Annotated in this window: 57 protein-coding genes (2 of these 57 cut by a window edge); 17 read left to right on the top strand and 40 right to left on the bottom strand. The window is 67.7% G+C overall.

Annotated elements, in window-relative coordinates:
* Both DTA22_RS08105 and typA read right to left on the bottom strand, forming a co-directional pair.
* Positions 1-1252: the 5' portion of an ABC transporter family substrate-binding protein gene (locus tag DTA22_RS08105; RefSeq protein WP_281272466.1), read on the bottom strand. 569 nt of this gene lie to the left of the window's left edge; the window shows 1252 of its 1821 coding nt (coding positions 1-1252); it begins with the start codon at positions 1250-1252; the stop codon falls past the left edge of the window.
* Between the two features lie 122 nt (positions 1253-1374).
* A complete protein-coding gene (typA, locus tag DTA22_RS08100; protein WP_005239154.1) occupies positions 1375-3282 on the bottom strand; it encodes a translational GTPase TypA in 1908 nt (635 codons plus the stop codon).
* A 343-nt stretch (positions 3283-3625) separates the two neighbouring features.
* Here typA and DTA22_RS36230 point away from each other — a divergent pair, with 343 nt between their 5' ends.
* A complete protein-coding gene (locus DTA22_RS36230; RefSeq protein WP_162130660.1) occupies positions 3626-3793 on the top strand; it encodes a hypothetical protein in 168 nt (55 codons plus the stop codon).
* Between the two features lie 2 nt (positions 3794-3795).
* Here DTA22_RS36230 and DTA22_RS08095 read toward each other — a convergent pair whose 3' ends face one another.
* A complete protein-coding gene (locus DTA22_RS08095) occupies positions 3796-4176 on the bottom strand; it encodes a (deoxy)nucleoside triphosphate pyrophosphohydrolase (RefSeq protein ID WP_037231624.1) in 381 nt (126 codons plus the stop codon).
* A 58-nt stretch (positions 4177-4234) separates the two neighbouring features.
* On the opposite strand from DTA22_RS08095, the gene DTA22_RS08090 reads away from it, so the two are divergent.
* Positions 4235-4519, top strand: a complete 285-nt coding sequence (locus DTA22_RS08090; protein ID WP_037231622.1) for a 4a-hydroxytetrahydrobiopterin dehydratase — start codon at positions 4235-4237, stop codon at positions 4517-4519.
* Here DTA22_RS08090 and DTA22_RS08085 read toward each other — a convergent pair.
* Entirely contained in the window at positions 4467-5798 is a 1332-nt protein-coding gene (locus tag DTA22_RS08085) for a mannosyltransferase (protein WP_112299131.1), read from the bottom strand. The two genes, DTA22_RS08090 and DTA22_RS08085, sit on opposite strands and share 53 nt — an antisense overlap.
* A 318-nt stretch (positions 5799-6116) precedes the next feature.
* Here DTA22_RS08085 and DTA22_RS08080 point away from each other — a divergent pair, with 318 nt between their 5' ends.
* Complete coding sequence (locus DTA22_RS08080; protein ID WP_174484672.1) at positions 6117-6899, top strand: Rv1157c family protein; 783 nt, start codon at positions 6117-6119, stop codon at positions 6897-6899.
* A 109-nt stretch (positions 6900-7008) separates the two neighbouring features.
* A complete protein-coding gene (locus DTA22_RS08075; protein WP_037231615.1) occupies positions 7009-7359 on the top strand; it encodes a hypothetical protein in 351 nt (116 codons plus the stop codon).
* A gap of 10 nt (positions 7360-7369) precedes the next feature.
* Here the strand turns inward: DTA22_RS08075 and DTA22_RS08070 are convergent, their stop codons facing one another.
* Both DTA22_RS08070 and DTA22_RS36030 read right to left on the bottom strand, forming a co-directional pair.
* Positions 7370-7840, bottom strand: coding sequence for a MarR family winged helix-turn-helix transcriptional regulator (locus tag DTA22_RS08070; RefSeq protein ID WP_037231613.1), 471 nt, complete (start codon positions 7838-7840; stop codon positions 7370-7372).
* Positions 7841-7916: 76 nt separating this feature from the next.
* A complete protein-coding gene (locus tag DTA22_RS36030) occupies positions 7917-8063 on the bottom strand; it encodes a hypothetical protein (protein ID WP_160118501.1) in 147 nt (48 codons plus the stop codon).
* 101 nt (positions 8064-8164) lie between these two features.
* Here DTA22_RS36030 and DTA22_RS08065 point away from each other — a divergent pair, with 101 nt between their 5' ends.
* Complete coding sequence (locus tag DTA22_RS08065) at positions 8165-8668, top strand: nuclear transport factor 2 family protein (protein WP_037231611.1); 504 nt, start codon at positions 8165-8167, stop codon at positions 8666-8668.
* A gap of 3 nt (positions 8669-8671) precedes the next feature.
* On the opposite strand, the gene DTA22_RS08060 is transcribed toward DTA22_RS08065, so the two are convergent.
* The 20 genes from DTA22_RS08060 to DTA22_RS07965 form a co-directional block, all read right to left on the bottom strand.
* A complete protein-coding gene (locus DTA22_RS08060) occupies positions 8672-9406 on the bottom strand; it encodes a DUF1906 domain-containing protein (protein ID WP_112299130.1) in 735 nt (244 codons plus the stop codon).
* 164 nt (positions 9407-9570) lie between these two features.
* Entirely contained in the window at positions 9571-11193 is a 1623-nt protein-coding gene (gene nuoN / locus DTA22_RS08055; RefSeq protein WP_112299129.1) for an NADH-quinone oxidoreductase subunit NuoN, read from the bottom strand.
* On the bottom strand, positions 11190-12761 hold the full coding sequence (locus DTA22_RS08050; protein WP_174233771.1) for an NADH-quinone oxidoreductase subunit M: 1572 nt from the start codon (positions 12759-12761) through the stop codon (positions 11190-11192). The genes nuoN and DTA22_RS08050 overlap by 4 nt, the downstream gene beginning before the upstream one ends.
* Positions 12758-14650, bottom strand: coding sequence for an NADH-quinone oxidoreductase subunit L (gene nuoL, locus DTA22_RS08045; protein ID WP_112299127.1), 1893 nt, complete (start codon positions 14648-14650; stop codon positions 12758-12760). Before nuoL ends, DTA22_RS08050 begins: the two co-directional genes overlap by 4 nt.
* A gap of 72 nt (positions 14651-14722) precedes the next feature.
* Positions 14723-15022, bottom strand: coding sequence for an NADH-quinone oxidoreductase subunit NuoK (nuoK, locus tag DTA22_RS08040; protein WP_005239116.1), 300 nt, complete (start codon positions 15020-15022; stop codon positions 14723-14725).
* Positions 15019-15828, bottom strand: a complete 810-nt coding sequence (locus DTA22_RS08035; protein WP_174233773.1) for an NADH-quinone oxidoreductase subunit J — start codon at positions 15826-15828, stop codon at positions 15019-15021. The genes nuoK and DTA22_RS08035 overlap by 4 nt, the downstream gene beginning before the upstream one ends.
* A gap of 31 nt (positions 15829-15859) precedes the next feature.
* Entirely contained in the window at positions 15860-16426 is a 567-nt protein-coding gene (nuoI, locus tag DTA22_RS08030; protein WP_112299125.1) for an NADH-quinone oxidoreductase subunit NuoI, read from the bottom strand.
* A complete protein-coding gene (gene nuoH / locus DTA22_RS08025) occupies positions 16419-17771 on the bottom strand; it encodes an NADH-quinone oxidoreductase subunit NuoH (protein ID WP_112299124.1) in 1353 nt (450 codons plus the stop codon). Before nuoH ends, nuoI begins: the two co-directional genes overlap by 8 nt.
* Entirely contained in the window at positions 17768-20245 is a 2478-nt protein-coding gene (locus DTA22_RS08020; protein ID WP_409372691.1) for an NADH-quinone oxidoreductase subunit G, read from the bottom strand. The genes nuoH and DTA22_RS08020 overlap by 4 nt, the downstream gene beginning before the upstream one ends.
* Positions 20246-20321: 76 nt before the next feature.
* A complete protein-coding gene (nuoF, locus tag DTA22_RS08015) occupies positions 20322-21620 on the bottom strand; it encodes an NADH-quinone oxidoreductase subunit NuoF (protein WP_112299122.1) in 1299 nt (432 codons plus the stop codon).
* 1 nt (position 21621) lies between these two features.
* Entirely contained in the window at positions 21622-22545 is a 924-nt protein-coding gene (gene nuoE, locus DTA22_RS08010) for an NADH-quinone oxidoreductase subunit NuoE (protein WP_112299121.1), read from the bottom strand.
* The gene (gene nuoD, locus DTA22_RS08005; protein WP_112299120.1) at positions 22542-23858 is read right to left on the bottom strand and encodes an NADH dehydrogenase (quinone) subunit D; all 1317 of its coding nucleotides are present in this window, start codon (positions 23856-23858) and stop codon (positions 22542-22544) included. Before nuoD ends, nuoE begins: the two co-directional genes overlap by 4 nt.
* Positions 23858-24595, bottom strand: coding sequence for an NADH-quinone oxidoreductase subunit C (locus DTA22_RS08000; RefSeq protein ID WP_112299119.1), 738 nt, complete (start codon positions 24593-24595; stop codon positions 23858-23860). Before DTA22_RS08000 ends, nuoD begins: the two co-directional genes overlap by 1 nt.
* A 155-nt stretch (positions 24596-24750) precedes the next feature.
* Complete coding sequence (locus tag DTA22_RS07995) at positions 24751-25305, bottom strand: NuoB/complex I 20 kDa subunit family protein (protein WP_005239105.1); 555 nt, start codon at positions 25303-25305, stop codon at positions 24751-24753.
* 49 nt (positions 25306-25354) lie between these two features.
* A complete protein-coding gene (locus DTA22_RS07990; protein ID WP_005239104.1) occupies positions 25355-25714 on the bottom strand; it encodes an NADH-quinone oxidoreductase subunit A in 360 nt (119 codons plus the stop codon).
* 218 nt (positions 25715-25932) lie between these two features.
* Positions 25933-26355, bottom strand: a complete 423-nt coding sequence (locus DTA22_RS07985) for an Rv3143 family two-component system response regulator (RefSeq protein ID WP_037231585.1) — start codon at positions 26353-26355, stop codon at positions 25933-25935.
* A 106-nt stretch (positions 26356-26461) separates the two neighbouring features.
* Positions 26462-27670 carry a serine hydrolase domain-containing protein gene (locus DTA22_RS07980; protein ID WP_112299118.1) on the bottom strand — a complete coding sequence of 403 codons (1209 nt, stop codon included), beginning with the start codon at positions 27668-27670 and terminating at the stop codon, positions 26462-26464.
* Between the two features lie 166 nt (positions 27671-27836).
* Positions 27837-28736, bottom strand: a complete 900-nt coding sequence (locus DTA22_RS07975) for a restriction endonuclease (protein ID WP_005253670.1) — start codon at positions 28734-28736, stop codon at positions 27837-27839.
* A gap of 42 nt (positions 28737-28778) precedes the next feature.
* Complete coding sequence (locus DTA22_RS07970) at positions 28779-30182, bottom strand: chloride channel protein (RefSeq protein ID WP_112299117.1); 1404 nt, start codon at positions 30180-30182, stop codon at positions 28779-28781.
* Complete coding sequence (locus tag DTA22_RS07965; RefSeq protein WP_112299116.1) at positions 30179-31810, bottom strand: amidohydrolase; 1632 nt, start codon at positions 31808-31810, stop codon at positions 30179-30181. The genes DTA22_RS07970 and DTA22_RS07965 overlap by 4 nt, the downstream gene beginning before the upstream one ends.
* A 138-nt stretch (positions 31811-31948) precedes the next feature.
* Between DTA22_RS07965 and DTA22_RS07960 the strand changes: the two genes are divergently transcribed.
* Positions 31949-33079, top strand: coding sequence for an NADH:flavin oxidoreductase (locus DTA22_RS07960; RefSeq protein ID WP_112299115.1), 1131 nt, complete (start codon positions 31949-31951; stop codon positions 33077-33079).
* Between the two features lie 9 nt (positions 33080-33088).
* On the opposite strand, the gene DTA22_RS07955 is transcribed toward DTA22_RS07960, so the two are convergent.
* Positions 33089-33610, bottom strand: coding sequence for an OmpA family protein (locus DTA22_RS07955; protein ID WP_037231574.1), 522 nt, complete (start codon positions 33608-33610; stop codon positions 33089-33091).
* 303 nt (positions 33611-33913) lie between these two features.
* On the opposite strand from DTA22_RS07955, the gene DTA22_RS36225 reads away from it, so the two are divergent.
* Both DTA22_RS36225 and DTA22_RS07950 read left to right on the top strand, forming a co-directional pair.
* Positions 33914-34051, top strand: coding sequence for a hypothetical protein (locus DTA22_RS36225; protein ID WP_009479155.1), 138 nt, complete (start codon positions 33914-33916; stop codon positions 34049-34051).
* A gap of 324 nt (positions 34052-34375) precedes the next feature.
* Entirely contained in the window at positions 34376-35620 is a 1245-nt protein-coding gene (locus DTA22_RS07950) for an esterase/lipase family protein (protein ID WP_112299114.1), read from the top strand.
* An 8-nt stretch (positions 35621-35628) separates the two neighbouring features.
* On the opposite strand, the gene DTA22_RS07945 is transcribed toward DTA22_RS07950, so the two are convergent.
* On the bottom strand, positions 35629-36399 hold the full coding sequence (locus DTA22_RS07945) for a CPBP family intramembrane glutamic endopeptidase (protein WP_037231569.1): 771 nt from the start codon (positions 36397-36399) through the stop codon (positions 35629-35631).
* A gap of 177 nt (positions 36400-36576) precedes the next feature.
* Here DTA22_RS07945 and DTA22_RS07940 point away from each other — a divergent pair, with 177 nt between their 5' ends.
* Positions 36577-38274: a fumarate hydratase gene (locus tag DTA22_RS07940; RefSeq protein ID WP_037231567.1), complete on the top strand. Its 1698-nt coding sequence runs from the start codon at positions 36577-36579 to the stop codon at positions 38272-38274.
* Positions 38275-38334: 60 nt separating this feature from the next.
* Here the strand turns inward: DTA22_RS07940 and DTA22_RS07935 are convergent, their stop codons facing one another.
* Together DTA22_RS07935 and DTA22_RS07930 are read right to left on the bottom strand one after the other, a co-directional pair.
* Positions 38335-39003 (bottom strand): L,D-transpeptidase family protein, encoded by a 669-nt coding sequence (locus DTA22_RS07935; RefSeq protein ID WP_112299113.1) that lies wholly within the window; start codon positions 39001-39003, stop codon positions 38335-38337.
* 53 nt (positions 39004-39056) lie between these two features.
* Positions 39057-39866: a class I SAM-dependent methyltransferase gene (locus DTA22_RS07930; RefSeq protein WP_112299112.1), complete on the bottom strand. Its 810-nt coding sequence runs from the start codon at positions 39864-39866 to the stop codon at positions 39057-39059.
* A 130-nt stretch (positions 39867-39996) separates the two neighbouring features.
* Here DTA22_RS07930 and DTA22_RS07925 point away from each other — a divergent pair, with 130 nt between their 5' ends.
* Positions 39997-41391 (top strand): acyl-CoA dehydrogenase family protein, encoded by a 1395-nt coding sequence (locus tag DTA22_RS07925; protein ID WP_112299111.1) that lies wholly within the window; start codon positions 39997-39999, stop codon positions 41389-41391.
* A gap of 11 nt (positions 41392-41402) precedes the next feature.
* Here DTA22_RS07925 and DTA22_RS07920 read toward each other — a convergent pair whose 3' ends face one another.
* The 5 genes from DTA22_RS07920 to DTA22_RS07900 all read right to left on the bottom strand — a co-directional run bounded on the left by DTA22_RS07920 (position 41403) and on the right by DTA22_RS07900 (position 45605).
* Positions 41403-41753, bottom strand: a complete 351-nt coding sequence (locus DTA22_RS07920) for a hypothetical protein (RefSeq protein ID WP_112299110.1) — start codon at positions 41751-41753, stop codon at positions 41403-41405.
* A gap of 25 nt (positions 41754-41778) precedes the next feature.
* Positions 41779-42348: a mismatch-specific DNA-glycosylase gene (locus tag DTA22_RS07915; RefSeq protein WP_037231557.1), complete on the bottom strand. Its 570-nt coding sequence runs from the start codon at positions 42346-42348 to the stop codon at positions 41779-41781.
* Entirely contained in the window at positions 42345-43334 is a 990-nt protein-coding gene (locus DTA22_RS07910) for an NAD-dependent epimerase/dehydratase family protein (protein ID WP_112299109.1), read from the bottom strand. Before DTA22_RS07910 ends, DTA22_RS07915 begins: the two co-directional genes overlap by 4 nt.
* A gap of 6 nt (positions 43335-43340) precedes the next feature.
* Positions 43341-45269: a molecular chaperone HtpG gene (htpG, locus tag DTA22_RS07905; RefSeq protein ID WP_112299153.1), complete on the bottom strand. Its 1929-nt coding sequence runs from the start codon at positions 45267-45269 to the stop codon at positions 43341-43343.
* A 123-nt stretch (positions 45270-45392) separates the two neighbouring features.
* Positions 45393-45605, bottom strand: coding sequence for a DUF4287 domain-containing protein (locus tag DTA22_RS07900; protein WP_112299152.1), 213 nt, complete (start codon positions 45603-45605; stop codon positions 45393-45395).
* Between the two features lie 124 nt (positions 45606-45729).
* On the opposite strand from DTA22_RS07900, the gene DTA22_RS07895 reads away from it, so the two are divergent.
* A complete protein-coding gene (locus tag DTA22_RS07895; protein WP_112299108.1) occupies positions 45730-47385 on the top strand; it encodes an alkaline phosphatase D family protein in 1656 nt (551 codons plus the stop codon).
* Here DTA22_RS07895 and DTA22_RS07890 read toward each other — a convergent pair.
* Positions 47379-47849 carry an SRPBCC family protein gene (locus tag DTA22_RS07890; RefSeq protein ID WP_112299151.1) on the bottom strand — a complete coding sequence of 157 codons (471 nt, stop codon included), beginning with the start codon at positions 47847-47849 and terminating at the stop codon, positions 47379-47381. The genes DTA22_RS07895 and DTA22_RS07890 overlap by 7 nt on opposite strands.
* Positions 47850-47987: 138 nt before the next feature.
* Between DTA22_RS07890 and DTA22_RS07885 the strand changes: the two genes are divergently transcribed.
* The gene (locus DTA22_RS07885; protein ID WP_037231550.1) at positions 47988-50015 is read left to right on the top strand and encodes an elongation factor G; all 2028 of its coding nucleotides are present in this window, start codon (positions 47988-47990) and stop codon (positions 50013-50015) included.
* Positions 50016-50039: 24 nt separating this feature from the next.
* Here the strand turns inward: DTA22_RS07885 and DTA22_RS07880 are convergent, their stop codons facing one another.
* Positions 50040-51083, bottom strand: a complete 1044-nt coding sequence (locus DTA22_RS07880; protein ID WP_174233770.1) for a helix-turn-helix transcriptional regulator — start codon at positions 51081-51083, stop codon at positions 50040-50042.
* Positions 51084-51169: 86 nt separating this feature from the next.
* On the opposite strand from DTA22_RS07880, the gene DTA22_RS07875 reads away from it, so the two are divergent.
* From DTA22_RS07875 to DTA22_RS07865, 3 genes are all read left to right on the top strand, one after another.
* Positions 51170-51637: a cupin domain-containing protein gene (locus tag DTA22_RS07875; protein ID WP_112299150.1), complete on the top strand. Its 468-nt coding sequence runs from the start codon at positions 51170-51172 to the stop codon at positions 51635-51637.
* Positions 51634-52038, top strand: a complete 405-nt coding sequence (locus tag DTA22_RS07870) for a DUF1304 domain-containing protein (RefSeq protein ID WP_112299106.1) — start codon at positions 51634-51636, stop codon at positions 52036-52038. Before DTA22_RS07875 ends, DTA22_RS07870 begins: the two co-directional genes overlap by 4 nt.
* Before the next feature lie 67 nt (positions 52039-52105).
* Positions 52106-52975 (top strand): cutinase family protein, encoded by an 870-nt coding sequence (locus DTA22_RS07865; protein WP_112299105.1) that lies wholly within the window; start codon positions 52106-52108, stop codon positions 52973-52975.
* Positions 52976-52987: 12 nt separating this feature from the next.
* Here the strand turns inward: DTA22_RS07865 and DTA22_RS07860 are convergent, their stop codons facing one another.
* Complete coding sequence (locus DTA22_RS07860) at positions 52988-53524, bottom strand: winged helix-turn-helix transcriptional regulator (RefSeq protein ID WP_112299104.1); 537 nt, start codon at positions 53522-53524, stop codon at positions 52988-52990.
* 55 nt (positions 53525-53579) lie between these two features.
* On the opposite strand from DTA22_RS07860, the gene DTA22_RS07855 reads away from it, so the two are divergent.
* The gene (locus DTA22_RS07855; RefSeq protein ID WP_112299103.1) at positions 53580-54980 is read left to right on the top strand and encodes an MFS transporter; all 1401 of its coding nucleotides are present in this window, start codon (positions 53580-53582) and stop codon (positions 54978-54980) included.
* Here DTA22_RS07855 and ychF read toward each other — a convergent pair.
* Both ychF and DTA22_RS07845 read right to left on the bottom strand, forming a co-directional pair.
* Positions 54970-56049 carry a redox-regulated ATPase YchF gene (gene ychF / locus DTA22_RS07850; protein WP_112299102.1) on the bottom strand — a complete coding sequence of 360 codons (1080 nt, stop codon included), beginning with the start codon at positions 56047-56049 and terminating at the stop codon, positions 54970-54972. The two genes, DTA22_RS07855 and ychF, sit on opposite strands and share 11 nt — an antisense overlap.
* Positions 56050-56096: 47 nt before the next feature.
* Positions 56097-56510, bottom strand: coding sequence for a CD225/dispanin family protein (locus DTA22_RS07845; RefSeq protein WP_112299101.1), 414 nt, complete (start codon positions 56508-56510; stop codon positions 56097-56099).
* A gap of 119 nt (positions 56511-56629) precedes the next feature.
* Here DTA22_RS07845 and DTA22_RS07840 point away from each other — a divergent pair, with 119 nt between their 5' ends.
* A protein-coding gene (locus tag DTA22_RS07840) for an FMN-binding glutamate synthase family protein (protein WP_037231538.1) crosses the window boundary here: on the top strand, positions 56630-56916 show its beginning. Its footprint extends 1291 nt past the window's final position; the window shows 287 of its 1578 coding nt (coding positions 1-287); it begins with the start codon at positions 56630-56632; its stop codon lies off the right edge, out of view.

Raw genomic sequence — 56916 nt, 5'->3', positions numbered from 1 at the left:
CGGCGCGGACGAGCCGGGTCGACGGGGCCGCGCCTGCGGGAACGACGGTGTCCGTGGGTGTTTCGGCGACGTATCCGTATTCGGCCAGCTGCGCCAGCACCTGTTCGCGGCTCGGCCGCGCGGGGGCGGTGGCGGTGTAACCGGGATCGGAGGGGGCGTAGACCTGCGAGCGTGCCGGGACCGCCGCCGCCTCGCTGCCGGCGCCGACGACGGCGAGCAGTTCGGTGTCCAGCAGCTCCAGCAGGCTCTTCCGCACCCGGACGTCCGCGAGTTCGGGAACCCGGCCGTTCAGTGTGAGGTCGAGTCCGCGCGGCTGGAACGACGCACCGGTCCGCACCGTGGGGATCGCCGCGAGCTGGGCGGAAGTGGCTGTGCCCCCGTGAATCTGGACGATCTGGGTGTCGTTGTTGCGCATCGAGTCGGCGAGCTGCGACGGCGTGCCGTCGCGGCGCATCAGGATCTGGTCGGGAGTTGCCGGCTTGTCCCAGAACCGGTCGTTGCGTTCGAGCAGGATCTCGTCGCGTCCGCGGTCGATCGACTTGATGTGGAAGTGCCCGCCGGACACCGGGATGTTCTCGGACAGTCCGGTCGCGAAGCCACCGGGAGAATCCTTGATGAGATGTGACGGCAGCAGGTCGGTGAAGAGTTCACGCCACGCCGGATAGGCGGCCTTCATCACGACGCTGACCGTCTTCCCGCCACCGGACGACCTGACGTCCTCGATCAGTTCGTAACCGGCGGGGTCGACCACGCCGGGGGCACTGATCATCTGCTGCCACAGGTAACGGAAGTCCTCGGCGGCGATGGGCGCACCGTCGGACCACTGTGCCTCGTTCCGCAGCTGGTACGTGACGGTGAACGGCTCCTGCGACGTGACGTCCGCGGAGATCACGAGTGAGGAGTCGGGAATCCAGTTGCTTCCGCCCGGGCGGGCGGGATCGGGCACCGGCCGGAACGGGCTCGGCAGCACGAGTGCGCTGACCGCGGAATTCGCCGGCGACTGGTCCGACAGGAGGTGCGGGTTGAATCCGCTGCCCACGTCGTCGATGGCCACGACGACGGGCTGCTTCTCGGTCGGCGACACTGTCGGCTTGGGGCTGTCGGTGCTCTCGACCGGCGGGGGCGGATCGGCGGTGCACGACGTGAGCATCGCCGTCGACACTGCGAGCAGGAGCGCGGTCACTGCCGCACCGTTCCCACGCCTTCGGCCCCGCACTCCTCGAACTCTCTCGAGTCGACCCCCAGCAACCACCGCGCCGCCTTTCCTCAGAGAGACCGGAAGGCTCCGGAAACCCACGAGCGAATGTACCTTCGGTCGCCGATCGACCGAAGGTACATCCGCCCGGTTGTGTCTGACGTGGTCGGACGAGCCGACTACAGGGCCGCCTTGTCGCGGGCCTTGGAACGCGAACGCTCACGGGCACGGTCGGTGGCCGACAGGTGCACCTTGCGCACGCGCACGACCTCCGGGGTGACCTCCACGCACTCGTCGCCGGCGCAGAACTCCATCGCGCCTTCGAGCTCGAGCTTGATGGGCTTGGCGAGAGTCTCCATCACGTCGGCGGAGGACTGACGCATGTTGGTCAGCTTCTTCTCGCGGGTGACGTTGATGTCGAGGTCCTCCTGGCGCGGGTTGATGCCCACGACCATGCCCTCGTACGTGTCGGCGCCGGGCTCGACGAAGAACGTTCCGCGATCGGCGAGCTGGATCATCGCGAACGGGGTGACCGAACCGGTGCGGTCCGAGACGAGCGAGCCGGTGTGGCGGGCGCGGATCTCGCCGGCCCACGGCGCGTAGCCGTGGAAGACGGCGTTCGCGATGCCGGTGCCGCGGGTCTCGGTGAGGAAGTCGGTGCGGAAGCCGATCAGGCCGCGCGAGGGAACGATGAACTCCATCCGGACCCAGCCCGCGCCGTGGTTGGCCATCTGCACCATCTTGCCCTTGCGGTTGGCGAGGAGCTGGGTGATGGCGCCGAGGTACTCCTCGGGGCTGTCGATGGTGAGCTCTTCGAAGGGCTCGTGCACCTTGCCGTCGACCTGACGGGTGACCACCTGCGGCTTGCCGACGGTCAGCTCGAAGCCCTCGCGGCGCATCTGCTCGACCAGGATGGCGAGCGCGAGCTCACCACGGCCCTGGACCTCCCAGGCGTCGGGGCGACCGATGTCGAGGACCTTGAGCGAGACGTTGCCGACGAGTTCCTGGTCGAGACGCGACTTCACCATGCGGGCGGTCAGCTTGTGTCCGCTGACCCGGCCGACGAGCGGCGAGGTGTTGGTGCCGATGGTCACCGAGATGGCGGGCTGGTCGACGGTGATCCGCGGCAGCGGGACCGGGTTCTCCAGGTCGGCGAGGGTGTCGCCGATCATGATGTCGGGGAAACCGGCGACGGCGACGATGTCACCGGCGACGGCCTTCTCGGCGGGCTGACGCTCGACGCCCTTGGTGGCGAGCAGTTCGGTGATCTTGGCCTTGGTGACGACGGGCTCGCCGTCCACCTCGCGGCACCAGGAGACGGTCTGACCCTTGGTCAGCTCGCCGTTGTGGATACGGACCAGCGCGAGGCGGCCGAGGAACGCGGAGGCGTCGAGGTTGGTGACGTGAGCCTGCAGCGGCGCGTCGACGTTGCCCTTGGGCGCGGGCACGTAGTTGAGGAGCACCTCGAACAGGGCGTCGAGGTTCTCGGCGTCCGGTGCGTGACCGTTCTCGGGCTGAACCTTGGACGCCTTGCCCTCGCGGCCGGAGGCGTACAGAACGGGAAGGTCGAGGGCGAGCTCGGCGGCTTCCGCTGCCTCGTCGTCGAGGTCGGAGGCCAGGTCGAGCAGCAGGTCGTGGCTCTCGGAGACGACCTCTTCGATGCGGGCGTCGGGCCGGTCGGTCTTGTTGACCACCAGGATGACGGGCAGCGACGCGGCGAGCGCCTTGCGCAGCACGAAGCGGGTCTGCGGCAGCGGACCCTCGGACGCGTCGACGAGCAGGACGACACCGTCGACCATGGACAGGCCGCGCTCGACCTCGCCACCGAAGTCGGCGTGACCGGGGGTGTCGATGACGTTGATGACCGTGACACTGCCGTCACCGTGATGCTTGTGGACGGCGGTGTTCTTCGCGAGGATGGTGATGCCCTTCTCGCGTTCGAGGTCGCCGGAGTCCATGACGCGATCGACCAGTTCGGCGCGCTCCTCGAATGCCCCCGACTGGCGCAACATGGCGTCGACGAGGGTGGTCTTGCCGTGGTCGACGTGTGCGACGATGGCAACGTTACGGAAGCTGGTGATGGTCACGCGGTGGCTCTCCTGGCTGAGTTGATTCGGCCACGCGAAAGTTCCCTCGCACGGCTTTCTGGCGGCCGCCTTGTCATCTCGATTCAGAATCCTCGTCGAGGCGATGGTAAATCGCCCAGTGCAGGCATCGCGGCCACGTGAATACTACCCGCCCGAGCGCCTACTTCGCGCATCGCCGGCCGCCCGGGGCCTGCCCGACCAGCGTAAAGTGATCTGCGCCACGTCGAATTCGGCCTGTCTCGGGTGTGGATCGGGGCCGAAAGCTGAGGGGACGCTAACCTGGGTGGAGCCGGCAGATACCGGTGTTCACCGTAGTAGGAAGGCCGCGCCGAGTATGGGCAAGGTGAAGGCCAGCAAGGTCTCGGGTCTCAAACCGAAGAAGAAGTGCTGCCGCAGCAAGACGCGCTGCATCAAGTGCCCGGTGGTCATCATGCGCATGAAGAAGCTCGAGAACGAGGGCGCTTCCAAGAAGGAACTGAAGAAGGGGCTCAAGAAGGCCCGCGCAGCCTGAGGTCAGCCCCACCCTTTCAAGTGCAGCCGCAGGTCCGGCACCCACCCGCGGTCGTTGCCGACGAGGTCGATCTCCCCCAGTTCCCGTCCGTCCACCCACCGCAGTTCCGCGTGATCGAGTGCGACGGGCGTTCCCGACACCAGTTCGACCCGGTACGCGCGGAGCACCCGGCCGTCGGGCAGCGGCACGTCCTCACCGATCCGGTCGCCGCCCGACACCTCGACCCCGAGCTCTTCTCGCAGTTCGCGGCGCAGCGCGTCGTCGGCGGTCTCCCCCGCCTCCGCCTTGCCCCCGGGCAGCTCCCACTGTCCCGCGAGTTCCGGGGGCCGCGTCCGCTGCGCGAGCAACAGCCGGCCGTCGACGATGATCGCGGCCGCCACCACCTCTCCGGTGTGGTCGGCAGGCCTTGCACGTTCCACTGGCACCGCACCATCATGGGGTATGGCCGAGTTGCTGTCAGACGGAGAGATCGACACCGCGCTCGCAGAACTGCCCGGGTGGCGGCGGGCGGGTGATTCCCTCGTCCGCACCGTCGAGTCGCCGAGTTTCCCCGACGCCGTCGAGCTGGTCGGGAAGGTCGCGGAGGCGGCGGAGGCCGCGAACCACCATCCGGACATCGACATCAGGTGGCGCAAGGTCACCTACACGCTGTCGACGCATTCCGCCGGCGGGCTCACGCAGCTGGATCTGGATCTTGCTGCGCAGATCGACGCACTGGCGGGCTGATCGTGCCGGTGACCGCGGCGGCACGCTGTGTGCGGCGTCCGGCGTAGGCCACCCAGGCGTAGACACCGAATGCGCCGACGACGTCGACCGTGCCCAGCCACGCGAGTACCGCGGGCCGGGAGATCAGCCAGATCGAGTCCTGGAAGAAGCTGAGAACCCACGGCACGCCGATGAGGGTGGTGACGAGCCAGTATCCGGCGAGGATCCGGGTGCCCAGCATCGATCCGTAGGGGCCGTGCAGCAACCAGATCAGCATCGGAATGACCCACACCCAGTGGTGCGACCACGAGATCGGTGAGACGAGCAGCCCCAGCAACTCGACGATGACGAGGGTGCCGAGCCGATCGTCCCGGGCGATCGCCCGCCAGGCCAGGACGGCGAGGACCACCGTGACCGCCACGGCAAACATCCAGAGGACGCCCGTCTCGACGTCGTACCCGAGCAGCCGCGACAACGCGCCGCGCAGGGACTGATTCCACACCGAGCCGACCGGCCCGATGCGATCGGCGTCACCGAGCAGGTGGGTGAAGTACTCCCGCGCCTCCGAGCCGATCAGGAGGTAACTGACTCCGACGGTCGCGGCGAACGCGACACCCGAGAAGACCGCGGCCTTCCACCGGCGCTGCATCAGGAAGTAGAGGCCGGTGATCGCCGGGGTCAATTTGATCCCGGCGGCGAAACCGACGAGCGCACCGGACAGCCACCACCGGGAGCTGCGGACCGCGGTCATCACGAGCAGCGCGAGGAACACGTTGATCTGGCCGTAGTCCAGCGTGGTGCGCACCGGTTCCACCCACACCCCCACCGTGGTCCACAGCACCGCGACCGCCCGCCAGTGCGGGCTGTGCGCGGCGTCTCCGAGCACGAGCCCCAGGCTCATTCGCGCCAGCGCGTACAGGGCGAGGATCGTGAGCAGTTGCCAGCCGACCCCGACCAGCGGGAACGGCAGGTAATGCAGGGGAAAGAAGACCAGCGCGGCGAATGGTGGGTAGGTGAACGGCAGCGGAAAGTCCGGTGTCACTTCCGAATAGGTGAAGTCGTAGAGACTGCCACCACGGAGCGCCTCGGAACCGTCGACGTAGACGTGCAGGTCGACGAGGTTCATCCCGTTGGGACTCAACAGCGTCCACGCCATGCGCCCGAGCACCGACAACACGAGAAGCACAGGCGCGCACCGCAACAAGCCGTGCAGGGCGGACGCTCCCCGGGACGCGGGAGAACGCACGGAGGACGGGTCGTCGGAGGCTGCTCCGTCGTCGGACGCTGCATGGTCGGACACAGTGTGGTGCTCTCCCCGTGAGGTGTGTAGATGTCTCAGCCGATCCCGAAACGGTCCCGCACAGCGTAGACGGCGCCCTCCGCGGCCCCCGAGGTGTCCGTAGCCGCGCGTAACAGTTGCATCACCAATCACACGAACCACACGTGCCACAAGCTATGGTCACCGGAAGATCACCGTCGGGGTCTGTATGCCATACACTCCCACCGGGATGCCGCAGCTATCGGTGAACGAACTCGTGAGCTGTACAACCCGGGGGCGCTGTACATAGAGTGACCCCCCGAGCCGTCAGACGTGGATTGAGTTGTCGTCCACGCTGTTATGACTAAGGATGGGGAGACTGTGCTTCGAACCCGAGGTATGCGCAGAGCAGTGACTGCTCTCGCTGTTGCCGCAGCAGCCGCTATGGCAGTGCCGGCCCAGGCGAGTGCGCAGCCGACGCCGCCGCCCGTGCCCGAAGGCATCCCCGTGGAGATGCTCGCATCGTTCGCACCCGCGATCATCGGCGCAGCCGCTGGTACCGAAGACATCGCAGCAGGACCTCAGGACGCGATCCTGGACCAGGCCCGCAACCTTCTCGAGGCCCCCGGAATCCCGCCGGAGCTCAAGTCCACCCTCGAGCGCGTCATCACGTTCCTCGACGGCAGTGGCGGCGGCGGACCCGAGATCCCGCAGGAGAACGCACCCGTCATCGCGCAGTTCCTCTACCCGACCATCGGCAAGGGCTGCATCGGAGAGGGCGCCGACTCCGTGGGCACCGCACTCGCGGTCCCCGGTCCCGCCCAGCTGCCCCCGCCCGGACCCAAGGCAGGTCAGGCCGGTTTCGTGTTCACCGCCCTCGGAACCAGTTCCGTTGCCGCCGAACAGCCCAATCCACTGACCGTGACGTGGATCAACCTGGACAACCAGCGGCGCGCCACCCAGAACCTCACCAACGAGGCCAAGATCAACCCCGACGGACCGGCAACCTTGTCGGCGATCGCGGACACCGGCCCGGGTCGCGTCCTCGCGGTCGTGTCGGGCGGACTGACCACGCAGAAGGAAGGCGCCGCGCCGATCACGTGCAGCTTCCTCCCCACCGTCGGCATGTTCCAGGTCGCGTAACTCTCCACAGCTGAGCGAAGGGCCCTTCCGGATTTTTCCGGAAGGGCCCTTCGCTCATGTCTGCACCGCTTCTCTGTTTGCCGACGGCACCACCGTGGTAGACCGAGGGATGCCCTCGACGCACCACACACCAGACCACTCACTGCGATCGCGACACGCCCGGCGTTCCATACTGTCGATCCGTTCGGAGGGATCGATCCTCTCGATCGGTTCCGCCTACTCCATCCTGTCCATCGGGAGTGTCGGCTCGGTGCTCTCCATCGGGTCGGTCGGGTCGGCCGGCTCGGCACTGAGCACCGGCTCGTTCGCCAGCCTCGGGTCTGCACTGTCGGGGCTGTCGCGGTGGTCCCTGATGTCGTGGAAGGGGTGGCACGACTCGCCGCCGGAACACCCTCACCTCACGGTCATCGCCGAGGAACCGGACCTCGCCCGGGACGCGACCGCGCACGTCCAGTCCTGACGCGATCCGGTCAGGACGTCCGTCCGGCGCGCGGCCAGGAGTTGCCGTCGTACTTCTCGATCTCACCGTTGAACTTCGTCAGCAGCCGCCGCAGCTCGTCCCGGTCGTGGTCGCTCCACTCGGCGATGATGCGCTCGACTCCTTTTCGGCCCAGCGCCCGGTCGGCGTGAAGCTGTTCGAGCCCCAGCGCGGTGGCCTCGACCTTGCGGGCCATTCCCCCGTCCGGGTCGGGGACGCGATCGACGAGCCCGCGCTTCAGCAGGGCGCCGATCTGCCGGTTGATCGTCGAGATGTCGAGCCGGAATGCCTCGGCAAGCTGTTTGAGGCTGAGCGGATGTTCCAGTTCCAGACGTCCGAGGAGGAGGTAGGCGGAACGGTCGAGTTGGAATCCCGCCCGTTGCGCATGGGCGTGATAGCGCGACAGCAATGTCAATTCGTTCTCGACATCTGCCGCCACCTCGTCGCGTTCGGACACCGACACCTCCCCTAGTTACCGTCATTCTGCCCGAGGCATTATTGTGCACCATACACACAGTGTGTAGTGTGCACATTTTTCATCAGGATCCGTTGACGAACAGCGCGGTGTAGAGGACCGAGGCGACGGTGTACACGAAATTGACCAGCAGTTCCATCGGGAGAACCTCCGGGTTCAGAGTGAAAAGAGTGACAACAGGTAATCGGAGTTGCCTCGCGGAGCGTTTCACACTCCCATCCACCGGATAACGCCCCACACTCGAACTGAAACGTGTTCTTATTTTCCGAGGCGCTCACAATCGGGGCGCCGGACGAGAGAAGGGATGCACACATGCCGTGGAGTCGTGCCGAGCTCGAAGAGGCCTTCGCGCACTACCAGCGGACCGTCAGCCGCTGCGTCGAACTCGGAGACTGGAACGGCTTCGCCGACCTCTTCACGGAAGACGCCACGTACGTCGAGCACGCCTTCGGAGACTTCGACGGACGCGAGGCCATTCGGACATGGGTCACGCGGACCATGTCGGCCTTCCCCGGCAGCCGGATGACATCGTTCCCGGCGAACTGGTACGTGATCGACGAGGACCGCGGATGGGTGATCTGCGAGATAGACAACCCCATGGAGGATCCCGGCGACGGTTCGGAACACGCCGCAGCCAACATCACGATCCTGCACTACGCCGGCGACAACCTGTGGTCGCGCGAGGAAGACGCGTACAACCCGATGAATTTCCTCGCCGCGGCCAAGAAGTGGTGCCGCGCAGCGGAAGCCGTCGGCAGGCTACCTGACGACGCCCGGGAGTGGCTCTCGAGGATGGGCGGGCAACCGGCGGCCTAGCCGTCACCACTGCCCGTAGTCGGGCTTCAGAATGTCGTTGAGGTCGATGCCCACCCCGTCGACGTTGCTCGCATCGATCTCGTACTGATGCAGGTGCGCCGACGGGTGGACGTACCCCTCCGGCGTGCCCCAGTCGTGCTGCCAGTACCACGACCCGAGCCCGGCGAGGACCGCCAGATCCAGTGTCTTGGAATTGGCGTAGATACCGGTATTGGCCTTGCCGACCACCGACTCCCACCCGGCGAGATACGGGGCGATCATGGTCAGGAAATCGGCGGGCGTGGGATTGTCGTCGATGGACGCGTAGATGGGCCGGTCCTCGGAACCGCCTGCAGCGAGGTGTAATTCGAGTCCGCGCTCCGCGTGCCGCTTCCCCGCCTCGAGCCCGCCGCGCCAATCGGCCGTCGGCCCCTTGCCGAACTGGTAGCACGAGACGACCGACAGTCCGGCGTCGAGCAACGCCTGCGCCTCGTCGGCGAGCATCGGCTTGCCTTCCATCCATTCGGCGCTTGGACGGCGGTCGGACACGTAGCGGATGGCGCCGGCATAGCCGGCTTCGAGGATGGCGTCCGCCGACGGCACCCCACCGGCGTAGTCGATCAGGATGCCGAGGCTGTCCGCCTTCGCGACGGCGACCGAGGACGTGGTGGACGTGAGCGCCGCAATCCCGGCCACGGCGGATCCCGCTGCCGCGTACCGGAACAGGTCTCGTCGAGAAATCTGCACTGTGGCCCCCATATCCGATCGGTCGCGCTCCGGCGTGTCTCCGACATTCACTCTCGCTCAGTCGGTATGTTGTCCGTTTTGCATTCCACCACACTCACACGGGTCCCGCCAGCCACTTGGACTACATCCGTCACATCGGGCACTCGCGACCCGCACCGGCCTGGCGGCGCCCCGAGTCAGCGGAAGAACACCGCAGCCTGGTCCGCGAGATCGAGTGCACCCTGCGGCAGGATTCCGAGCACCACCGTCACCACCACTCCGACCGCGATGGCCGCGGCGGTGAACATGCTGGGCACCACGATCGTCGGGGCGTCGCTCTGCGGCTCCGAGAAGAACATCAGGACGATGACGCGGACGTAGAAGAACGCCGCGATCGCGCTGCTGACGACACCGACGAGGACGAGCGGAACGGCACCGCCCTCGATGGCGGCCTGGAAGACCGCGAACTTGCTGACGAACCCACTCGTCAAGGGGATTCCGGCGAACGCCAGCAGGAACAGCGCGAAGACGCCACCCACCAGTGGCGAACGCCGCCCCAGCCCCGCCCAGCGCGACAGGTCCGTCGCCTCGCCCCGGCTGTCCCGCACCAGGGTGACGACGGCGAACGCGCCGAGCGTGCTGAATCCGTACGCCAGGAGATAGAACATCGTGGACGACAGACCCGCCCGGTTGGCCGCGATCAGACCGGTGAGGATGAACCCGGCGTGCGCAACCGACGAGTACGCGAGCATCCGCTTGACGTCGTTCTGCGTGACCGCCATGACCGCACCGACCACCATGGTGAGGATGGCGACGCCCCACATCACGGGCCGCCAGTCCGCGCGCAGGTCGGGCAGTGCCACGTAGAAGATGCGCAGCATCGCACCCACTGCCGCGATCTTGGTGGCCGCCGCCATGAACGCGGTGATCGGCGTCGGCGCACCCTGGTAGACGTCGGGAATCCACGAGTGGAACGGGACGGCGCCGATCTTGAACAGCAGGCCCACCGACAGGAGCGCGGTACCGATCAGCGCCAGCGTCTTGTCGTCGGTGCCCCGGGCGAGCGCGTCGCCGATCCGCGGCAACTCGACCGTGCCGGCGTAGCCGTACAGCAACGCCACACCGAACAGGAAGAACGCCGACGAGAACGCCCCGAGCAGAAAGTATTTGAGCGCCGCCTCCTGCGAGAGGAGGCGGCGACGCCGCGCCAGCCCGCACAGCAGGTACAGCGGCAGCGAGAGCACCTCGAGCGCCACGAACATCGTGAGGAGGTCGTTGGATGCCGGGAACAGGAGCATTCCGCCGACCGCGAACAGGGTGAGGGGAAAGACCTCGGTATGCCCCGGGGCGTTCTTGGTGGCCTCCCGTTCGGCGACGCTGCCGGGGACGGCGAACGCCTGCGGGGTGAAGGCGTCGGTTCCGCCTTCCGGCTCGGCTGCACTAGTGGCCGTGACCTCCGCGGTCGCCGCGCCGACCCCGCTGTCGACGCTCCGCTCGGCGATGAGCAGGATCGCGGGGATCGAGATCAGCAGGATGGTTCCCTGGAGGAACAGCGTCGGACCGTCGACGGCCACCGCGCCCCCGACGGCGGAGTCGCTGGTCCCGGCGAGCATGACGACGGCCACGAACGCGGCGGTGAGTCCCCCGAGCGCGAGTACGAGATGGCTGGAGTAGCGGCCGCGCCGGGGCAGGAACGCCTCGACGAGCACGCCGGCGACCGCCACGCCGAACACGATCAACATGGGTGCCAGCTGACCGTATTCGATGTCCGGCGCACGCAACGTCGTGGACTGGGCGAGTAGCAGTTCGGAGGTACTCATCGGTGTGTGCCTCCCTCTGGGTCCTGCCCGGCGACGGTGGGTGCAGGATCGTGCTGACCGACGGTGACGAGGACGTGGCTCACCGCGGGGGTGATGACGTCCAGCACGGGCTTGGGGTAGACGCCGAGGACGAGCAGCAGGGCGATCAGCGGCGCCACGACCGCGATCTCACGGCGCACGAGATCGCGGACGGTCTCGTTGCCCTCCTTCAGCGGCCCGGTCATCATCCGCTGATAGAGCCACAGCACGTAGATCGCGGCGAGGACGAGCGCGAAAGTCGCGACCACGGCAGCGATCTGGTAGCGCGAGAACGTGCCGACCAGGACGAGGAACTCACTGATGAACGGCGCCAGGCCCGGCAGCGACAGCGTGGCGAGCCCCGCCACGAGGAACGTGCCCGCCATCACCGGCGCCACCTTCTGCACGCCGCCGTAGTCGGCGATGAGGCGGGTGCCGCGCCGGGACACCAGGAACCCCGCGATCAGGAACAGCGCCGCGGTCGAGATGCCGTGGTTGACCATGTACAGCGTCGATCCGGCCTGTCCCTGGCTGGTCATGGCGAAGATGCCCAGAATGATGAACCCGAAGTGCGAGATCGACGTGTAGGCGATCAGTCGCATCACGTCGGTCTGGCCGATGGCCAGCACCGCGCCGTAGATGATTCCGATCACCGCCAGCACCGTGACCAACGGCGCGAAGTACGCCGACGCCTCGGGGAACATCTGCAGGCAGTAGCGGAGCATGCCGAACGTCCCGACCTTGTCGACGACGGCCATCATGAGCACCGCGCTGGCCGGGGTGGCTTCCACCGCGGCGCCCGGCAGCCACGTGTGGAACGGCCACAACGGCGCCTTGACCGCGAACGCGAACATGAACCCGAGGAACAGTGCCTTCAGCACGCCGGGGTCGGCGTCCAGCCCTTCGGCGACGATCACCCGGAAGTCGAAGGTGCCGCCGCCGAAGGCGTCCTGACGCGCCGTCACCACGTACACCCCGATGACCGCGGCCAGCATGATCAGGCCGCCGAACAGGTTGTAGAGCAGGAACTTCACCGCGGCGTACGTTCTCCCCGCCCCACCGAATCCTCCGATCAGGAAGTACATCGGGATGAGCATGGCCTCGAAGAAGATGTAGAAGAGCAGGACGTCGAGAGCGGTGAACGACACGATCACCATCGCCTCGACCATCAGCGTCAGCGCCACGTATGTGTGGGCCATCCGCCGCTGCCCGTAGTCGGGCGCGGTGTCACCGTCGTTCCACCCCGCGAGCAACAGCAGCGGCACCAGAACGGTGGTGAGGAGCACCAGGACGAGCGCGATGCCGTCGAGGCCCAGGATGTACCGGGTGCCGAACGCCGGGATCCAGGCGTGCGATTCCACGAACTGGTACTGCTCGCCGGTCGGATCGAACCGGATCGCCAGCACGACTGCCAGGCACAGCACCACCACGGACACGCCCACGGCGACGGATTTCGCGAGCGCGCGCTTGTGGACGGGCAATGCCAGGACCACACCGGCGCCGACGAGTGGCAGCACCCAGAGGGCGGTCAGCCACGGGAAGCCGCTCACCACAGCCTCACCAGCATCGTGGCGACCAGAAGGGCCGCACCCGCGAACATGAACAGCGCGTACGACCGGACGAACCCGGTCTGCAGGCGCCGCACCCGCATCGACGTGCCGCCGACGAGCGCGGCGAACCCGTTGACGGCACCGTCGACTCCCCTGCCGTCGACGGTCACGAGTGTTCGCGTCAACTCCTGCCCGGGACGCATCAGCGCCGCCTCGTTGAACGCATCGCCGTACAGGTCCTTCCGGGCCGCGACGGTGAACGCGGTGACCTCCGCCGGCGCGACCTCGGGGATCGGCTGCCCGGCGTACTGCCGGTAGGCCACCGCGACTCCCGCGAGCACCACCACCAGGGTGAGTACGGTGATCGCCCACACGGGCAGGGCGGGCTCGCCGTGGTGGGCGCCGACGACCGGTTCCAGCCAGTGCTGCAGGGAGGAGCCGACCGCGAGTAGGGCGCCTGCGGCGACCGAACCCACCGCGAGCAGAATCATCGGCACCGTCATCACCCCTGGCGATTCGTGTGGGTCGGCGTCCGGCGCCCATCGGCGACGTCCGAAGAACGTCATCAGCATCACCCTGGTCATGTAGAAGGCGGTCAGTCCCGCGCCGAGCAGCGTGACCGTTCCGAGGACGACGCCCTGGACGCCCTCGGCGGCGAACGCCGCTTCGATGATCTTGTCCTTGGAGAAGAAGCCGGAGAACGGCGGAATCCCGATGATGGCCAGGTATCCCAGCCCGAACGTGACGAACGTGATCGGCATGACGGTGCGCAGACCGCCGTAGCGGCGCATGTTCACCTCGTCGTTCATGCCGTGCATCACCGAGCCTGCGCCGAGGAACAGGCCGGCCTTGAAGAAGCCGTGGGTGAGCAGCAGCATGATCGCGAACGCGTACCCGGCCGGCCCCAGACCGGCGGCCAGCACCATGTACCCGATCTGGCTCATCGTGGATGCCGCCAGCGCCTTCTTGATGTCGTCCTTCGCGCAGCCGATGATCGCGCCGAACAGCAGGGTCACCGCGCCGACGATCACGACGGCGAGCTGGGCGCCCGGGGCCAGGTCGAAGATCGCGTTGGACCGGACGATCAGATACACACCCGCCGTGACCATGGTCGCGGCGTGGATGAGCGCCGACACCGGTGTCGGGCCCTCCATCGCGTCACCGAGCCAGGACTGCAACGGGACCTGCGCCGATTTGCCGCAGGCGGCGAGCAGCAGCGCGAGCCCGATCGCGGTGAGCACCCCCTCGCTCGCGGCGTCGGCACGCGTGAACACGTCGGCGAATTCGATCGAGCCGAAGGTCGAGAACATGATCATGATCGCGAGGACCAGTCCCATGTCGCCGACGCGGTTGACGACGAACGCCTTCTTCGCGGCCGCCGCGGCGGACGGCTTGTACTGCCAGAACCCGATGAGCAGGTACGAGGCGAGACCGACGCCCTCCCACCCGACGTACAGACCCAGGAAGTTGTCGGCCAGCACCAGCAGCAGCATCGCCGCGAGGAACAGATTGAGGTAGGCGAAGAATCGCCGTCGCTCCGGATCGTGCGCCATGTAGCCGACCGAATAGATGTGGATCAGCGAACCCACCCCGGTGATCAGGAGGACGAAGCACACGGACAGCTGGTCGAGTTGGAGACCGAAATCCACCTGGAGTTCACCGACCGGCACCCAGCTGAACAGGGTCTGGTGCACGACCCGCTCGGCTGCGTCCCGGCCCAGCATGTCGACGAAGAAGACGACGCCGAGCGCGAACGAGACCAGCGCCGTCGCACAGCCGAGGAGATGGCCCCACGCATCGCTGCGCCTTCCCGCCAGCAGGAGCACGGCGGCTCCGAAGAGCGGCAGAACGGGCAGCAGCCACACGGCCGACGAGAGCGTTCCGCTCATGCCGCACCGCCGATCGGGTCGTCGTCGTCGGGCAAAGTCACCTTCTCGAGGATGTGCGTCATCGGGGACCCGTCAGTTCTTGAGGAGGTTGGCGTCGTCGACGGAAGCCGAACGGCGGGAACGGAAGATGGTCATGATGATCGCCAGACCGACGACGACCTCGGCGGCCGCGACGACCATCGTGAAGAACGCGAAGACCTGACCGTCGAGGTTGCCGTGCATCCGGGCGAACGTCACGAACGCCAGATTCGAGGCGTTGAGCATCAGTTCGATGCACATGAACACGATGATCGCGTTGCGGCGGATCAGCACCCCGGCCGCACCGATCGTGAACAGCAGCGCCGACAGGTAGAGGTAGTTCTCGGGGTTCATCGCCGACTCCCCTCGTCGGTCGCACCGGGTTCGGGGGTCGCGACGTCCGCGGTGCCCAGCGCCCGGGCGGGCAGGCTCGGCCGCCGTTCGAGCGACCGGCTGACGGACAGCTCGGAGAAGGTGCCGTCGGGCAGCAACGCCGGTATGTCAACCGCGTTGTGCCGCGCGTACACACCCGGACTGGGCAGCGGAGTGACACGGGCACCCTCGCGGACGCGGTCCTGGGACAGCTCACGCTGATCCTTCCGCCGCTCGAAACGCTCCCGGTGGGCGAGCACCATGGCACCGATGGTCGCCGTGATCAGCAACGCACCGGTCAGTTCGAAAGCCCACACGTACCGGATGAACACGAGTTCGGCGAGCCCCTCGACGTTGCCCCCCGCGTTGGCCTGATCGAGACCGGTGAACGCGGAGACGGACGCACTCCCGATGCCGCCGATCAGCAGGAGTCCGAATCCCAGTCCCGCCGCGATCGCGGACACCCGCTGACCGCGGAGGTTCTCCACGAGGGACTCGGAGGAGTCGACGCCGATGAGCATGAGCACGAACAGGAACAGCATCATGACGGCGCCGGTGTAGACCACGATCTGCACGACGCCGAGGAAGAGCGCGCCCTGGGCGATGTAGAACACGGCCAGGATGATCATGGTCGTCGCGAGGAAGATCGCCGAGTAGACGGCCTTGGTTGCGCTGACCACTCCGAGCGCGCCGATCACGGCCACGGTCGCGAGGACCCAGAACTGCACACCCTCGCCCGTCGAGGTCTGGGTGAAGGGTTCCGCGACCAGCTGGACCGCGGACGGCATCGTGTTCACCACGTCGGCTCTCCTCCCTCGATCACGGCCTGTCCCCCGCCGTGTCGTCGACCCCGGATTCGTCCTGCGGCGCAGCCGCCGCTCCCCCGGTCACCGCGCCGCGGTAGTAGTCCTCGGCGGTGGTGCCCGGGGCCATCGGGTGCGGCGACTCGACCATGCCGGACTCGAGCGGGGCCAGCAGCCGGTCCTTCTCGTAGATCAGGCCGGCACGGTTGTCGTCGGCCATCTCGTACTCGTTGGTCATGGTCAGCGCCCGCGTCGGGCACGCCTCGATGCACAGCCCGCACCCGATGCAGCGCAGGTAGTTGATCTGGTACACCCGGCCGTACCGCTCGCCGGGCGAGAAGCGTTCCTCGTCGGTGTTGTCGGCGCCCTCCACGAAGATCGCGTCGGCGGGGCACGCCCAGGCACACAGTTCGCACCCGATGCACTTCTCCAGCCCGTCCGCGTAACGGTTGAGCTGGTGCCTGCCGTGATAGCGGGCAGCCGTCGGCACCTTCTCCTCCGGGTAGAACTCGGTGTTCGATTTCTTGAACATCGTCGAGAAGGTCACGCCGAAACCCGCTATGGGGCCGAGGAATTTAGTCATCGCTGTTCTCCTGGGTCGATCCGGTGGAGTGCGCGGAGGTGACGGAGACGGGCGTGCGCCGGAACGCGGGCAGCGTCTGACCCGGCATCGGCGGAACCGGGTATCCACCGGCCATGGGGTCGAACGGTTCGAGTGTCTCCGGGGACGGTTCCGCGCGTCCCTGCGGCTCGACCCGTTTCTCGGGTGCGGGAACGCGGCCCGGGCGCAGCCGCTTCCACAGCAGCATCACCACGACGAGGGCGACGACGAGGCCCGCGACGACGAGTGCGATCGACCGGACGTCGTAACCCTCGTTGCGGAAGGCCCGGACGGTGGCGACGATCATGACCCACACCAGCGAGATCGGGATCAGGATCTTCCAGCCGAGACCCATGAACTGGTCGTACCGCAGCCGGGGCAGCGTGGCGCGCAACCAGACGAACACGAACAGGAAACCCCAGACCTTCAGCGTGAACCACAGCACCGGCCACCAGCCGGAATTCGCGCCGTCCCACAGGCTGAGCGGGAACGGGGCATGCCAGCCGCCGAGGAACAGCGTGGTCGCGAGCGCCGAGACCGTCACCATGTTCACGTACTCGGCGAGCATGAACATCGCGAAGCTCAGCGAGGAGTACTCGGTGTGGAACCCGCCGACCAGTTCGCCTTCGGCCTCGGGCAGGTCGAAGGGCGCCCGGTTGGTCTCGCCGACCATCGACGTGACGTAGATGAGGAACGACGGCAGCAGCAGGAAGACGTACCAGGTGTGTTCCTGGGCGGCGACGATGCCCGACGTGGACATCGTTCCGGCGTCCAGGAAGACGGCCGCGAAGGACAACGCCATCGCGATCTCGTACGAGATCACCTGCGCCGTCGAGCGCAGCCCTCCCAGCAACGGGTACGTGGAGCCGGACGCCCAGCCGGCGAGCACGATGCCGTAGACGCCGATCGACGTGGCCGCGAGGACGTAGAGGACGGCCACCGGCAGGTCCGTCAGCTGCAAGGGCGTGTAGTGCCCGAAGATCGACACCGCCGGGCCGAACGGGATCACGGCGAACGCCATGAACGCGGGTACCGCGGCGATGATCGGCGCCAGGATGTAGATCGGCTTGTCCACACCCTTCGGGACGATCCCTTCCTTCAGCGCGAGCTTGATGCCGTCGGCGAGGCTCTGCAGCATGCCCCGCGGACCCACCCGGTTCGGGCCCACGCGCATCTGCATCCAGGCCATGACCTTGCGTTCGGCCAGGATCGTCAGAAGCGGAGTGAGGACGAGGAACACGAAGATGGCCAGGGCCTTGCCGAGAACCAGCCACCACGGGTCGTGGCCGAACAGCGCCGGGTCGGGGTAGACGGCCTCGATCGTCACAGCGCACCTCCCGGGACCATCCCGTTGGTGCCTGCCGCGCGGCGGACGTTCACGACGCTCCCCGACCGGGCGGCCAGTTGCTTGTAGACGGCGGACCCGGGCGAGTTGAGGGGCAGCCACACCACTCGATCCGGCATGTCGGTGATCACCAACGGCAGGGTGACGCCGCCCCGCTCCGTCGTCACGGTGACCGGATCCCCGTCAGCGGCACCCGACTCGGCCGCCGAGGCCGCGGACATCCGCACGACCGGAGTGCGGGCGGTGCCTGCCAGGTGCGGTTCCCCGTCCTGCAGCCGCCCCGAGTCGAGCAGCATCCGCCAGGTGGCGAGCACCGCCTCCCCCGGCCCGGGTTCCCGCCGCGGCGGTTGCGGATGGTCGGGCGGATCCGGGAAGTCACCGTCCCAGGCGCCGAGCCTCTCGAGTTCGCGCCGTGCGGTGGCGGCGTCCGGAAGACCCAGCGGGACACCCATTTCGCCGGCGATCGCGTGGAGCACGCGCTGATCGGGCATCGACCCGGTGGCCCGGAGGGCGGCGTCGAAATCGCGTGTGCGCCCTTCCCAGTCGAGGAAGGTGCCCGGCTTCTCCATGACCGGTGCGATGGGGAACACCACGTCCGCGCGCTCGCTGATCGCACTGTGGCGCAGTTCCAGACTCACGACGAACCCTGCCGCCTCGACCGCGGCCAGCGCGGCCTGCGGGTCGGGGAGGTCGTCGGCCTCGACACCGCCGATCACCAGCGCCCCGAGCGTCTTCGCCTCGGCCGCGGCGAGGATGCCCGCGGTGTCCCGGCCCGCGGTGTCCGGCAGGCCCGCGGCGTTCCACACCGACGCGACCTGCCGCCGCGCCTCCGGATCGCCCACCGGTCTGCCACCCGGGAGCAGTCCGGGCAGCGCACCGGCCTCGAGTGCGCCGCGTTCGCCGGCCCGTCGCGGCACCCAGGCCAGCCGGGCCCCCGTGTCGTCGGCCAGTCGGACCGCCGCGGACAGCGCCCCCGGCACCCCGGCGAGTCTTTCCCCGACCACGATGACCGCACCCGGCCGGCGCAGCAGTTCAGTAACGCCCGGGTCCGGGTCTCCCGCGCGGAGTCCGTCGAGGACCTCCGCCTCCGCACTCGGCGCGGACCGCAGCAGGCGGCCGGACATCTTCTCCAGGCCACGGGACGCGTACGGGGTGATCGAGTAGACCGGAACGGCCTTCGCGCGTGCGGCCTTGCGCAGCCGCAGGAAGACGATCGGCGATTCCTCCTCCGGCTCGAATGCGACGAGAAGAACGACCGGTGCGGCGTCGAGATCCTCGTAGGTGACCGCGAGTCGCTGCCCCGCCACCCGGGCAGCCAGGAACTCGGCCTCCTCGCCGGAGTGCGCGCGACTGCGGAAGTCGATGTCATTGGTGCCGAGCACTGTTCGTGCGAACTTCGCGTAGGCGTAGGCATCCTCCCAGGTGGACCGGCCCCCGACGAGAACACCCGCGTTGCCCCGCGCGGCGGCCAGTCCCCGCGCCGCGACGGCCAGGGCCTCCGACCAGGAGGCGGGTGCCAGCGTGCCGTCGTCGCCGCGGACCAGAGGGGTCGTGGTCCGGTCGCGCTCGGTGGCGTAGGCGAACGCCCACCGCCCCTTGTCGCAATTCCACTCCTCGTTGACCTCCGGATCGTCGCCCGCCAGCCGGCGCAGCACTTTCCCCCGCCGGTGGTCGGTGCGCTGGGCGCACCCGCTCGCACAGTGCTCGCAGACGCTGGGGCTGGAGACCAGGTCGAACGGGCGGGCCCGGAAGCGGTACGCGGAACCCGTCAGCGCACCCACCGGACAGATCTGGACGGTGTTGCCGGAAAAGTACGACTCGAACGGTTCCTTCGCGTAGATCCCCACCTGCTGCAGCGCGCCCCGTTCCATGAGTTCGATGAACGGGTCGCCGGCGACCTGCTGGGAGAACCGGGTGCACCGCGCGCACAGCACGCACCGCTCGCGGTCCAGCAGGACCTCCGTGGACAGCGGAATCGGCTTGGGGAACGTGCGCTTGACCTCCCCGAAACGCGATTCCGCGCGCCCGTTGGACATCGCCTGGTTCTGCAGGGGGCACTCGCCGCCCTTGTCGCACACCGGGCAGTCCAGAGGATGGTTGATCAGCAGCAACTCCATCACGCCCTTCTGCGCCTTGTCGGCGACGGGCGACGTGAGCTGGGTGTGGACGACCATGCCGTCGGTGACGGTCGTGGTGCAGGAGGCGAGCGGCTTGCGCTGCCCCTCGACGTCGACGAGGCACTGACGGCACGCGCCGACCGGGTCGAGCAACGGGTGGTCGCAGAACCGCGGGATCTGGATGCCGATCATCTCCGCGGCACGAATCACCAACGTGCCCTTGGGGACACTGACCTCGACACCGTCGATGACAACGTTCACTGCATCAAGGCTCGTATCATGGCTCGCTACGCTCGCAGGCGCGGAGCCCTTCACGCGCGCCCTTCCCTCATCGCTCACTCGCTGCGCTCCCTCGCTCCTCGGTCCAGAACGCGCGGCCTCCGCGCCGAAACATCGCTCGCTACACTCGCAGGCTTCATGCATGCACTCCCGCCATGAGCGTGGACTGATGCGGGTCGAACGGGCAGCCACCCTGCTCGAAGTGTGCGAGGTACTCGTCGCGGAAGTACTTGATGGAGGACATGATCGGGCTGGCCGCACCGTCACCGAGAGCGCAGAACGACTTGCCGAGGATATTGTCGGCGATGTCGAGCAGCTTCTCCAGATCGGCGTCGGTCCCCTCCCCCCTCTCGAGCCGCTCCAGGATCTGCACCAGCCAGTAGGTGCCTTCCCGGCAGGGCGTGCACTTCCCGCACGACTCGTGCGCATAGAACTCGGTCCAGCGGAGCACGGCACGCACCACGCACGTGGTCTCGTCGAAGATCTGCAACGCCTTGGTGCCCAGCATCGATCCGGCGGCGCCGACACCCTCGTAGTCGAGGGCGACGTCGAGATGCTCGTCGGTGAAGATCGGCGTCGAGGAACCGCCCGGGGTCCAGAACTTCAATCGGTGCCCGGCGCGGACTCCGCCCGCGTACTCGAGCAACTCCCGCAGGGTGATTCCGAGCGGGGCCTCGTACTGTCCGGGCTTCGTCACGTGCCCGGACAGGGAGTACAGGGTGAAGCCGGGCGACTTCTCGCTGCCCATCGACCGGAACCACTCGATGCCGTTCACGATGATCGGCGGGACACTCGCAATCGACTCGACGTTGTTGACGACGGTCGGTGACGCGTAGAGACCGGCCACCGCGGGGAACGGCGGACGCAACCGAGGCTGACCGCGGCGCCCCTCCAGCGAATCGAGCAGCGCCGTCTCCTCCCCGCAGATGTACGCCCCCGCACCCGCGTGCACGACCAGTTCGAGGTCGAAACCGGTGCCCAGGATGTTCGTGCCGAGGTAGCCCGCCGCATACGCCTCCGCGACCGCGGCCTGCAGCCGGCGCAGCACCGGCACCACCTCGCCGCGCACATAGATGAACGCGTGCCCGGCGCGGATCGCGTACGCCGCGATGATGACGCCCTCCACGAGCGCGTGCGGCGTGGCCAGCATAAGCGGCATGTCCTTGCAGGTGCCCGGTTCGGACTCGTCGGCGTTGACCACGAGGTAGTGCGGCTTGTCGTCGCCCTGCGGGATGAACGACCACTTCATCCCGGTCGGGAACCCGGCACCACCACGACCGCGCAGGCCGGCCTCCTTGACCGTCGAGATGACCTCGTCCGGCTCCATGCGCAGCGCCTTCTGCAGGCCCTCGTACCCGTCGTGGCGACGGTACGTGTCGAGGGTCCAGGACTCGGGCTCGTCCCAGTAACGGCTGAGGACAGGGGTCAGCGGCATGTCAGTCTCCCTTTCGACCCGGGTCGGTGTCCGCCGGATCCGTCTCGGAGGTGGACCGATCCGGCGGCACCGTCGCGGACGGGGCAGGCGCCGGCTGGTCCTTCGCCGATTCCGCCGCCACCGGCTCGGTGTCCCGCGACGGCGGCTCCGGGATCAGCGACGTCTCCGCAGGATCCGGCGCTGCCATACCCCGTTCGTGCGCCACCCGCAGGCCGGCCAGTGTGGCGTCGCCCGCGGAGCCGCCCTCCGCCAGCGCACCCGGACGCTCGTCGGGGAACCCAGCGAGAATTCTCGCGGTCTCCCGGAACGTGCACAGCGCCGCGCCGCGGCTCGGCGACACCCGCTCCCCCGAACGCAGGGAATCGACGAGCGAGCGAGCCGACTCCGGGGTCTGGTTGTCGAAGAACTCCCAATTGACCATCACCACCGGGGCGTAATCGCACGCCGCATTGCACTCGATGTGCTCCAGCGTGACCTTGCCGTCCGCGGACGTGCCGCCATGCGGCAGGTCGAGATGCTCCTCCAGCGCGGCGAGGATCGCGTCGCCGCCCATGATCGCGCACAACGTGTTGGTGCACACACCGACGTAGTAGTCGCCCGTCGGATCGCGCCGGTACATCGAATAGAACGTCGCCACCGCAGCCACCTCGGCGCCGGTCAACCCGAGCCGGCAGGCACAGAACTCGATCCCCGCCGGCGTGATCCAGCCGTCCTCCGCCTGCACCAGATGCAGCAGCGGCAGCAGCGCGGAACGCGAATTCGGGTACCGCGCGACGACGACGTCGGCATCGGCATCCAACCGCGCACCGACCTCCGGCGGGTACTCCTCACGCGCCCCCGGCCGCACCAGCAGCCCGTGCTCCTCCGGCCGGGGCCCGAACTCGATGAAGATGGGGGTTTGCTTCGGTGCTGCTTGCTCGGTCATCGGTCCACGCCCCCCATCACCGGATCGATGCTCGCGACCGCGGCAATGACATCCGCAACCATGCCGCCCTCACACGTGGCCGCCACCGACTGCAGGTTCGTGAACGACGGATCCCGGAAATGCACCCGGTACGGTCGGGTTCCGCCGTCGCTCACCATGTGCACACCGAGCTCACCCCGCGGCGACTCCACCGCCACATACACCTGGCCCGGCGGCACCCGGAAACCCTCCGTCACCAACTTGAAGTGATGAATCAGCGACTCCATCGACGAATCCATGATCTCGCGGACGTGCCCTGGCGAATTGCCCAGACCGTCGGGACCCAACGTCAGATCCGCCGGCCACGCGATCTTCTTGTCCTCCGCCATGATCGGGCCCGGCCGCAACTTGTCGAGGCACTGCTCGACGATCTTCAACGACTCCTTCATCTCGTCGACCCGGATCAAATAACGGCCGTACGCGTCGCACCCCGTATCGGTGCTGACGTCGAACTCGTAATTCTCGTAACCGCAATACGGCTGCGACTTACGCAGATCGTGCGGCAGACCCGTCGCACGCAGCATCGGACCCGTGATGCCGAGCGCCATGCACCCCGTCAGGTCGAGATACCCGATGCCCTGGGTGCGCCCCTTCCAGATGCGGTTGTCGTTGAGGAGATTCTCCATGTCCCGCAGCCGTTCCGGCATCAACGTGAGCAACTCGCGCACCTTCTCCACCGCACCCTCCGGCAGATCCTGCGACAAACCCCCCGGCCGGATGTACGCATGATTCATGCGCAACCCCGTGATCATCTCGAACACGTCCAGAACCAGCTCACGTTCCCGGAAACCGAACAACATCGCCGTGACCGCCCCCAACTCCATGCCGCCCGTGGCCAACGCCACCAGATGCGAAGAGATGCGGTTGAGCTCCATCAACATCACCCGGATCACACTCGCCCGCTCCGGCACCTGATCCGTGATGTCGAGCAACTTCTCCACACCGAGGCAATACGCCGTCTCGTTGAAGAACGGCGACAGGTAATCCATCCGCGTCACGAACGTCACGCCCTGCGTCCACGTCCGATACTCGAGGTTCTTCTCGATCCCCGTATGCAGATAACCGATCCCGCACCGGGCCTCCGTGACCGTCTCACCCTCGATCTCCAAGATGAGCCGCAACACCCCGTGCGTCGACGGATGCTGCGGACCCATATTCACGACGATCCGCTCCTCGCCGCCCTCCGAACCCGCACCACCCGACGACGCCTTCACCGCATCGACAACCTCGTCCCAGTCCTGACCGGCGACAGTGAAAACCGTGTCCTCGCTCATCAGTTGTACCCCCGCCGCTCGTCGGGCGGCGCGATCTCCGCGCCCTTGTACTCGACGGGAATGCCGCCGAGCGGATAGTCCTTCCGCTGCGGATGACCCGGCCAGTCATCCGGCATCTCGATCCGGGTCAACGACGGATGACCATCGAACACGATCCCGAAAAAGTCGTACGTCTCCCGCTCGTGCCAATCGTTCGTCGGATACACCTCATACAACGACGGGATGTGCGGATCCGCATCCGGCGCCGCCACCTCCAGACGGATCCGACGATTGTGCGTAATCGACAACAACGGATACACCGCATGCAACTCCCGGCCCACATCCTGCGGGAAATGCACACCATTCACACCCAGACACATCTCGAACCGCAGATCCGGCTCATCACGCAACGCCCGCGCCACCAAAGGCAAAAACTCCCGCCGCACACCGAACGTCACCTCACCCCGAAACACCACAACCGACTCGATCGCCACCTCGAAACCCACACCCGACTCCGCCAACGCCGCCCCCAGCCCATCCGCGACATCATCGAAATACCCCCCATACGGCCGCGGCGTACTCCCCGGCAACAACACCGGACGCACCAACCGCCCATACCCCGACGTATCCCCACTACCCCGCACCCCGAACAGCCCCTTGCGCACACCGATCTGTTCTGGGACATGGCTCGCTGGGACATTGCTCGCTTCGCTCGCGGGCGCCGGGGCCTTGTCGTGCGGTCTTCCCTCGTCACTCACTCGCTACGCTCCCTCGCTCCTCAGTCCAGACCGCACGGCCCCGGCACCAACTACTCGGTTCGCTACGCTCCCTCGCTCCTCAGTCCAGACCGCACGGCCCCGGCACCTTCTGCTCGGTTCGCTTCGCTCCCTCGAACCACGGCCGCTCGCTCCGGTCATCTCAGGAGGCCCTTCATCTGGATGGTGGGGGTGGCGGCCAGCGCCGCCTGCTCCGCCGCCCGTGCCACCTCCTCGCGGTGAACGCCGAGCGGCATCTGCTGGATCTTCTCGTGCAGGGTGAGGATCGCGTTCAACAACATCTCGGGCCGGGGCGGGCACCCGGGCAGATAGATGTCCACCGGCACGATGTGGTCGACGCCCTGCACGATCGCGTAGTTGTTGAACATGCCGCCCGACGACGCGCAGACGCCCATCGCCAGCACCCACTTCGGCTCCACCATCTGGTCGTAGATCTGCCGCAGCACCGGGGCCATCTTCTGGCTCACCCGGCCGGCCACGATCATCAGGTCCGCCTGCCGCGGCGACGCCCGGAACGCCTCCATGCCGAAACGGGCGATGTCGAAGCGTCCGCCGGCGGTGGCCATCATCTCGATCGCGCAGCAGGCGAGCCCGAAACTCGCCGGCCACAGCGAGCCCTTGCGGACATAGCCCGCGAGCCCTTCGACCGTGGTCAGCAGGAAGCCGCTCGGCAGCTTCTCCTCGATGCCCATATCCGACTCTTCTCTTCCGACTTAGCTTTTGGATCGCTGGGGGGACAGGTCAGTCCCAACTGAGACCGCCACGCCGCCACTCGTACGCGTAGGCGACGGAGACGTTGAAGATGAACAGGGCCATGGCCCCGAGACCGAAGAAGCCGAGAGCATCGAAATGGACAGCCCACGGATAGAGGAACACGATCTCGATGTCGAAGATGATGAACAACATGGCCGTCAGGTAGTACTTCACCGGGATGCGGCCCGCACCCAGAGGCGAGAGCGTCGGCTCGATGCCGCACTCGTAGGCGTCGAGCTTGGCACGGTTGTAGCGCCTCGGACCGACGATCCTCGCCACGATCACGGAGAAGACCGCGAACGCGACCGCAATCGCCCCGAGCACGAGGATCGGCACGTAGACATTCATGCCGTCTCAGCTCCCCTCTTCCCGAGCCTGTCCGCCCGATTCCCGGACGGTCGTTTCCGAAGCTACGCTCTTGTGAGTTATGCCACAGCGTACAAGGGAAGTCGTCGAGCCCGGTCGATTTGACCGTGCGAGTTCCAGGCGATCTCGAAGTACGGAAAACCCCTGCGGCACAGGCGCTCGATGCACCTTCACGCAGCGGGAAACGGAGTCAGGGGAGCCTAAGCTGAGAGGCGGGTGCGTAGCAGCGCTATGACCGCTTCGGACAACCGGATCGGGTCGAGCGGGTGCGGCACCGCGGCCTCGGCCCGCGACCACGTGGCCAGCCAGGCGTCGTCGGGGCGGCCGGTCAGGACCAGGATCGGGGGGCAGTCGTCGATCTCGTCCTTCAACTGCTTCGCGATCCCCATCCCGCCCGCGGGGACCGCCTCCCCGTCCAGGATTGCAAGGTCGATACCGCCGGCATCCATCTGCCGGATCACCACGGGCGCGGTCGCCACCTCGACGTACTCCAACTCCGGGAGGTCGGGGTGCGGACGCGTCCCCAGCGCCAGAACGACCTTCTGGCGGGTGGTCGCATCGTCGCTGTAGACGAGGACACGCAACCGATCAGCACGGCTGGTGTGGGCGGTCGCGTCGGTCACGGACCCGATGCTACCGGTCCCCCGCCCTCCAGACCGGAGGCTCGCGTCGATCGAAAAACGGCGCGTCTACATCGAATTGGTTCCACCGGCGGCGCGAGCCGCCCGGCTACAGCTTCTCGGCGATGGCGAGCGCCGTCGACCCGAGCTTCGGCAGGCGGAGATCGGCGATGGGGGTCAGCATGTTGCCGAGCCGGTTGGTGACGAAGGCGATCGACAGCCCGGTGTCGGCGTCGGCGAACGCACCCGACCCGCCCAACCCGTAGTGCCCGAAAGTATTCGACGGCTGCCTGCGACGTGCCACCATCCCCGCGTGGTAGCCGAGCCGCCAGTTCATCGGAATGCCCAGAACGTAGTCGCGGGCCGTCGTCTGCACCTGACTCAACGTCGCCACGACGTCCGGTGGGAGGAACTCCACACCGCCGACCGTTCCGCCGTTCGCCAGCGCCCCGTACATCCGCGCCAGCGCGCGGGCGCTGAACACGCCGTTCCACCCCGGCATCACGCTGTCGTGGATCGCGGGGTTGCGGACGAGGGCGTCGAAACCGGCGGGCATGCCGGCGTCGGCCACGTTGCGCAGACCGGGCAGCCGCGACATCGCGAACGACGTGGCTCCCCACGGAACGCCGAACGGGTTGATGTGCGGGAAGGTCCTCGCGATCCGGGCACGCTCGGCCGGCGGCACCTCGTACCAGAATTCCTTCACCCCGAGCGGTTCGGCGACCTCGGTGCGCACCAGTTCCGTGAAGGGTTTTCCGGCCGCGCGGGACGTCAGTTCGGCGACGAGCGAACCGAATGTCACCGCGTGGTAGCCGGGGACCTTCAGCCGACGCCGATCCGGGGTCGCCGCGGCCAGTGCGGCGCTGACCAGGGAATGGTCCATCAGACTCAGCGGTCCGGGCACGAGCCCGCGTACCCGGTGCAGTCCGGCGCGGTGCGACAGCAGTTCGCGCACCGTGATCTCGTCCTTGCCCTCGGCGGCGAACTCGGGCCAGTACTGCGCCACCGGCGCCTCGTAGTCGATGATCCCGCGTCCGGCGAGACGGTGCAGAACGGTGGACGCGACGCCCTTGCCCGTGGAGAACGTGAGGGTGACGGTGTCGTCCTGCCAGAACGTGTCGCGGCTCGCCCACCCGGCCCACACGTCGACGACCGGTTCACCGTGGAGATAGACGGCCAGCGCGCCGCCGCCCTGGCTGGCGTCGTGGAAGAGTCCGAAGAACTGGTCGACGAGCATCGCGAACCGCCGGTCCGCCAGCATCCCCGCCGGCGGCCGTACCGTGCGGCCCATCAACGGCCACGGCGATGTGGTCGTCATATCGACTTCCCTCGGTCGCTTTTCACGTCAGTGACATGTGTATTTAACTTCCTCTTTACACACGGGAAGACGCTGTCGGCACCGCTTCAGGGCCTGTGTGATCGCTTCGTGGCCATACCGCAACGGGAAAGAGTGTCCTGGCGCTGGGGCGGTGACCCGACGCTGATCATTTCGGCTCCAGCGAGTGGAAGTAATCGGACCTGACCTCGACGTCCTCGACGAGACGCGTGGTGGTCTGGACACCCAGTGAATGCTCCTTCAACAGGTCGCACAGCCGGTCGCCGTCGATGAGGTCGATCGGCGGTGCCCCGTCCCTCTTGGACTCCGTGCGGGCGTCACCGGTGAAGGTCCCGGTGGTGATGAGCAGGCCCTTCTCGCCGCGGCCCGCCATCGCGCCGCGGAAATCGCGCACCGCCCCCGCCCCGACGCTGCCGCTGTAGCGCTTGCACTGGAAGAACACGGGGAAACTGAGCAGCGACAACTGGTACACGCCGAGCCCCTCGATATCCCCGTCGCCGCCGCGACCGGTGACGGACGCGCTCGAGAATCCCGCCTCCCGCAGCAACCGCTGGGTCAGCCGCTCGAACGCGGGCGGCGACATCTTCAGGACCGTATCGAGGAGGAGGTCTTTCCAGTCCGCGTCGTTCTCGGCCTCGGCGATGTTGGCATCCGGCTCGTCGTTGCGGCGGGACGCCGCCTTCGCCGATTTGCGGGCGGCATTCTTCTTGCGGTTCTCGGCGGAGAACTCGGCGTGCAGCGGTCGGATCTCGCTCTCGGCGACCTCGCGGCCCTTCTCCGTCACACTCCACACCCCGCGCCTGCTGTTCGTGAGCAGACCCATCCCCTTGAGGTAGGTACGGGCCCACGCCAACCGGTACTCGATCTCGGTGCTGGGACCGTCACCGTGCAGCACACCCTGCACGTCGGACGAAAGCCCTTCTCGCTCAACGACGGCGCTGTCGAGCTCCTCGTTGGACGCCGAACCACCGAGAGCAATGGCAGCCTGAAGCGCTGGCCAGAGGAGGTCGACGTACTGAGGAACGTGAACAGTCATGGCCACAAGCATGCCGGAATCCACCCGGCCCTCCACACACGGACCCCGATCCGATCATCCCGGGGCGAGCCGAGCCTCCGCACGGTTCTCGCGCTGCGCCCGGTAGATCGTCTTCCCCGATCGCCGCACGATGAGATAGGCGAGTCCGACAGCGATCATCCCCGGCACCAGCACACCGACGCTCCCCGTCATCTCCGCGACCATCAACATGACCGCGAGAGGAGCGCGGGCGATACTGCCGAAGCAGGCCATCATGCCGACGATGACGAAGGGCGCCGGATTGTCGGGGACTCCCGGGGCGATCGGTTCCAGCAGTCGCCACACTGCGGCGCCGGTGAACGCCCCGATCACCATTCCCGGGCCGAAGATGCCGCCGGATCCACCCGAGCCGATGGACAGCGACGTCGCGACGATCTTCGCGAACGGCAACAGCAGCACGACCCACAGCGGGATGGCCGTGAGGTCGCCGCGGGCCATGGACTGCTGAATCCAGCCGTAACCGCTGCCCAGCACCTCCGGCAACACGAGAGCCATCAGTCCGACGAGCAGCCCGCCGACCGCCGGTTTGACGATCCGGCTGCCCGGCAGACGGTGGGTGAGATCGACGGCCGTGTAGAACGTCCCGCTGTACAGCAATCCGATCAGGCCGCCGAGCACACCGATGAGCGCGAACCACACCAGCTGGACCGGGGTGTCGAACACGTAGTCCTGCGCGGCGTACCCGAACAGTGGCCCGAAACCGAGGAAGCTGCCGAACACGGTGTAGCTGACGATCGACGTGACCAGCGCCGGCACGAGCACCTCGAAATCGAAGTCTTCCTTGTAGGGAATCGTGCAGCACAACACCGCGCCGCCGAGCGGGGCGCCGAAGATCGCGCCGATACCGGAGCCGATGCCGATCGCCACGGCGATTCGACCGTCCCGTGGGGACAGGTCCAGCCTGCGGGCGAGGAGCGATCCGAAACCCGCCGAGATCTGTGCGGTGGGTCCCTCGCGACCGCCGGACCCGCCGGACCCGATCGTGATCGCGGACGCGACCAGCTTCACGAGGACGACCCGGACGCGGATCATGCGGGGGTCCCGGTGGACGGCTTCGATCGCCGCGTCGGTGCCGTGCCCCTCGGCCTCCGGAGCCAGCGTGAACACGATGATGCCCGATACCAGACCACCCAGGCACACCACGAGCGGGATCGCCCACGGTCTCGTGAACTCCCTGCTGCCGACCGCCCCACCGTCGCCCGCCGCGGTCGGCGGGTGGTAGCCCCCGATGCCGACGATCAGCAGTTGCGTCGCTTCCGACAGCGCGACGTAGAACACGACCGCTCCGAGCCCGGCGACGATCCCGATCACGACGCCGAGAACCAGCCATTTGCGGGTGTAACCCGAAGTCCGGATCCAGTTTCCGGCTGACGTCCCGATCGACCGCAGAGCCCTCGACCCGGGCGCCACCCGGATCACTCCAGCTTTCCGAAGACCGTTCGACCCTCCAGGATCGTGGCGAGCACCTCGAGGTCCGCGATGTCGTCTGGCTCCACCAGGAGCGGGTTGGCCGACAACACGACGAGATCGGCGTGCATGCCGGCGACGATCGCCCCGATGGCGTCCTCACTCCGTAGGTGCCACGCCGAGTTGATCGTCTCGGCGCGCAGGGCATCCGGGACGGAGATCCGTTCCTCGGGAGCGAGCACGCGCCCCGATCGGGTGCGGCGGGTGACGGCGTCGGCGATGTTGCGCAGCGGGTTGGTCGGGGTGACCGGGCCGTCGTTGTGGAACGAGATCCGCTGTCCCGCCTTGATCGCGGAACCTGCAGCCGCCCAACATGCTCCGCGTTCGGGGCCGAACAGGTCATCGACGAGCACGTCGCCCCAGTAGTAGAGGTGATCGACGAAAAGGCTGCACGTGACGCCGAGTTCGGTCGCTCGGCGGAACTGGTCCGGGGTCATCGCCCCGACGTGCTCGAGCCGGAGTCGGTGATCCTCGCGTGGGGAGTCGGCGAGCATCCGCTCCCACGCGTCGAGGACCAGGGCGACCGCGGCGTCACCGTTGGCGTGGCAGGAGATCTGCCAGCCGTTCTCGAAGTACGGCTTGCTGATCTCGAGAATCTCGTCCTCCGTGTAATTGGCCTCGCCGCGCGTTCCGGCGAGGCCGAGCGACCGGGTGACCTCCGTGTCGAGGTACGGAAAGCTGGTGGCCGCGTTGCCCACCCACGGCGAGCCGTCCGACCAGATCTTGATGCCCACCTGGCGCAGCAGGTCGTTGCCGACTCCGGGTGACACCTCGGAGGCGCGCTCCGGGTTCGACATCTCGTACAGCCGCAGTCGGGTGGTGAGCGCACCGGATCGGGCGATCGCGGTCAGGGCGCTGCGGAACCGTGGGTCGAAGGCCATTTCGCTGGCGGTCGTGATGCCTGCCGCGTTCATCCGCGCGCACTCGGCGGCGAGGAGTTCGGGCAACCGCTCGGCGGCACCCGCGAGGATCGTGGCGGCCACCACCATCACGGCGGGCGCCTCGAATGCCGAACCGTCCAGTTCACCCGACTTGTCGCGGCCGAAGCTGCCGCCCTCCGGGTCCGGCGTGTCCTTGCTCAATCCGGACTCCCGCGCGGCGACGTCGTTGAAGTAGGCGACGTGCCCGGTGTTGTGCAGGATCACCAGGGACGTGTCGGGGGCGACGGAATTGAGCCATTCGCGGGTCGGTTCGGGCAGCCCCTTCTGGAGCAGGGGGTCCCAGCCATTGAGCACGGCGCCGTCGGGGTGTTCGTCGACGGCGCGGCGAACCGCGTCGACCACGTCCCCCGCGTCGGCGATCGTGACCGGTCTGATGTCCACCACCGGTTCGCCGAGCAGCACCGCGGAGTTCAGCGGGTGACCGTGCGCCTCGATGAAGCCTGGGAGTATGCATGCGCGATGCAGGTCGACCGTGATCGTTGCCGGCCCGATCAGCGGAAACACCGCGGAGTCGTTGCCGACGGCGGCTATCCGCCCGTCGCGCACCGCGACGGCCCGAGCGCGTGGCGCGGCGTCGTTCATGGTGACCACGTCACCGAACAGCACCAGATCGGCAGCTTTTCCGTCGTTCGTGCCCATCAGTGCACCCTCCCGTCAGACCGGGCGCGGGCGAGAGCCCACGCGCCGGCAGCGAGTGTCGACTGTGACTTCAGATTACAACTACACAGCAGGTCGTATGCAGGAATAGTGCGTAACCAAGATCAGTTGCAGACAGGCATGACCGAAACACCGCTGCCCGTGGACGGCCTCTTCGAGCCGTTCGCCGTCAAATCCCTCCGGCTACGGAATCGCTTTGCAATGGCGCCCATGACCAGGGCATTCTCCCCCGACGGCATTCCCGGGGACGATGTGGCGGCGTACTACCGCCGGCGCGCGGCGGGCGGGGTCGGACTCGTCATCACCGAGGGGACGTACATCCCCGACCCGGCCGCCGGATCGCACACCCGGGTGCCGCTCCTCTACGGGCACGACAGCCTCGCGGGCTGGAAATCGGTGGTGGACGCAGTCCACGACGAGGGCGGGCAGATCATCCCGCAGCTGTGGCACCTGGGCGTCGAACGTGGCCCGCAGCCCCGCCTGAATCCGGAGGTGACCACCGCCAGCCCGTCCGGGATCGCCCTCGACGGGACTCGCCTGGGACGTGAACTCACCGCGTCCGATCTCGACGCGCTGCGCGAGTCCTGGGTCGCGGCCGCCGTCAATGCGCGCGACGTGGGCTTCGACGGCATCGAACTGCACGGCGCGCACGGCTACCTGCTCGACCAGTTCCTGTGGGACCGCACCAACGTCCGATCCGACGGCTACGGCGGGTCGCTCGAGGCCCGCACCCGGTTCCCCGTCGAGGTGGTCGCAGCGATCCGCGACGCCGTCGGCGAGGACTTCGCGATCGTCTACCGCTTCAGCCAGTGGAAGTCGAACCACTACGACTCGCGGATCGCGCAGTCCCCCGACGAACTCGCGGCGGTGCTCGCGCCCCTCGTCGCCGCCGGTGTCGACGTACTGCACCCGTCCACCCGCAGGCACTGGGAACCGGCGTTCCCCGAGCTGGCCGGTGACGACGGGGAACTCGGTCTCGCGGGTTGGACCAAACGGCTGACCGGACTCCCCACCATCACGGTCGGTTCGGTGGGTCTCGACGACGTGTTCACGACAGCCTTCACCTCGGACGGCGCCTCGAACACCGCCGGTATCGACCGCCTGCTCCGGCAGTACGAGAACGGCGAGTTCGATCTCGTGGCCGTCGGCCGCGCGCTGCTGTCCGACCCCGAGTGGGTGCTCAAACTCCGCGAGGGCAGAACCGCCGAGCACGTCCCGTACAGCAACGAGCACCGGGCGGTCCTGCACTGACCGGGCCGGTCAGCTGTCCTCGACGGTGATCTCCACCTGATCGACATTGACACCTTCGGGCGGGTTGGCCGTTCCGTCGACCGAGATGCGGCTCTTGTCGACACCCTGCGCCTCGAGCGCGTTGGCGACGGCCTGGGCGCGCTGATCGGCCAGGAGTTCGGCGGCCGCCTCGTCCGTGTTGCTCGCGTAGGCCTCGATCTCGATCTTGCTGTCGCCGGCCTTCATGGCGGCGGCCACCGCCCTGACCGTCACGTCCGAGACGGCGTTGAGCTCGGCGGTTCCCGACTCGAATCCGATCGGGACCGCCGCGATGGCCGAGTTGATCGCGTTCTGCGTGGCCTCGCGCGCGGTGTTCACGGCGGACGACGCCGTGGCCTGCACGCTACTGATCGCGCCTTCCACCCGGTCGGACGCCGACGAGGTCGTCGTGGTCGCGATCGGAGCCTCGTTCGAACTGTCGTCGGAGCAACCGGCCGCGCCGAGCAGCGCGATGGCGGCGACCGCGATACCGGTGACGATGGTCTTGCGCATGATGGATTCCCCTATACGTCGGTATGTCCGGAAGGCGCTACACGTCGTGGGACGAGGATAGCCCCGCCGACGCCCGTCGACGGTGGTATTCGGGCACTGCCCGGCTCCCACATCGTGGGATCCTGCCCGCCGGATGTGAATCCGGACACGGGCTTCTCACCTGGTCGGAACCCGGTAATTCGTCTCGCGTTTCATTTCGGTTAAACCCTCGGATTGCGATCTCATTTCAATAACGGTAGGAAGGAATCCGGCGCCCGCTCAGCGCCGACATAAATGCCCACAACCGAGCAAGGAGTTAAAAGCATGGATCTCGCCTTCCTGTCCGAATTCTTCTCCGCCTTCTCCGACCTCGCCGGTGCCCTGGACTTCTTCTCGGGCTCCGCCGACGCATTGGGCGGTGGCGCAGACGCCGCAACTGCGGCCGCGGCCACGATTGGCTAGCATTTCCGCTGGCACAAGACTTGAACACCCGCGACGGGGTTCGCACGCTCAGGCGCGCGGACCCCGTCACGGCGTTGTCGGCATCCTTGATCCGACTCAATCACGTATCTATCACGACGAGTAATTCACAACGTGAACATGTTCATTATCCGCGTCACCAGCGATTTTCCCGGAATTGGTCGGTCGACCAATTGCACCGACCGTAGAAGATCAACTTTTCCGCTTCACCGTTGATTTATTCCCGAAATAATCGGCCGCGGTGCATATTCTCGACACCCTCGTAACACGCGCACATTTCAGTGCACATGCGTACACTCAAATCTCGTGACCGACGCGCAGATCAGACGCCGCACCGAGGTGCGGGCCCTCGCCCGGCTGGCCCTCGAAGAAATCGGGGGCGCCGCCACCGGCATCGGCAGCATCCACCGCGCGATCTCGGATCGCGTCTTCGCCGGGATCCGACTCGGCGTCGGCTCCCACACGATCCCCGCCAAGCTGCTCCACGACGAGATCTCGGGCGCCGTGTACGCACTCGTCGCCGACACCGCACGTCTCAGTGGTTCCCTCGCAGGACGGTTCCTCGACCTCCCGTCGTCGGAGAACGTCGCGCCGTCCCAGACTCGCCGCGGAGCCCAGGCGATCGCCGCGATCCAGGGGCTGATCGGCGACGTACTGGAATCCGAGGGGTCACCGCTCGCCGAGCCCCTGGCGATACGGGTGAACGGTGTCGCGCTCGCCCCGGACGCGCCCACGCTCGCCGACGCCTTCCCGCGCGCCGGCGGCCGCATCGTCGTCTTCCTGCACGGCCTCGTCGAGACCGAGGACGCGTGGTCGCTGGGCCGCCGCCCCACCTACGGTGAACGGCTCGGGACGGACCTGGGGTACACGGCGCTGCAGATCCGGTACAACTCCGGCAGGCACATCTCGGACAACGGCAGGAGCCTGTCCGAACTTCTGGACGCGGTCACCGAGAACTGGCCGGTCGAGGTCGAGTCGATCGCACTCGTCGGGCATTCCATGGGTGGCCTCGTGGCCCGCAGCGCCTGCCGGATCGCCTTCCTCGACGACCGCCCGTGGGTGAGACGGGTTCGGCACGTCGTGAGTCTCGGCTCGCCTCACCTCGGCGCCCCGTTGGAGCAGGCCGTCCACTACGCGAGTGCCGGACTGGCCGCGCTGCCCGAGACGCGCGCGATCTCCGGGCTCCTGCGCAGAAGGAGCGCCGGCATCCGGGATCTGAACCAGGGTTCGCTCGTCGACGAGGACTGGCGCGATCGCGATCCCGACACGCTCCGCGCCGCGGCGTGCAGCGAGGTCCCCCTGCTCGACGGCGTGACGTACTGCTTCGTCTCCGCGACCATCACGCGCAGCCCGAGGCATCCGCTGGGCCGCCTGCTCGGCGACGGCATGGTGCTCGTGCCGAGTGCGTCCGGCCGCAACCGGACGCGGATGATCGGCTTCCGCGACGAGGACGGCATGCACCTCGCGCCCGCGAACCACTTCACGATGCTCAACCACGAGTCGGTGTACGAGAAGCTGCTGGAATGGCTCGGCACGCCGGAAGCCTGCTGACTCCGGACTCAGGCCATGGTCGTGTGCCACACGATGGCGGCGGCGAGCGCACCCGCGCCGTTCAATGACCAGTGCAGCGCGATGGGCGCGATCAGACTGCCGCTGCGGCGACGGAGCCAGGTGAACACGACGCCCGCGGCCGCGGTCGCGACCACCGCCGCGAGGATGCCGAGCACCTGACCGAGGACGCCGCCGCCGAGGAAGCTGGACAGCCCCTTGTTGCCCGACGTCAGTCCCAGCGAAGACGCGATGTGCCAGAGACCGAACATCAGCGAACCCGCCGCGAAGACACCACGGGCGCCGTACACGCGGTCGAGGGTGCCGTGCAGCACGCCGCGGAACGCGAGCTCCTCGGGGATGACCGTCTGCAACGGGATGACGATCATCGACGCGATGAGCGCACCGGACAGGGTGGCGTACCGGTCGGCCATGAAGAAGGGGCGGGTGATCGGCAGGGCTGCGCCGATCGCCACGACGCCGATCACGAGTCCCATCGCCGCCAGCGCGTACAGCGAACCCTTTCGCCAGTGCCGGGGCGAGAGCCCCAGTTCTGCCCAGCCGAGCCCGCGGCGCCGCGTGAGAACGAGCAGCACGACAGCGGCGATCGGAACGGTGGCGATACTCGCCCACGCGGTGGTGAAGTGCGCGATCAGATTCGTGGCCGCGAGGACGACCACCACGATCGCGATGTCCAGGTAGGCATGCAGCACGGGACGCTTGGCGCGTGCACCGGACTTCTCGCCGTCGACAGCTCCGGCGTACTGGACTTCAAGGGTCATTCGGCCGGCCGATCTGCTTCGTGTACACGCATCAAGTCAAGTGTACGGATTCGCCTCCGAAACCTCTGTGAGCCACGCCACTGCGCAGGTCGAAGCATGCCCCCGCGTCACAGGGCCGCCTGAGCCCGCGGCTAGCCTGAATACGAACTTCACACAACCCGCTGTCCAGGAGATAGAATGGCCGACTTCCTCTACGAGGACTTGCTGCCGATCGGTGAGGACCCCACCGAGTATCGGCTGCTGACCACCGAGGGGGTGTCGACTGTCGAAGGACCCGACGGCCGCACCTTCCTGTCCGTCGAGCCCGAGGCGCTGCGGCTGCTCACCGAGACCGCGCTCCACGACATCTCGCACTACCTGCGCAGCGACCATCTGACGCAGCTCGCGAGCATCCTCGACGATCCCGAGGCGTCGGGCAACGACAAGTTCGTGGCACTCGATCTGCTCAAGAACGCCAACATCTCCGCCGCCGGCGTGCTGCCGATGTGCCAGGACACCGGTACCGCGATCGTCATGGGAAAGCGCGGCCAGCACGTCCTCACCCCCGGCGACGACGAGAAGGCCATCGCCCGGGGCGTCTATGACGCCTACACCCGGCTCAACCTGCGGTACTCGCAGAACGCGCCGATCACGATGTGGGACGAGAAGAACACCGGGAGCAACCTCCCCGCCCAGATCGAGCTCTACGCCGACACGGCGAGCGGGCACGAGAACGCCTACAAGTTCCTGTACATGGCCAAGGGCGGCGGCAGCGCCAACAAGTCCTACCTGTTCCAGGAGACCAAGGCGATTCTGAACCCGGACGGCATGATGCGGTTCCTCGAGGAGAAGATCCGCGCCCTCGGCACCGCAGCCTGCCCGCCGTACCACCTCGCGATCGTCGTCGGCGGCACGTCCGCGGAGTTTGCGCTCAAGACGGCCAAGTACGCGTCGGCGCACTACCTCGACGAACTCCCGAACGAGGGGGCGATCACGGGCCGCGGCTTCCGCGACCTGGAGCTCGAGGAGAAGGTGCTCGAGCTGACCCGTCAGATCGGCATCGGCGCACAGTTCGGCGGCAAGTACTTCTGCCACGACGTCCGCGTCATCCGCCTCCCCCGCCACGGTGCGTCACTGCCCGTCGCACTGGCCGTGTCCTGCTCGGCGGACCGGCAGGCCAAGGCGAAGATCACCCCCGAGGGCGTCTTCCTCGAGCAGCTCGAATTCAACCCCGGCAGGTTCCTCCCCGAGGTCACCGACGCCCAGCTCGACGCCGAGACCGACGGTGTCTCCGGCACCGGCAAGGGCGCGGCCGTGAAGATCGACCTCACCAAGCCGATGCCGGAGATCCTCGCCGAGCTGTCCAAGCACCCGGTGAAGACACGACTGTCGCTCACCGGCCCGCTCGTCGTCGCACGCGACATCGCCCACGCCAAGATCAAGGAGCGGCTCGACGCCGGCGAGGACATGCCGCAGTACCTCAAGGACCACCCGGTGTACTACGCCGGTCCGGCCAAGACCCCCGACGGCATGGCGTCCGGTTCCTTCGGACCCACCACCGCCGGTCGCATGGACTCCTACGTGGAGCAGTTCCAGGCCGCGGGCGGCTCGATGGTGATGCTCGCGAAGGGCAACCGCTCCAAGCAGGTCACCGACGCGTGCAAGTCGTACGGCGGCTTCTACCTCGGGTCCATCGGCGGTCCCGCGGCGCGTCTCGCCCTCGACTGCATCAAGAAGGTCGAGATCGTCGAGTACGAAGAGCTCGGCATGGAAGCGGTCTGGAAGATCGAGGTCGAGGACTTCCCCGCGTTCATCGTGGTCGACGACAAGGGCGAGGACTTCTTCGCCGGTGTCTCCACCCCCACCCTCACCATCGGCAAGCGCCCCGGCCTGTAGGCGGCTCCGCCGCCCGTGAGTGGTTGACGAGTCCCTGGACTCGTCAACCACTCACGGGTGCTACGCGCCTACCGCGATCTCGATCACCGGATTCTTCGCCGGGTCGAGCCGGCCGAGGACTGTGGCCAGCGTGTCGCGGTCGATGGCGACACAGCCTTCGGTGGTGGTGCCGTCCGTGACGTGCAGGAACATCGCCGACCCGAGGCCGGGAATGCGGGCGGCGTTGTAGCCGATCGCGACCGCGTAGTCGTACAGCGGGCCGGCCGCGTAGAGGTTCTCACTGTTACCACCGGGGCTCGCATCCTGCCGGACGTGCGTGTTGTACGTCGGCGAGAGCGAATTCGAATCCCACCAGTCCCGCCGATCCGATTGGAAGTACGGCATCGCCGTCTCGGGGGCGGGCTGCCTGCCGAACGCCTGCGCCAGCGGAAAGACACCGGCCGGCGTGCGGGTGGAGAATTCGTTCGCCGCACCGATTCCTTCCGCGCCGACGTCGGCAGGGACGGGGCCCGCGAACACCTGCCACGTGCCGTCCGCATTCCGTTCCCACGCGGTCAGTTCGGCGACCACTGCCCCCGCGGACGGGGCGTAGACCGTGATCACCTGGTCCGAGGCGCCGGAGAAGACCGCTCGGTCCGGGGCCGCGGAGGCGCCAGGTGCCAGCACCAGCCCGATCAGAGCCACCATCAGTCCCGCCAACCACAGTCGACCCACCCGTAACGTCGTCATGGGGCGAGTGTTCCATCCTCGGGCAGTCGTCGCGAGATTTTCCCTCCCCGCTGCTACACGCGGCAGAGGATCTCGCTGTGCAGGAGCGCGAACCAGCCGTCGTCCTCCCGCACCCACGAACGCCAGCCCGCCGCGATGCGTTCCAGGTCCGCCGCGGTGGCGAGCCCCAAGTCGAGCGCCCGGTCCGCGTAGTTCGACTGCAGCGAGCGATCGGCCCAGGACCCTCCCCACCACTCGCGATCCTCGTCGGAGGAGAAACACCACGTGCTCGCAGTGTTCACGACGTCGCCGAGACCCGCCTCGTGCGCCCACGCCCGCAGGCGGCGGCCCGCGTCCGGTTCACCACCGTTCGCCCGCGCGATGGCCTTGTACAGCGTCAGCCATTCGTCGAGTGCCGGTGTCGCCGGAAACCACGTGAAGGTGCCGTAGTCCGCGTCGCGGGCGGCGACGATCCCGCCGGGCCTGCACACCCGCTTCATCTCGCGCAATGCCTGCACCGGATCTCCGACGTGTTGCAGGACCTGATGTGCATGCACGACATCGAAGCTGTCGTCGGGAAAGTCGAGGGCGTGGACGTCGGACACGACGGTCAGGGTGTTCGGGACTCCCCGCTTGGCGAACTCGTTCCGGGCCAGGGACAGCGCCTCATCGGTCATCTCGACGGCGGTGACGACTCCGGGAGCGACGAGTCCCGCGAGGTCGGCGGTGATCGTGCCCGGCCCGCACCCGACGTCGAGCAACGTCATGCCTGCGCGCAGGTGCGGGAGCAGGTAGCCGGCGGAGTTCTCGGCGGTGCGCCATCGATGGTTCCGCAGCACCGATTCGTCGTGTCCGTGGGTGTAGACCGTCTCGTCGCCGTTCATGCCTCCGACGCTAGCAACCTCGACCAGATAATGGGATCATCATCTCACCATCCAAGATCGCGGGAACCCCGGTCGCGGCAGGTCGTGAGTGTTACGTTGTTGCACACCAACAGGCAACCGAGGGACTGCCATGACTTTCAGCCTCGCTCTCACTCCGGCGCAGAAAGACCTCGTCGAGCGGACGCACGCCTTCGCGGAGAATGTGATCCGGCCGGTGGCGGCCGAGCACGACCGCGCGCAGGAGTTCCCGTGGGACGTTCTCGAGAAGGCCGCACAAGAGGGCTTCTACAGTCCGCTGTTCTACCGCGACCTCATCGGCGACCCGACGGGACTATCTCTTCCCCTGTTCATGGAGGAGTTGTTCTGGGGTTGCGCCGGAATCGGGCTGGCCGTCGTGATGCCCGCGCTGGCGCTGTCGTCGATCGGGCAGGCCGCGACGCCCGAGCAGATGCTGCGGTGGGCGCCCGAGTGCTTCGGCGAGCCCGGCAACCTGAAACTCGCCGCACTGTGCATCTCCGAACCCGAGGGCGGCAGCGACGTGCGGAATCTGCGGACCACCGCGACGCGCGACGGCGACGAGTGGGTGATCGAGGGCCACAAGATGTGGATCGGCAACGGGGGAATCGCCGACGTGCACGTCGTGAACGCCACCGTCGATCCGGATCTGGGCCATCGCGGGCAGGCGCTCTTCGTGGTGCCCGGCGGAAGCCCGGGTATCGAACTCGTCCGCAAGCTCGACAAGCTTGGCTGCCGCGCGTCGCACACGGCGGAGCTGAAATTCCATCAGGTTCGGGTGCCCGCCGACCATCTGCTCGGCGGCGACGACAAGCTGCAGAACCGCATGCGGAAGGCCCGTGAGGTGCAGGAGGAGGTGGCCACCGGCGCGCCGCGACGGAAATCTTCCACCCTCGGCACGTTCGAGCAGACCCGGCCCATGGTCGCAGCTCAGGCGCTGGGCATCGCCCGCGCCGCGCTCGAATACGCCACCGAATACGCGAACCGCCGGGAGGCATTCGGCGGCCCGATCATCGACAACCAGGGCATCGCGTTTCCGCTGGCCGACCTCGCGACCCAGATCGACGCCGCGCGACTGCTCACGTGGCGGGCGTCGTGGATGGCGGCGGCGGGCGTGGAGTTCCGCCACGGCGAGGGCTCGATGGCGAAACTCGCGGCGTCGGAGGTCGCGGTGAAGACCACGGAACGCGCACTGCAGACGATGGGCGGGTGGGGGTACATCAGCGACCACCCCGTCGAGAAGTGGTACCGGGACGCCAAGCTGTACACCATCTTCGAGGGCACCAGCGAGATTCAGCGGATGGTGATCGGGCGCGCTCTCGGCGCCGCGGACGGCGCCCCGCCCCTGCACTTCGATCAGCCGACCGAGGGATCCGCCTTCAACCGGCGGTTCGGCAGGGGCACGTCCGTGCGCACGAAGGCAGGCGAATTCGTGATGTCGATGAAGGACCGGATGCCCGAGTCCGCGCAGCGACTGGCGATGAAAATCCTTGCTCCACCGAAGAAGTGAACCCTGTGAGATCAGGTCCAGAGAGCTGCCACCAGTACGGTGACGATGCCGAGCCCACCGACCACGTGGACCAGGTTCTGGTTCTCCTGCCCCTTGTTCTGCTTGCCCCGGACGATCTCGGCGAGCGCGACCACCACCAGTGAGAGCAGAAGCTTCACACCGATCTTGACGTGGTTGTAGTCCTTGTCCAGTGCGGCCTCGCCGAGCCCGACCAGGATCAGTCCCGTCACGAACTGGAGCCGCGCACCCCACACCATGACCTCGGAGATCCGCGGCGCCCCGAGCACCGCGAAATAGCCGCCGACGAGGGCGGCCATGCCGAGCAGGTGGCAGACGAAGACGAGGTTGTAGACGACGGTCATCTCCGCAGCCTAGCGACCTGCCCGGTCAGCCGGATACGATTCCCGCCTCGATCGCCGCCTCCCGGTACGACGCGGCCAGCGTGGCGACGGTTTCGTGGGCGTTCAGTCCGCTGGGGTTCGGGACCAGCCACAACTCCGCGCCCTCGAGGTCGCGCGGCTGCTTGCCCTTCTTCGCGGCACGCTCCCCGAAAGCCGTGCGATAGGCGGTGATTCCGGCGACGGCGACCACCCGGGGAGTGGTGTCGCGGACCACGGTGCGCAAGCGCTCGGCGCCGACGGCAAGCTCCTCACCGGTCAACTCGTCCGCCTTCGCCGTGGCACGCGGGGCCAGGTTGGTGATGCCGACGCCCCGCTCGATCAGGTGCTCGCGATCCGCGTCCGACATCCCTGCCGTCGGATCGATCGGACGCTCGATGATCCCCGCGGCCAGCAGAGCCGGATAGAACCGGTTGCCCGGGCGCGCGAAATGTGCCCCGGTCGCGGCCGTCCACAGTCCCGGGTTGATCCCGACGAACAACAGTCGGCAGCCCGGTCCGATGAGGTCCGCAACCTCGGCATCGCGGAACGACTCCAACTCCGCACGCGTGAAGCTCACAGTCGGCCCGCCTCCGTCAGCCCCGCGACGGTGTCGGCCAGGGTCTCCGCCGAATCGCGGTACTTCACACCCAGTTCGCTCTCGCTCGGCCGGTCGTCGGTGTCCGGCATCCGCGTGTAGTACTCCATCGCGGCCTCGGAGATCGGGGTGTCGATGTGGACGAACCGGTCGACGGCGTCGACCAGCCTGCCCACCAGGCGCAACGCGACGTCCGGAACGGGGAACACCCCCATCCATTTGCCCGTGATCACGCTCAGCATCTCGGAGATCCCCGCGATCGGAATCCGGGGACCACCGAGCATGTACCGGCGGGCGCCGCGCCCCGGCTCGAGGAGGGCGGCGTGCGCGCTCGCCACCTCCCGGACGTCGACCATCGTCCACGCGGCGCTCCGCCCGGGCAGACCCCGCAGGTGGACGGCGGCCTCGACTGCCTGGGCGGCCTCGCCGAACTGGTTCCCGGCCGGCGGGCCGACGATCATGCCCGGATAAGTGATCGCGATCGGTGCGCCGTCGGCCTGAAGGTCGCGAGCGTACTGCTCCACACGCGCCTTGCTCCGGCCGTAGGCATCGGGAGGCCCGCACACCGGAAGGTCTGGAGTGAGCATCCGGGCGTCGGGCTGGAACAGTGCGGCGATACTCGAGACGTAGACGATCGGGTCGAGGCCCAACTCGACCGCGATTCCCAGCACGTTCTGTGCGCCGGCCAGGTTGGTCTGCAGCATCTCCTCCGCGCGGCGCGGGTCGACCGCGACCACGGCCGCGGCGTGGATGACGGCGTCGCAGCCGTCCAGCGCGCGGCGCACGGACTCGGCGTCCGTGATGTCACCGACCACGTGATCGGACGTGTCGAGTCCGAGTGCCGCGGCACTGGTCACGAGGCGAGCAGGATCCCGCACGAGGAAGCGCACCCGGTGGCCGGCGTCCACCGCCGCCTTCGCGCTCCATGCCCCGACGAAACCTGTTCCCCCCGTGACCAATACCAGCAACGTGAACTACACCGTCCTGGCGAGACGGTTGGCGAGCATGGTGGTGAACCGGGCGGGATCCTCGAGTTCGCCGCCCTCGGCCAGCAACGCCATCCCGTAGAGCAGCTCCGCGGTCTCCCCCAGCGCCGGATCCTCGTCGCGTTCGCCGTGCGCCTCCCGCAGCCCGGTGACGAGCGGGTGGGTCGGGTTCAGCTCGAGGATGCGCTTCGTGACGGGAACGGGCTGCCCGGACGCCCGGTACATCCGCTCGAGTGCCGGCGACATGCTGAACGCGTCGCCGACGATGCAGGCCGGTGACGTGGTCAGCCGCGTCGACAGCCGCACCTCCTTGACCTGCTCGCTCAGCGCGTCGGCCATCCAGGAGAGCAGGCCGGCGAAGTCCTTCTCCTGCTCCTCCCGCTCCGACTCGTGCGCCTTCTTGTCTTCCTCGGTGTCGAGATCGACCTCGCCCTTGGCGATCGACTGGAACGACTTGCCGTCGAACTCGGGGACGGCACCGACCCACATCTCGTCCACGGGGTCGGTGAGCAGCAGCACCTCGAAGCCCTTCGCACGGAACGCCTCCATGTGCGGTGAACTCTCGAGCAGCTGCCGGGATTCGCCGGTGGCGTAGAAGATCTGGTCCTGACCGTCCTTCATGCGCGCCACGTAGTCTTCGAGCGAGGTCAGCTCGTCCTCGCTGTGGGTGGACGCGAACGACGAGATACCCAGTAGCACCTCCCGATTGTCGGTGTCCGACATCAGGCCTTCCTTGACCGCACGGCCGAACTCCGCCCAGAACGTGCGGTAGTCGTCGGGCCGCTCGGCCTTCAGGTCCTTGATCGTGGTGAGGACCTTCTTGGTGAGCCTGCGCCGGATCGCGCGAATCTGCCGGTCCTGCTGAAGGATCTCACGAGACACGTTGAGGGACAGGTCCTGAGCGTCGACCACACCCTTGACGAAGCGGAGGTACTCCGGCATCAGCTGATCGCAGTCGTCCATGATGAAGACGCGCTTGACGTACAGCTGCACACCCGTCTTCCCGTCCCGCATGAACAGGTCGAACGGGGCGTGGGACGGGATGAACAGCAGGGCCTGGAACTCGAACGTGCCCTCCGCTTTCATCGGGATGACCTCGAGCGGATCGTCCCAGGCGTGGGCGATGTGCTTGTAGAACTCCTTGTACTCTTCTTCGGAGACGTCGTCCTTCGAGCGCGCCCACAGCGCCTTCATCGAGTTGATCGTCTCGGACGTCGTGGTGACCTCGTCCTCGCCGTCGCCCTCCGCGGGGACCGTGCGCTCGACGTTCATCCGGATCGGCCACGCGATGAAGTCGGAGTAACGCTTGACGAGTTCCTTGATCTTCCGTTCCGACGTGTAGTCGTGCAGGTGATCCTCGGCGTCCTCGGGCTTGAGGTGCAGGGTGACGGAGCTGCCTTGCGGGGCGTCGTCGACCGCCTCGATCGTGTAGGTGGCCTCGCCGCTCGACTCCCAGCGCGTGGCCTCGCTCTCGCCGGCCTTCCGCGTCAGCAGCGTGACCTTGTCGGCGACCATGAACGTCGAGTAGAAGCCGATGCCGAACTGTCCGATCAGTTCCTCGGAGGCGGCGGCGTCCTTCGCTTCCTTCAACTTGCGGCGCAGGTCTGCGGTGCCGGACTTGGCCAGCGTGCCGATGAGGTCGACGACCTCCTCGTGGGACATGCCGATGCCGTTGTCGCGGACGGTGAGCGTGCGCTGCTCCGCGTCCACCTCGATCTCGATGTGCAGATCCGACGTGTCGACGTGGAGTTCCTTGTTGCGGAAGGCTTCGAGCCGCAACTTGTCCAGCGCATCGGAGGCGTTGGAGATGAGCTCCCGCAGGAACGAGTCCTTGTTGGAGTACACCGAGTGGATCATGAGGTCCAGGAGCTGGCGGGTCTCCGCCTGGAACTCCAGTTGTTCGATTTTCGTGCTCACTTCGATTCCCTTCGACAGCAGAACCCTCGACACCAGATTCGTCGTCGGAATGATAGCCCGCGGCCGAATACCGGATTCATCGCGGCGAGAGGTCAGGATCCCGCCGCACCCGTGCCGAGACGGTCAGCCGGCGGCGTCCTCCTTCAGGGTGTACGCGACCAACGCGTTGGCGTGGCCGTGCCCGAGGCCGTGCTCGGACTTCAGCCAGCTCACCAATTCCATGTGCTTGGTCAGCTCGGACGCCCGGATGAGCGTCTGCCATTCACTGATCGGCCGACCGTACTTCTCCTCGATCGACGGGAAATAGGACGCGGGCCCCTTCACTGGTTCAGCCATGCGCGACAGGCTACCGGCACCCGCCGACACATACTGTCCGACAAGCATCTTCGGATGTCGCGCCCTCGCCGACGCCGACGTCCGTAAGCTGACTGCATGGAACGAACATCGGCAGGATGACGTCATGGCGGAGCTGATTCTGGGGCCACTGCTGAGACATGTCGGCACGAGCGACGCGACGGTGTGGGTCGAGACGTCGGAGGCGTGCACCGTCCGGGTCCTCGGCCACGAGGAACGCACGTGGAACGTGTCGGGTCACCACTATGCACTCGTCGTCGTGGAGGGTCTGGAGCCCGGGTCGACCACCCCGTACGAGGTAACCCTCGACGGCCGCCCGGTGTGGCCGTTACCGAGTGCCGTCCCGTCGGTGATCCGCACGCTCCGGGAGGACGACGACACGCTCGTCCTCACGTTCGGGTCGTGCCGGTTCGCCACGATGTCCACGACGGAGGGCAACCGGCACCTCGGCGCCGACGCCCTGGACGCGTATGCGGTGCGGATGGCCGAACAGTCGCCGGACCAGTGGCCCGACGCCCTGCTGCTGCTCGGGGATCAGGTGTACGCCGACGAACTCTCCCCGGAGACCGAGGCCCGGGTCGCCGAGATCCACGACGTGAACGAACCACCGGGGCCGCAGGTGCGCAATTTCGAGGAGTACACCTGGCTCTACGCCGAATCGTGGACGGACCCTCAGGTGCGCTGGCTGATGTCGACGGTGCCGACGTCGATGATCTTCGACGACCACGACGTCCGGGACGACTGGAACACCTCCGAGTCCTGGCGCGCCGAAATCGAGGCCACGTCGTGGTGGGAGGAGCGCATCGTCGGCGCGCTGTCCTCGTACTGGGTCTACCAGCACCTCGGGAACCTGGCGCCGAGCCACCTCGCCGAAAACGAACTGTACCAACGCGTTCGGAAGCACGGCGGCGACGTCGAGCCGATGCTCCGCGAGTTCGCGTCGGCCGCCGACGAGGAAGCGGACGGGGCCAAGGGCATGCAATGGTCGTATCGCCGGGACCTCGGGGCCGCGAGGCTGCTCGTCATCGACTCGCGGTGCGGTCGCATCCTCTCCGGCGGTCGCCGCGAGATGGTGTCCGACCCCGAATTCGCGTGGATCGAACATCAGACCGAGGGCGACTACGACCACCTGCTCGTCGGGACGTCACTACCGTGGCTGCTGCCTCGCGCCCTTCACGACCTCGAGTCCTGGGACGAACGGCTCGCCGCCGGGTCCCGCGGCCCGCGGGTGGCGGCCGTGGCGGAGAAGATCCGGCGGGGTGCGGACCTCGAGCACTGGGCGGCGTTCCGTGACTCGTTCGACCGGCTGGCCCGCCTCTTCGCCGAGGTCGGCGCAGGCCGCAAGGCCGGCCCGGCCGGCCGGGCGCCGTCCACCATCTCGGTGCTGTCCGGCGACGTCCACCACGCCTACGTCGCGCAGGCGCACTACGCCGAGAAGCTGCAGTCACTGGTGTACCAGCTGACGTGCTCACCCCTGCACAACTACGTTCCGGCCGCCATGAAAGTGACGTTCCGGATCTCGTGGCGGCGCGCCACCGAGCGGACCGTGCGTTTCATCCTCGGCCGGGTGTCGCGGGTGCCACCCGTCCCCATCGACTGGTCGAAGGTCGCCGGACCGTTCTTCGGCGACCAGGTCGCGACGCTCCACCTGAACGGACGGGCCGCCCGCCTCGTGATGGAACAGGCACGCAACGACAGCGACGGCACGCCCCGCTTCAAGACCATGACCGACCTCGAGTTGACGACGGGAAACGACTACTGACGCTGCTCGGCCGTCGCCTTCAGCTGCGCGAGCCCCTTCTCGAAGTCCTTGCCCACCATCTTGTCCATCGGGAAGAGGACTCCCACGATCTTGAAGAAACGGTTGGTCTTGCCGGTCATCTGCCAGCGGACGGTGGTCCCGGCGCTGTTCGGCTCGAGGAGGAACGTCGTGACGTTGTCGGCCTTGAACGGTTTGAGGAACTTCAGGTCGAGCACGACCTTCGAACCGGGCACCGACTCGGTGATCACCATCGACCCCGCCCCCGCCTTGCGATTGCCCTCCCAGGCGTAGGCGGCGCCGACGCCCGACTCCGGGCCGGAGTACGTGCGCTTCAAATCGGGATCGACGTTCTCCCACGGCGACCACGACTGCCACTGCCGGAAGTTGTCGAGAAGCGGCTGAACGACGTCGGGGCTCGCATCGATGACGGTGGAACGTTCGACGAGGAAGTCGTCCGAGGCCATGCCGGTCTCCATTCGGTAGCGGGTGTGGTGGAACGAGGTCGCGCCCACCTGTCCAGGTGGAAGATAACGCCTCGCCGGCGGTCGCGCGCGCGGTATCGTCGGGAGCGACCCAACGACAGTGCTGTGGTGGGGGTAGCAGTGACGACCGAGACGGATCTGATCCGCAATATCGCTCTGGTGGGACATCAGGGTAACGGGAAGACGACGCTCGCGGAGGCGATGCTGTTCCGCGCCGGTGTCGTCACCCGGCCCGGACGCGTCGAGAGCGGTAACACCGTGCTCGACACCCAGCCGGAGGAACACGACCGAACCCAGTCGCTGACGCTCGGCCTGGCCTCCTTCTCGTGGGGCGACTACCGGATCAATCTCCTCGACCCGCCGGGCTACGCCGATTTCGTCGGCGACGCGATGACCGCGCTCCGGGTCGCGGACGTCGCCGTGTTCGTGATCGACGGAGTCAGCGGTCTGCAGGTGAACGACGAGTTGCTGTGGCAGGTGGCCGGCGAGCGATCCATCCCGCGCATCCTGTTCGTGAACAAGATGGACAAGGAGCGGGCGTCGTTCGATGTCGTCCTGGCCGGGATCCGCGACCATTTCGGGTCCGGAGTCGAGCCGGTCGACCTGCCCGTCGGCGAAGCGTCGGCGTTCACCGGGGTCGCCGATCTCCTCACCGAGCACGTCATCCTCTACGACAGCGGGTCCGCGAACACGAGCGACGAACTGCCCGCCGACATCGCCGACCGCGAGCACGAACAGCACGAGCATCTCGTGGAGGACGTGGTCGAGATCGAGGACGACCTGCTCTCGAAGTATCTCGACGGGGAGGACATCTCCGTGGCCGAACTCGAGCACGCCCTCCGCGCGGGTTTCGCCGCGGGCTCGCTGTGGCCGGTGCTGTGCGGGTCGGCCGTCGATGCGATCGCCGTCGACCGGTTGCTCGACTTCGTGTGCCGGATCGCGCCCGCACCGTCGGAGGTCCCCGGCATCGAGGTCGTCGGCGACGGGGTCGCGGAGGTGCGGTGCGATCCGTCCGGAGACCCGCTCGCGTACGTCTTCAAGACGCAGACCGACGAATACGTCGGTCAGGTGGCGCTGTTGAAGATCCTCTCCGGCACCGTGCATGCCGACGACATCCTCGTCAACCAGCGCACCGGTGCGAAGGAGCGCCTGCACAACCTCCTTCGCGTCCTCGGCAGCAAACACACCGCGATCGACACCGCGGAGGCGGGCGACATCGTCGGCGCCATCAAGCTGACCGACGTCTCGACGGGCGACACCCTCGCGCCGATCGGCTCGTCCCTCACCGTGCCCCCGATCGTGCACCGGCGTCCCGTCTACGGAATTGCCGTGGCCGCCGAGAGCGCGGGCGACGAGGACAAACTGGCGACCGCCCTGGCGGAGCTCGTCAGCGACGACCCGACGCTGGAGGTGACCCGCGACAGCGAAACCCATCAGACGGTGGTCCGGGGCGCCGGCGACGTGCACGTGCAGGTGGCGCTGACCCGATTGAAGCGGCGGTACGGCATCACCCTCCAGACCGAACCGGTCAAGATCGCCTACCGCGAGACGCTGCTCGGCACCGTGGAGACGGAGGGCCGCCACAAGAAGCAGAGCGGCGGCCACGGCCAGTTCGGGGTGGCGACCGTCCGCTTCGAGCCGCTCCCCCGGGACGAGGGCTACGAGTTCGTCGACGAGACCCGCGGTGGCGTGATACCCAAGTCCCTCATTCCCGCCGTCGGCAAGGGAATCGCCGAATCGATGGGACGCGGAGGCCGGCACGGATTTCCGCTCGTCGACCTGCGGGCCACCGTTCTCGACGGCAAACATCACTCGGTCGACTCCGACGATTTCAGCTTCCGGATGGCGGGGGCACTCGCCCTCCGTGCGGCCATCGACAAGGTGGGCACTCTCGTCCTCGAACCCGTCGACCACGTCGAGGTCACGGTGCCGTCGGCGCTCCAAGGTGACGTGATGGCGGATCTCGGACGGCGGCGCGGCCAGATCGAGGGCACCGAACCGGCAGGGGACGGCGAGATCACCGTGATCGCGTCGGTGCCGACGAGCGAGGTCACCGACTATCCGGTCGCCCTGCGCTCGATGACACACGGGCGTGGCCGTCTCGCACTGAGTTTCAAGTGCTACCAGGAGCGGCCCGAACCGCGCTGACACTGAACGCTTCGTGAGCCGCCGCTAGTGCTCGCGACCGGTCCGCAGCCGCGCGGCGAGTTCCGCGCGGCTGCGGACCCCGGCCTTCGCGTACACCGATTTCAGGTGGTCCTGGACGGTGTTCACCGTGATGCCGCGGCGGTCCGCGATCTCGGACGTCGCGTAGCCGGCCATCACGTCGGCACACACGTCACGCTCGCGTGCGGTCACCGCATACGCCGCGAGCAGCAGTCCCGTGAGCTCGCCGCCGACCGCGGGTTCGAGGGTGACCACCGTCTGCGGTTCGTCGCCGCCGATCAGGGCCGTGGCGCGCACCAGAATCCAGCCTCCCTCCGCATCGCGGACACGCGCCTTGAAGATCCCCGAACCGCTCGACCGCGCCCCGAACGTGGCGGCCCGCAACACGACGGTAAGCCTGCCCGGGGCCACCGCGTCGAAGCGATCCTGCCAACCGCGGGCAGCGGCCGTGAGGGCAACCGGATCGCCGGCGGCATCGGTCAGCACCACCGCCGGACCCTGGTCACCGCCACCGGAGATCGCCGGGGCGTGCACGGACGCGGCCCGTGTCGCGACCGCCAGGCCGGGGGCCACGAGCGTGAGGAACTCGAGCTCACGGTCGGTGAAATCCGGTCCGGACCGCACGAATCCTGCTGCGCCCCAGCACACGCCGTCGACGCGGAACACGAGGCGGACCTCGCTGCCGAGCCCCAGCGGCGCCCACACCGCGCCGTGACGGATGCTGTGCGCCACGTCGTCCGCGGGTAGGTCCGAGGCCCGCGCGACGGTTCGGCCACTGCGGGCGAGTTCGGCGAACGTGCCCGGATCATCGCCGTTGTACTCGGATTCGGCGAGCAGCGGCTCGTACTGCTGCGGTATCCGGCTGCGCCCGCTGGTCATCGAACTGATCGCGAGTGTCTCCGGGTCGAGCATCGCCCAGCACGTCAGGTCGCTGCGCACTGTCTCACCGACCAGTTCGATGGCGCGCTCGTGCAGCTGCGTGACACCGGCACCCGATCCCGCGACCGCAAGCACCTCCCGGCGCAGCTTTTCCGCCCGGACCTCCAGCATGCACACAGTATGCGCTGGTCACAGGCACACCACCATCCCAGATTCCGGGGATGGGCAGCGAGGTGCGCCGGTTCTACCGTCGCAGTATGTCCACCCACGTTCACGTCATCAGAGCAGGCGACGGCAGGCACCTCACCGCACCGGACGCCGACATCACGGTCCTGGTCGGTGGCGATCACGCCGGCCGGGCGTACGAAGTCTTCCTCGTCGAAGCGTCCCGGTACGCACCGGACGGCCCGCTGCACGCCGAGCCGTGGTCGAAGTCCTACCACGTGCTGCGCGGCCGGATTCTCGTCCAGGCCGGAGACACCGGATACGAGCTCGAGGCCGGGGAAACCATCGCCATCGAGGCGGGAACGATGAATACGTTCACGGTCCTCTCCGAGTCCGCCGACTTCCTCCTCGTCACCGCCGGGGCGTCCAACAGCGGCTTCTTCGGTGACCTCGACGCGGTCGGCCGTGGCAGGTACTCGCCGGAGGAAATGGACCGGCTGCTGCACGAGGTCACCGACCGGTACGGCGTCGAACTCGCGACCGGGGCAGGTGCGCCGTGATCATCGTCGCGCAGATCGCCACACTGATCGCCGCAGGCGTGCACCTGCTGGCGTTCGTGTGGGAATCGTTCCTGTTCCGCAGGCCGTCGGTACACGAGGGCATCTTCCGGATCCCGAGCGGCGACGTGCCCGCCGCCCATCTGTGGGCGTTCAACGTCGGTTTCTACAACCTGTTCCTCGGTTCCGGCGCCATCGCCGGCGTCATCCTGTGGTGGGCGGGCCACGACACTCCGGGTCGCACCCTCGTCGTCTACACCTGCCTCTTCATGTTCCTGGCGGGCATCGCCCTGGCCGTGTCGGACCGCATGGCACTCAGCCGACAGCGCGGCGACGGCGTCGTCGGCGCACTGTCACAGAGCGTGCCCCCGCTGGTGGCCCTGATCGCGCTGGCGATCGGGTGACACCCACGGCGTCCGATTGCCAGGAACTTCTCAGGGTCGACCGAACGGATCCTGATTCGCGGTCGGCATGATGGGAGCCATGTCCCAGGTGACCGTTCTCGCTGTCGGTGGCACCGGAGAGTCCCACCCCGACGACCACCGACGCCACGTCACCGGACTGTTGCGTGACGTCACCGACGCCCTCGACGACCGGTTCGCGTCGCGGTGGGTCGGCTATCCGGCGTCGTACGGGCCGGTCGCGGCGGGCGGACTGAGTTACCGGCAGAGCACCGAGGTCGGCGTCCGCCGCTTGATCGACGCCATGGAGGACGCTCCCGGACCGGTCATGCTGATCGGGTACTCGCAGGGATGCACCGTGATCCGTGAGGTGCTCGGGCAGATCGCCACCGGGGCCCTGCGCGCCGACAACCTCTCCGCGGTGGGTCTGGTCTCCGACCCCGAGCAGCCCGCGGGGGTGGTACCGGGCTGCCGCGGGCGCGGTGTCGCGGGCGACGGCGCCCCGATCCCGGACTCGGTGCCGGTGCAGTGGATCGCGCACCCGGACGACATGATCTGCAATGCCAGCGAAGACAGCTATGTGCGCGACATCGCGGACCTCACCCGGTGGATGTCGTTTCGCGCGATGCGGACGTGGCTTGCGCAGACGTGGGAACTGATCCGCAACAACAGCTTCCAGAACGCGACCAAGACACGTGTCAGCCCTCGGCAGTGGCGCACCGACCTGCGCCGCCTGCGGACCGCGGCGATCGAGGTGCTCGGCTACCTTCCGCCGCGCCTCGTCTGGCGCGGTGTGCGCGTCGTCAACGCACGGGGCGGGCGGCACGTCGCGTACGCCAGCGAACCACTCGATGCGAGCGGGCTCACCGGATGCCAGATCCTCGCCCAGTGGCTGCAGGTGCGGGCGACGTTCGAACCGCCTCTGCGCGTCGCGGCGTAAGGGTCGCGCCGATCAGGCGTCACCGCGCGGACGCAGCGGAGTGAGCATCCGGCGGGGTGCACGCAGAGCCACGGCGACGGCATCGCTGCGGGGATGGACTGCCTCCCCCGGTCCCGGCGCGACCACCAGGTCCTCGGGGCCCGGGATCGTGCCGCAGTCGGGGCATTGCCCGAAACGATCGAGTTGCGTTCCGCACTCCGCGTGCGAGAACACGCGGCCCGGGTAGCTGCCGGGCGACACGTACTGCTCACCCCATTGCGAGAGCGCATAGATGCTCGGCCACAGAGCTTTTCCGGCCTCGGTGAGTTCGTATTCGGGATGACCGCCGTCTGCGACCCGGACGAGCACTCCGGCCTCGACGAGAGCGGTCAGCCGATCAGTGAGGACGGCGCGGGAGATGTCGAGGTGGGCGAGCAGATCGCTGAAGCGGCGGACGCCGTAGAAACAGTCGCGCAGCACGAGCATCGTCCACCGCTCACCCACCACCTCGAGGGCGCGAGCGAGGTTGCAGTTCTGCTGCGAGTACCCGGTTCCCAGTGCCACGCCCACATGCTATCGCACCTCAGTCTTGTCACCAGACCAAATTAGTTCTAAGTTCAGTCTTGTGAACAGACCAACCGCGCTTGCCCCACCGATTCGCGCACGCTCGCCCCGCCCGGGGACCACACTGTCCGTCGCATCGCTCGGGACGTTCGTCGCCCTGGTCGCGTTCTGCGCCCCGCTGGGCAACATGCCCACCGTTGCCGCGGCTCTCTCGGCAGGCCCGGCAGCGCAGACGTGGATTCTCAGTTCGATGAGCGTGGGCCTCGCCGCGGTCCTGCTGACCGCGGGCGCACTCGCCGACGACTACGGCAGGCGCCGGGTGTTCCACTGGGGCGCCTGGCTTCTCGCGGTGGGCGCCGTGGTCGGCGCGGTCAGTCAGGAACCCGTCCTGTTCATCGTCGGGCGACTGATCCAGGGAGTTGCGGGCGCGGCATTGATCGCGGCCAGCCTCGGCGCCGTCGCACACGCCTTCACCACGCCGGCGGCGCGGGCGACGGCGAGCGGGATCTGGGGCGCGAGCGTCGGCGCCGGCATCGCCGTCGGCCCCGTCCTCGCGGGCCTCCTCGACCTCGCCGGGTGGTGGCGCGGCTTGTACTGGGCACTCGCCGTCGCGTCACTCGTGATCGGACAGGTCGCGACACGTGCACTGGCGGAATCACGCTCCGCCGTCCCGAAGCGGATCGACGTTCCGGGAGCGGTCACGCTGTGCGCCGCGATGGTCCTGGTGCTCGTCGCACTCGTCGAGGGCAGGCAGGGGAACACCGCCGCCACCGTGCTCTGCGGTGTCGGCGCAGCCGTGTTCACCCTCGCCTTCGTCGCGGTCGAGCGGCGGCGACCGTTCCCGATGCTCGACCTCGCGTTGTTCCGTCGACGCGACTTCCTGGCCGCCACCCTCGCGGCCCTCGCGACCGGGGCCGGCATCATCGGCCTGATGTCGTTCGCGTGCACGTTCCTGGTCAAGACGATGCACGTCAGCACGCTGGCCGCGGCCGGCGTGATCGCCCTGTGGTCGGGCACGAGTGTCGTGGCGTCGCTGCTCGCCCGCCGACTCCCCGCCCGGCTGGCCGGGTCGCCGCAACTCGTCATCGGACTCGCCGGCGTCGGCGTCGCCATGCTCACGATGACAGGCCTCTCCCCCGACTCGTCCCTGCTGCGCCTCGTCCCGGGACTGCTGCTCGCCGGCGTCGCCAGCGGGCTGCTCAACGCCGGCCTCGGCCGCCAAGCCGTCGCCAGCGTGCCCGCCGACCAGGGCGGACTCGGCAGCGGCGCCAACAACACCGCCCGCTACCTCGGCTCGTCCATCGGCGTCACCGTCGTCAGCATCATCGCCCTCGACCCGGCAGGCACCGTCGACGGCATGGTGTCGGGCTGGAACCATGCGGCCGTCACCACGGGGTTGATCTCACTCGTCGGCGCAGGAGTCGTCGGATTGCTCGTGCGGGGCGCAGCCGTCAGACGTTGAAGCGGAACTCCACCACGTCGCCGTCGGCCATGGTGTAGTCCTTGCCCTCCATGCGGACCTTGCCCGCGGCCTTGGCTGCGGCCATGGATCCGGCGGCGACGAGGTCGTCGAAGGAGACGATTTCGGCCTTGATGAAGCCGCGCTCGAAGTCGGTGTGGATGACGCCGGCAGCCTGCGGGGCGGTGTCGCCCTTGTGGATGGTCCAGGCGCGCGATTCCTTGGGGCCCGCGGTGAGGTAGGTCTGCAGGCCGAGGGTGTGGAAGCCGGTGCGGGCGAGTGCGTGCAGGCCGGGCTCGGACTGTCCGATCGAGTCGAGCATCTCCTGCCGGTCCTCTTCGTCCAGTTCGAGCAGCTCCTGCTCGACCTTGGCGTCGAGGAACACGGCGTCCGCGGGGGCGACGGAGGCGCGCAGTTCGGCGACCTTCGCTTCGTCGGTGAGCACGGCCTCGTCGGCGTTGAACACGTACAGGAACGGCTTGGTGGTGAGCAGGCTCAGCTCGCGCAGCAGCGCGAAGTCCAGCTTGTCCTTCGCGCTGAACAGGGTGTTGCCCTCGTCGAGGACTTCCTGCGCCTTCAGCGCCTCCTCGTGGATGGGCTTGAGTTCCTTGTTCTTCTTCGCTTCCTTCTCCAGACGCGGCAGCGCCTTCTCCAGCGTCTGCATGTCGGCGATGACGAGCTCGGTCTCGATCACCTCGATGTCGGATGCCGGGTCCACGCGGCCGTCGACGTGCACGACGTCGTCGTCGTTGAACACGCGAACCACCTGACAGATGGCGTCGGCCTCGCGGATGTTGGCGAGGAACTTGTTGCCGAGGCCGGCGCCCTCGGAGGCACCCTTGACGATGCCGGCGATGTCGACGAACGACACCGTGGCGGGCAGGATGCGCTCGGAACCGAAGATCCGGGCGAGCTCGGACAGCCGCGGATCCGGCAGTTCGACCAGGCCGACGTTGGGTTCGATGGTCGCGAACGGGTAGTTCGCGGCCAGCACGTCGTTGTTGGTCAGCGCGTTGAACAAGGTGGACTTGCCGACGTTGGGCAGTCCGACGATTCCGAGGGTAAGGCTCACGGTCGTTGGATTCTACGGCGTCGGCGACCGATCAACGACCATCGGCCTCACCAGCTGGAGGTATCGCTGTTCGCGACGAGCGCGATGATCAGGATGGCGTACCCGACGACGAAGACGACGATCAGCGCCACCCAGATCCACAGGGCGATCTTGCCGAGTGCCTTGGCACGGTCCGACGCGTACTGGGCGCCCTGGTAGTCGCCCATCGCCCACTTCGGGTAGACGTCGTGGACGTGGTTGAACGCCGCGAACGCGAGCGGCCAGAAGAAGAGGACGGCGGCCACCGCCCACCCGGCGTTCGAGGGCGGCAGCGGCGGCGGGCCGTACTGCCCCGGGTACGGCTGCGACTGCGCCGGCTGCTGTTGCTGCGTCGGGTACTGGTAGCCGAACGCACCCGTGTCGCCGGGCTTCGGCGGCACCGGATTACTCGACGATTCCGGATTGCTCGGTGACTCCGACATGACTCCCCCTGTCGTGGCAGCTGACCTCGTGCGTCCACTATTCCACCTGCCTCCCCATGTGAGTGGGAAAGTGCGCCGGAGTACGCGTCGGCACTCACGTGAGGTTCTACTCTCAGCGAGTGACCCGCTGGTTGATCGTCCTCGCGATATGGATCCTCGGACTGGGCGCTCTCGCCCTGACCCTCGGTGTGGCGACCGGGTGGTGGTTCGCCGCGGTCGTCGTTCTCGCGCTCGCAGCCCTGGGGACGTGGGATCTGCTGCAACGGCGGCACAGCATTCTGCGGAACTACCCGGTGCTGGGGCACGCACGGTTCCTGCTCGAGAAGATCCGCCCCGAGATCCAGCAGTACTTCATCGAATCGTCCACGGATGGAACGCCCTTCGACCGCGACACCCGCGACCTCGT

This window comes from Rhodococcus wratislaviensis (assembly GCF_900455735.1).
Lineage (GTDB): Bacteria > Actinomycetota > Actinomycetes > Mycobacteriales > Mycobacteriaceae > Rhodococcus_F > Rhodococcus_F wratislaviensis.
This window is presented reverse-complemented; position numbering and strand designations above follow the sequence as displayed.

Bases quoted from the DNA above. Each gene is read 5' to 3' on its own strand.
- DTA22_RS07995 (WP_005239105.1), bottom strand. From the start codon at position 25,305: ATGGGCATCGAGGAGAAGCTGCCGAGCGGCTTCCTGCTGACCACGGTC.
- DTA22_RS07965 (WP_112299116.1), bottom strand. From the start codon at position 31,810: ATGGGCACGAACGACGGAAAAGCTGCCGATCTGGTGCTGTTCGGTGAC.
- nuoF (WP_112299122.1), bottom strand. From the start codon at position 21,620: ATGCCGCTGACCCCTGTCCTCAGCCGTTACTGGGACGAGCCCGAGTCC.
- nuoE (WP_112299121.1), bottom strand. From the start codon at position 22,545: ATGACCGAGCAAGCAGCACCGAAGCAAACCCCCATCTTCATCGAGTTC.
- DTA22_RS07990 (WP_005239104.1), bottom strand. From the start codon at position 25,714: ATGAATGTCTACGTGCCGATCCTCGTGCTCGGGGCGATTGCGGTCGCG.
- DTA22_RS08080 (WP_174484672.1), top strand. From the start codon at position 6,117: ATGACTAAGGATGGGGAGACTGTGCTTCGAACCCGAGGTATGCGCAGA.
- DTA22_RS07945 (WP_037231569.1), bottom strand. From the start codon at position 36,399: ATGACCCTTGAAGTCCAGTACGCCGGAGCTGTCGACGGCGAGAAGTCC.
- DTA22_RS07920 (WP_112299110.1), bottom strand. From the start codon at position 41,753: ATGACCGTCGTCTACAACCTCGTCTTCGTCTGCCACCTGCTCGGCATG.
- nuoD (WP_112299120.1), bottom strand. From the start codon at position 23,858: ATGAGCGAGGACACGGTTTTCACTGTCGCCGGTCAGGACTGGGACGAG.
- DTA22_RS08035 (WP_174233773.1), bottom strand. From the start codon at position 15,828: ATGCCGTCCGCGGTCCAGCTGGTCGCGGAACCCTTCACCCAGACCTCG.
- DTA22_RS08075 (WP_037231615.1), top strand. From the start codon at position 7,009: ATGCCCTCGACGCACCACACACCAGACCACTCACTGCGATCGCGACAC.
- nuoI (WP_112299125.1), bottom strand. From the start codon at position 16,426: ATGACTAAATTCCTCGGCCCCATAGCGGGTTTCGGCGTGACCTTCTCG.
- DTA22_RS36225 (WP_009479155.1), top strand. From the start codon at position 33,914: ATGGATCTCGCCTTCCTGTCCGAATTCTTCTCCGCCTTCTCCGACCTC.
- DTA22_RS08090 (WP_037231622.1), top strand. From the start codon at position 4,235: ATGGCCGAGTTGCTGTCAGACGGAGAGATCGACACCGCGCTCGCAGAA.
- DTA22_RS07895 (WP_112299108.1), top strand. From the start codon at position 45,730: ATGGCGGAGCTGATTCTGGGGCCACTGCTGAGACATGTCGGCACGAGC.
- DTA22_RS07890 (WP_112299151.1), bottom strand. From the start codon at position 47,849: ATGGCCTCGGACGACTTCCTCGTCGAACGTTCCACCGTCATCGATGCG.
- DTA22_RS07975 (WP_005253670.1), bottom strand. From the start codon at position 28,736: ATGCTTGTGGCCATGACTGTTCACGTTCCTCAGTACGTCGACCTCCTC.
- nuoL (WP_112299127.1), bottom strand. From the start codon at position 14,650: ATGAGCGGAACGCTCTCGTCGGCCGTGTGGCTGCTGCCCGTTCTGCCG.
- DTA22_RS07930 (WP_112299112.1), bottom strand. From the start codon at position 39,866: ATGAACGGCGACGAGACGGTCTACACCCACGGACACGACGAATCGGTG.
- DTA22_RS07940 (WP_037231567.1), top strand. From the start codon at position 36,577: ATGGCCGACTTCCTCTACGAGGACTTGCTGCCGATCGGTGAGGACCCC.
- DTA22_RS07960 (WP_112299115.1), top strand. From the start codon at position 31,949: ATGACCGAAACACCGCTGCCCGTGGACGGCCTCTTCGAGCCGTTCGCC.
- DTA22_RS07875 (WP_112299150.1), top strand. From the start codon at position 51,170: ATGTCCACCCACGTTCACGTCATCAGAGCAGGCGACGGCAGGCACCTC.
- DTA22_RS07865 (WP_112299105.1), top strand. From the start codon at position 52,106: ATGATGGGAGCCATGTCCCAGGTGACCGTTCTCGCTGTCGGTGGCACC.
- DTA22_RS07935 (WP_112299113.1), bottom strand. From the start codon at position 39,003: ATGACGACGTTACGGGTGGGTCGACTGTGGTTGGCGGGACTGATGGTG.
- nuoN (WP_112299129.1), bottom strand. From the start codon at position 11,193: ATGAGTACCTCCGAACTGCTACTCGCCCAGTCCACGACGTTGCGTGCG.
- DTA22_RS07955 (WP_037231574.1), bottom strand. From the start codon at position 33,610: ATGCGCAAGACCATCGTCACCGGTATCGCGGTCGCCGCCATCGCGCTG.
- DTA22_RS07880 (WP_174233770.1), bottom strand. From the start codon at position 51,083: ATGCTGGAGGTCCGGGCGGAAAAGCTGCGCCGGGAGGTGCTTGCGGTC.
- DTA22_RS08065 (WP_037231611.1), top strand. From the start codon at position 8,165: ATGCCGTGGAGTCGTGCCGAGCTCGAAGAGGCCTTCGCGCACTACCAG.
- DTA22_RS07980 (WP_112299118.1), bottom strand. From the start codon at position 27,670: ATGACGACCACATCGCCGTGGCCGTTGATGGGCCGCACGGTACGGCCG.
- nuoK (WP_005239116.1), bottom strand. From the start codon at position 15,022: ATGAACCCCGAGAACTACCTCTACCTGTCGGCGCTGCTGTTCACGATC.
- DTA22_RS07845 (WP_112299101.1), bottom strand. From the start codon at position 56,510: ATGTCGGAGTCACCGAGCAATCCGGAATCGTCGAGTAATCCGGTGCCG.
- DTA22_RS07925 (WP_112299111.1), top strand. From the start codon at position 39,997: ATGACTTTCAGCCTCGCTCTCACTCCGGCGCAGAAAGACCTCGTCGAG.
- DTA22_RS07900 (WP_112299152.1), bottom strand. From the start codon at position 45,605: ATGGCTGAACCAGTGAAGGGGCCCGCGTCCTATTTCCCGTCGATCGAG.
- DTA22_RS08060 (WP_112299130.1), bottom strand. From the start codon at position 9,406: ATGGGGGCCACAGTGCAGATTTCTCGACGAGACCTGTTCCGGTACGCG.